Source organism: Paraburkholderia caffeinilytica (assembly GCF_051027425.1).
Lineage (GTDB): Bacteria > Pseudomonadota > Gammaproteobacteria > Burkholderiales > Burkholderiaceae > Paraburkholderia > Paraburkholderia caffeinilytica_A.
In genome coordinates, this window is record NZ_CP186552.1 from 1544379 (window position 1) to 1601243 (window position 56865).

At 62.5% G+C, this 56865-nt stretch carries 49 protein-coding genes and 1 pseudogene (2 of these 50 running past the window's edge); 23 read left to right on the forward strand and 27 right to left on the reverse strand.

What is annotated here, in order from left to right; translation table 11 throughout:
* The 4 genes in view from ACOSV0_RS06790 to ACOSV0_RS06805 are tightly spaced (at most 53 nt apart) and all read right to left on the reverse strand, a layout consistent with a single transcriptional unit that may run on beyond the window.
* A protein-coding gene (locus ACOSV0_RS06790) for an ABC transporter substrate-binding protein (protein WP_434109537.1) crosses the window boundary here: on the reverse strand, positions 1 to 784 show its 5' portion. It extends 647 nt beyond the left edge of the window; the window shows 784 of its 1431 coding nt (coding positions 1-784); the start codon lies at positions 782 to 784; its stop codon lies beyond the left edge, outside the window.
* Positions 785 to 837: 53 nt separating this feature from the next.
* A complete protein-coding gene (locus ACOSV0_RS06795; protein ID WP_030102639.1) occupies positions 838 to 1083 on the reverse strand; it encodes a 4Fe-4S dicluster domain-containing protein in 246 nt (81 codons plus the stop codon).
* Between the two features lie 17 nt (positions 1084 to 1100).
* Positions 1101 to 2834: a fumarate reductase/succinate dehydrogenase flavoprotein subunit gene (locus ACOSV0_RS06800; RefSeq protein WP_434109539.1), complete on the reverse strand. Its 1734-nt coding sequence runs from the start codon at positions 2832 to 2834 to the stop codon at positions 1101 to 1103.
* Positions 2831 to 3610 (reverse strand): GntR family transcriptional regulator, encoded by a 780-nt coding sequence (locus tag ACOSV0_RS06805; protein ID WP_434109540.1) that lies wholly within the window; start codon positions 3608 to 3610, stop codon positions 2831 to 2833. The genes ACOSV0_RS06800 and ACOSV0_RS06805 overlap by 4 nt, the downstream gene beginning before the upstream one ends.
* 238 nt (positions 3611 to 3848) lie before the next feature.
* On the opposite strand from ACOSV0_RS06805, the gene ACOSV0_RS06810 reads away from it, so the two are divergent.
* Positions 3849 to 5171, forward strand: coding sequence for an LLM class flavin-dependent oxidoreductase (locus tag ACOSV0_RS06810; protein ID WP_434109542.1), 1323 nt, complete (start codon positions 3849 to 3851; stop codon positions 5169 to 5171).
* Positions 5172 to 5311: 140 nt separating this feature from the next.
* Here ACOSV0_RS06810 and ACOSV0_RS06815 read toward each other — a convergent pair whose 3' ends face one another.
* A complete protein-coding gene (locus ACOSV0_RS06815) occupies positions 5312 to 6673 on the reverse strand; it encodes an LLM class flavin-dependent oxidoreductase (protein ID WP_434109543.1) in 1362 nt (453 codons plus the stop codon).
* A 339-nt stretch (positions 6674 to 7012) separates the two neighbouring features.
* Here ACOSV0_RS06815 and ACOSV0_RS06820 point away from each other — a divergent pair, with 339 nt between their 5' ends.
* The 5 genes from ACOSV0_RS06820 (at position 7013) to ACOSV0_RS06840 (ending at position 12945) form a co-directional block, all read left to right on the forward strand.
* Positions 7013 to 8356: an LLM class flavin-dependent oxidoreductase gene (locus tag ACOSV0_RS06820; protein ID WP_434109544.1), complete on the forward strand. Its 1344-nt coding sequence runs from the start codon at positions 7013 to 7015 to the stop codon at positions 8354 to 8356.
* Positions 8357 to 8405: 49 nt separating this feature from the next.
* Positions 8406 to 9161, forward strand: a complete 756-nt coding sequence (locus tag ACOSV0_RS06825) for an SDR family NAD(P)-dependent oxidoreductase (protein WP_434109545.1) — start codon at positions 8406 to 8408, stop codon at positions 9159 to 9161.
* A gap of 18 nt (positions 9162 to 9179) precedes the next feature.
* Entirely contained in the window at positions 9180 to 10019 is an 840-nt protein-coding gene (locus ACOSV0_RS06830; RefSeq protein ID WP_434109546.1) for a CmcJ/NvfI family oxidoreductase, read from the forward strand.
* A 227-nt stretch (positions 10020 to 10246) separates the two neighbouring features.
* The gene (locus ACOSV0_RS06835; protein ID WP_434109547.1) at positions 10247 to 11620 is read left to right on the forward strand and encodes an MmgE/PrpD family protein; all 1374 of its coding nucleotides are present in this window, start codon (positions 10247 to 10249) and stop codon (positions 11618 to 11620) included.
* Entirely contained in the window at positions 11617 to 12945 is a 1329-nt protein-coding gene (locus ACOSV0_RS06840; RefSeq protein ID WP_434109548.1) for an LLM class flavin-dependent oxidoreductase, read from the forward strand. Before ACOSV0_RS06835 ends, ACOSV0_RS06840 begins: the two co-directional genes overlap by 4 nt.
* Before the next feature lie 116 nt (positions 12946 to 13061).
* Here the strand turns inward: ACOSV0_RS06840 and ACOSV0_RS06845 are convergent, their stop codons facing one another.
* From ACOSV0_RS06845 to ACOSV0_RS06860, 4 genes are read right to left on the reverse strand one after another with little or no spacing between them, the layout of a single operon-like run.
* On the reverse strand, positions 13062 to 13955 hold the full coding sequence (locus ACOSV0_RS06845) for an amino acid ABC transporter ATP-binding protein (RefSeq protein ID WP_434109549.1): 894 nt from the start codon (positions 13953 to 13955) through the stop codon (positions 13062 to 13064).
* Positions 13942 to 14748, reverse strand: a complete 807-nt coding sequence (locus ACOSV0_RS06850; protein WP_434109550.1) for an amino acid ABC transporter permease — start codon at positions 14746 to 14748, stop codon at positions 13942 to 13944. The genes ACOSV0_RS06845 and ACOSV0_RS06850 overlap by 14 nt, the downstream gene beginning before the upstream one ends.
* Positions 14738 to 15499: an amino acid ABC transporter permease gene (locus ACOSV0_RS06855; RefSeq protein WP_434109551.1), complete on the reverse strand. Its 762-nt coding sequence runs from the start codon at positions 15497 to 15499 to the stop codon at positions 14738 to 14740. Before ACOSV0_RS06855 ends, ACOSV0_RS06850 begins: the two co-directional genes overlap by 11 nt.
* Entirely contained in the window at positions 15496 to 16371 is an 876-nt protein-coding gene (locus tag ACOSV0_RS06860) for a transporter substrate-binding domain-containing protein (protein ID WP_434109552.1), read from the reverse strand. Before ACOSV0_RS06860 ends, ACOSV0_RS06855 begins: the two co-directional genes overlap by 4 nt.
* A gap of 307 nt (positions 16372 to 16678) precedes the next feature.
* Here ACOSV0_RS06860 and ACOSV0_RS06865 point away from each other — a divergent pair, with 307 nt between their 5' ends.
* The 7 genes from ACOSV0_RS06865 to ACOSV0_RS06895 all read left to right on the forward strand — a co-directional run bounded on the left by ACOSV0_RS06865 (position 16679) and on the right by ACOSV0_RS06895 (position 25199).
* A complete protein-coding gene (locus ACOSV0_RS06865) occupies positions 16679 to 18163 on the forward strand; it encodes a sugar ABC transporter ATP-binding protein (protein WP_434109553.1) in 1485 nt (494 codons plus the stop codon).
* Positions 18163 to 19218 carry an ABC transporter permease gene (locus tag ACOSV0_RS06870; RefSeq protein ID WP_434109554.1) on the forward strand — a complete coding sequence of 352 codons (1056 nt, stop codon included), beginning with the start codon at positions 18163 to 18165 and terminating at the stop codon, positions 19216 to 19218. The genes ACOSV0_RS06865 and ACOSV0_RS06870 overlap by 1 nt, the downstream gene beginning before the upstream one ends.
* 203 nt (positions 19219 to 19421) lie before the next feature.
* The gene (locus ACOSV0_RS06875) at positions 19422 to 20663 is read left to right on the forward strand and encodes an SfnB family sulfur acquisition oxidoreductase (RefSeq protein WP_434109555.1); all 1242 of its coding nucleotides are present in this window, start codon (positions 19422 to 19424) and stop codon (positions 20661 to 20663) included.
* Between the two features lie 2 nt (positions 20664 to 20665).
* Positions 20666 to 22048 (forward strand): LLM class flavin-dependent oxidoreductase, encoded by a 1383-nt coding sequence (locus ACOSV0_RS06880; protein WP_434109556.1) that lies wholly within the window; start codon positions 20666 to 20668, stop codon positions 22046 to 22048.
* A 51-nt stretch (positions 22049 to 22099) separates the two neighbouring features.
* Positions 22100 to 23170, forward strand: a complete 1071-nt coding sequence (locus ACOSV0_RS06885; protein ID WP_434109557.1) for a substrate-binding domain-containing protein — start codon at positions 22100 to 22102, stop codon at positions 23168 to 23170.
* A 65-nt stretch (positions 23171 to 23235) separates the two neighbouring features.
* Complete coding sequence (locus tag ACOSV0_RS06890; RefSeq protein WP_434109558.1) at positions 23236 to 24885, forward strand: FAD-dependent oxidoreductase; 1650 nt, start codon at positions 23236 to 23238, stop codon at positions 24883 to 24885.
* On the forward strand, positions 24882 to 25199 hold the full coding sequence (locus ACOSV0_RS06895; RefSeq protein WP_434109559.1) for a 4Fe-4S binding protein: 318 nt from the start codon (positions 24882 to 24884) through the stop codon (positions 25197 to 25199). The genes ACOSV0_RS06890 and ACOSV0_RS06895 overlap by 4 nt, the downstream gene beginning before the upstream one ends.
* 159 nt (positions 25200 to 25358) lie before the next feature.
* Here ACOSV0_RS06895 and ACOSV0_RS06900 read toward each other — a convergent pair.
* Positions 25359 to 25469, reverse strand: a pseudogene (locus ACOSV0_RS06900) (co-chaperone GroES); the annotation flags it as partial.
* 262 nt (positions 25470 to 25731) lie between these two features.
* On the opposite strand from ACOSV0_RS06900, the gene ACOSV0_RS06905 reads away from it, so the two are divergent.
* Positions 25732 to 26949 carry an acyl-CoA dehydrogenase family protein gene (locus ACOSV0_RS06905; protein ID WP_434109560.1) on the forward strand — a complete coding sequence of 406 codons (1218 nt, stop codon included), beginning with the start codon at positions 25732 to 25734 and terminating at the stop codon, positions 26947 to 26949.
* 162 nt (positions 26950 to 27111) lie between these two features.
* Here ACOSV0_RS06905 and ACOSV0_RS06910 read toward each other — a convergent pair whose 3' ends face one another.
* The 5 genes from ACOSV0_RS06910 to ACOSV0_RS06930 all read right to left on the reverse strand — a co-directional run bounded on the left by ACOSV0_RS06910 (position 27112) and on the right by ACOSV0_RS06930 (position 32102).
* Positions 27112 to 28059 (reverse strand): TauD/TfdA dioxygenase family protein, encoded by a 948-nt coding sequence (locus tag ACOSV0_RS06910; protein ID WP_434109561.1) that lies wholly within the window; start codon positions 28057 to 28059, stop codon positions 27112 to 27114.
* A gap of 244 nt (positions 28060 to 28303) precedes the next feature.
* A complete protein-coding gene (locus ACOSV0_RS06915; protein ID WP_434109562.1) occupies positions 28304 to 29170 on the reverse strand; it encodes an ABC transporter ATP-binding protein in 867 nt (288 codons plus the stop codon).
* 71 nt (positions 29171 to 29241) lie between these two features.
* Positions 29242 to 30126 (reverse strand): ABC transporter permease, encoded by an 885-nt coding sequence (locus ACOSV0_RS06920; RefSeq protein WP_434109563.1) that lies wholly within the window; start codon positions 30124 to 30126, stop codon positions 29242 to 29244.
* A gap of 37 nt (positions 30127 to 30163) precedes the next feature.
* Positions 30164 to 31018, reverse strand: coding sequence for an ABC transporter permease (locus ACOSV0_RS06925; protein WP_434109564.1), 855 nt, complete (start codon positions 31016 to 31018; stop codon positions 30164 to 30166).
* A 16-nt stretch (positions 31019 to 31034) separates the two neighbouring features.
* The gene (locus ACOSV0_RS06930) at positions 31035 to 32102 is read right to left on the reverse strand and encodes an ABC transporter substrate-binding protein (RefSeq protein ID WP_434109565.1); all 1068 of its coding nucleotides are present in this window, start codon (positions 32100 to 32102) and stop codon (positions 31035 to 31037) included.
* Positions 32103 to 32379: 277 nt separating this feature from the next.
* Between ACOSV0_RS06930 and ACOSV0_RS06935 the strand changes: the two genes are divergently transcribed.
* Both ACOSV0_RS06935 and ACOSV0_RS06940 read left to right on the forward strand, forming a co-directional pair.
* Positions 32380 to 33879, forward strand: coding sequence for an MFS transporter (locus tag ACOSV0_RS06935; RefSeq protein ID WP_434109566.1), 1500 nt, complete (start codon positions 32380 to 32382; stop codon positions 33877 to 33879).
* A gap of 120 nt (positions 33880 to 33999) precedes the next feature.
* Positions 34000 to 34833 (forward strand): IclR family transcriptional regulator, encoded by an 834-nt coding sequence (locus ACOSV0_RS06940; protein ID WP_434109567.1) that lies wholly within the window; start codon positions 34000 to 34002, stop codon positions 34831 to 34833.
* 37 nt (positions 34834 to 34870) lie between these two features.
* Here the strand turns inward: ACOSV0_RS06940 and dapA are convergent, their stop codons facing one another.
* The 5 genes from dapA to ACOSV0_RS06965 all read right to left on the reverse strand — a co-directional run bounded on the left by dapA (position 34871) and on the right by ACOSV0_RS06965 (position 41413).
* Complete coding sequence (gene dapA / locus ACOSV0_RS06945; protein ID WP_434109568.1) at positions 34871 to 35776, reverse strand: 4-hydroxy-tetrahydrodipicolinate synthase; 906 nt, start codon at positions 35774 to 35776, stop codon at positions 34871 to 34873.
* 26 nt (positions 35777 to 35802) lie between these two features.
* On the reverse strand, positions 35803 to 37494 hold the full coding sequence (locus ACOSV0_RS06950) for an ABC transporter permease subunit (RefSeq protein ID WP_434110191.1): 1692 nt from the start codon (positions 37492 to 37494) through the stop codon (positions 35803 to 35805).
* A 147-nt stretch (positions 37495 to 37641) separates the two neighbouring features.
* Complete coding sequence (locus ACOSV0_RS06955; protein ID WP_434109569.1) at positions 37642 to 38739, reverse strand: ABC transporter ATP-binding protein; 1098 nt, start codon at positions 38737 to 38739, stop codon at positions 37642 to 37644.
* 43 nt (positions 38740 to 38782) lie between these two features.
* On the reverse strand, positions 38783 to 39880 hold the full coding sequence (locus tag ACOSV0_RS06960; protein ID WP_434109570.1) for an ABC transporter substrate-binding protein: 1098 nt from the start codon (positions 39878 to 39880) through the stop codon (positions 38783 to 38785).
* Between the two features lie 105 nt (positions 39881 to 39985).
* Entirely contained in the window at positions 39986 to 41413 is a 1428-nt protein-coding gene (locus ACOSV0_RS06965; protein ID WP_434109571.1) for an FAD-binding oxidoreductase, read from the reverse strand.
* Positions 41414 to 41703: 290 nt separating this feature from the next.
* On the opposite strand from ACOSV0_RS06965, the gene ACOSV0_RS06970 reads away from it, so the two are divergent.
* Positions 41704 to 42363, forward strand: coding sequence for a M24 family metallopeptidase (locus ACOSV0_RS06970; protein ID WP_434109572.1), 660 nt, complete (start codon positions 41704 to 41706; stop codon positions 42361 to 42363).
* 64 nt (positions 42364 to 42427) lie between these two features.
* On the opposite strand, the gene ACOSV0_RS06975 is transcribed toward ACOSV0_RS06970, so the two are convergent.
* Positions 42428 to 43921 (reverse strand): HAMP domain-containing sensor histidine kinase, encoded by a 1494-nt coding sequence (locus ACOSV0_RS06975; RefSeq protein WP_434109573.1) that lies wholly within the window; start codon positions 43919 to 43921, stop codon positions 42428 to 42430.
* Complete coding sequence (locus ACOSV0_RS06980) at positions 43918 to 44664, reverse strand: response regulator transcription factor (protein ID WP_434109574.1); 747 nt, start codon at positions 44662 to 44664, stop codon at positions 43918 to 43920. Before ACOSV0_RS06980 ends, ACOSV0_RS06975 begins: the two co-directional genes overlap by 4 nt.
* A 206-nt stretch (positions 44665 to 44870) precedes the next feature.
* Here ACOSV0_RS06980 and ACOSV0_RS06985 point away from each other — a divergent pair, with 206 nt between their 5' ends.
* Together ACOSV0_RS06985 and msrA are read left to right on the forward strand one after the other, a co-directional pair.
* Positions 44871 to 46781, forward strand: a complete 1911-nt coding sequence (locus ACOSV0_RS06985; protein WP_434109575.1) for a cytochrome c biogenesis protein DipZ — start codon at positions 44871 to 44873, stop codon at positions 46779 to 46781.
* Positions 46782 to 46828: 47 nt separating this feature from the next.
* The gene (gene msrA, locus ACOSV0_RS06990; protein ID WP_434109576.1) at positions 46829 to 47566 is read left to right on the forward strand and encodes a peptide-methionine (S)-S-oxide reductase MsrA; all 738 of its coding nucleotides are present in this window, start codon (positions 46829 to 46831) and stop codon (positions 47564 to 47566) included.
* Here the strand turns inward: msrA and ACOSV0_RS06995 are convergent, their stop codons facing one another.
* Positions 47567 to 48511 carry a 2-hydroxyacid dehydrogenase gene (locus ACOSV0_RS06995; protein WP_434109577.1) on the reverse strand — a complete coding sequence of 315 codons (945 nt, stop codon included), beginning with the start codon at positions 48509 to 48511 and terminating at the stop codon, positions 47567 to 47569.
* On the reverse strand, positions 48508 to 48921 hold the full coding sequence (locus ACOSV0_RS07000) for a VOC family protein (protein ID WP_434109578.1): 414 nt from the start codon (positions 48919 to 48921) through the stop codon (positions 48508 to 48510). Before ACOSV0_RS07000 ends, ACOSV0_RS06995 begins: the two co-directional genes overlap by 4 nt.
* 111 nt (positions 48922 to 49032) lie before the next feature.
* On the opposite strand from ACOSV0_RS07000, the gene ACOSV0_RS07005 reads away from it, so the two are divergent.
* From ACOSV0_RS07005 to ACOSV0_RS07020, 4 genes are all read left to right on the forward strand, one after another.
* Positions 49033 to 49902, forward strand: coding sequence for a LysR substrate-binding domain-containing protein (locus ACOSV0_RS07005; RefSeq protein ID WP_434109579.1), 870 nt, complete (start codon positions 49033 to 49035; stop codon positions 49900 to 49902).
* 250 nt (positions 49903 to 50152) lie between these two features.
* Entirely contained in the window at positions 50153 to 51001 is an 849-nt protein-coding gene (locus ACOSV0_RS07010; RefSeq protein ID WP_434109580.1) for an ABC transporter substrate-binding protein, read from the forward strand.
* Positions 51002 to 51100: 99 nt separating this feature from the next.
* Positions 51101 to 52255, forward strand: coding sequence for a porin (locus tag ACOSV0_RS07015; RefSeq protein ID WP_434109581.1), 1155 nt, complete (start codon positions 51101 to 51103; stop codon positions 52253 to 52255).
* 64 nt (positions 52256 to 52319) lie between these two features.
* Positions 52320 to 53312 carry a threonine ammonia-lyase gene (locus ACOSV0_RS07020; RefSeq protein WP_434109582.1) on the forward strand — a complete coding sequence of 331 codons (993 nt, stop codon included), beginning with the start codon at positions 52320 to 52322 and terminating at the stop codon, positions 53310 to 53312.
* A gap of 53 nt (positions 53313 to 53365) precedes the next feature.
* Here the strand turns inward: ACOSV0_RS07020 and ACOSV0_RS07025 are convergent, their stop codons facing one another.
* From ACOSV0_RS07025 to ACOSV0_RS07035, 3 genes are all read right to left on the reverse strand, one after another.
* Complete coding sequence (locus ACOSV0_RS07025) at positions 53366 to 54643, reverse strand: glutamine amidotransferase-related protein (RefSeq protein ID WP_434109583.1); 1278 nt, start codon at positions 54641 to 54643, stop codon at positions 53366 to 53368.
* 119 nt (positions 54644 to 54762) lie between these two features.
* Positions 54763 to 55995: a pyridoxal phosphate-dependent aminotransferase gene (locus tag ACOSV0_RS07030; protein ID WP_434109584.1), complete on the reverse strand. Its 1233-nt coding sequence runs from the start codon at positions 55993 to 55995 to the stop codon at positions 54763 to 54765.
* Between the two features lie 38 nt (positions 55996 to 56033).
* A protein-coding gene (locus tag ACOSV0_RS07035) for a M24 family metallopeptidase (RefSeq protein WP_434109585.1) crosses the window boundary here: on the reverse strand, positions 56034 to 56865 show its 3' portion. 344 nt of this gene lie beyond the right edge of the window; the window shows 832 of its 1176 coding nt (coding positions 345-1176); its start codon lies off the right edge, out of view — the gene reads right to left on this strand; it ends in the stop codon at positions 56034 to 56036.

Below are 56865 nucleotides of genomic sequence, written 5' to 3' on the forward strand. Positions count from 1 at the left end.
ACAACTGGTTTGCCTCGATCACCGCACGCAAATACGCCACCACAACTTCCGGATAGCGCTTCGCATAGTCCGCATCCACGAGCGTGCCGTGGAACGTCGGCGCGTGAGTTTGGGCGCCGTCGTAAATCTTGCGCGCAAAGCCGCGGAACGGGAACAGTTCAGCGAACGGCACAAAGTCGGCGTGCGCGTCGATCTTGTGCGCTTTCAACGCGCTACCTGCCACTTCGGGCGACTGCGTGATGATGTTCACGTCGGTGTCGGGATTCCAGCCCTGAGCCGTGATTGCCCGCAGCAACATACCGTGCGCCGCCGAAGCGAACGGCACCGAGATCGTTTTGCCCTTCAGGTCGGCGATCGAACGAATCGATGAATCGCCCGGCACCACGATGCCGTTGCCGCTGCCGTCGATACTGCCCGAGAGGACCGTGATAAATACGCTCTTCTTGCCGGCCTTCTGGAAAGCCACACCGTTCAACGAACCGGGAAAGTCCGCCATCGATCCGAAGTCCAGTTTGCCCGCCACCATTTCGTTGGTTATCGGCGCACCGGAGGTGAAATCTTTCCACTGCACGTCGTATTTGACGTCCTTGTATTTGCCGTCGTGCGGCAGATATTTATCGAGCAGATTCAACTCGCGGATCAGCAGGCCGCCGGCTGCGCAATTGATCGTCGTGTCCTGAGTGCCGATTGCGACGCGGATCGTCTCGGCGCGCGCCGAGATGGCGGTGAGGGAAAACAGGCTGCTCGCGAAGAGCATGGCGGCAAGCAAACGGCGGATAGTCATGAGTTAAACCCCGATTGATAGAGAAACGGCGCTTTGGTCTGGATGGTTCGCTGCTAGCGCAGCAGATAAGGGATGTCGACCCTGACCGCATCGGTCGGGCAATCTTTTTCGCACGGCATGCAGTACCAGCATTCGTCGAACTTCATATAAGCCTTGCCTTTGGTCAGATCGATTGCGAGCAGATCGAGCGGGCATACGTCCACGCAGACCGTGCAGCCTTTATCGGCGATGCATTTGTCTTCGTCGATCGTGACCGGCGCGGCGCTGCGCTGAAAAATGTTGTGCGGTGTCGTAGACATGGTGGCTCCGTGATTCCTTAAGCGTCGGCGAGTGCGGGTTCGCCGATCCGCAGGTGCTGATAGGCCTGACTTTCGCGGTTGTCGAGCGGCACCACGTACGGTTGAACGGCGCGCTTTTCGCTGACCATGCGGCCTGCTGCGTCTTTCTTCAGATGCGTGTGGCAAAACCATTCCGCGTCGTTGCGCTGCGGGAAATCGACGCGATGGTGGTACAGACCCCAGCGGCTTTCCGTGCGATACAGCGATGCGTGTGCCGCCATTTCGGCGCAGTCGCGAATCGCCCGCACTTCCGCGGCGCGCATCAGTTCGTGCGGGTTGTCGGCTTTGATCTGGTCGATATCCGTGGCGATTTCGGCGAAACGTTGCAGACCGATTTCCATCTTGCGCGTGACCTTCGGCGGTTGCAGATAGTCATTCACCATGCGGCGCAGCTTGTATTCGACTTGTGCCGGCGCAAGTCCTGTCTCCCGTTCCAGCGGTGCATAGATGCGCGTCCGCTCGGCGTCCACCTGCTCGTTATCGAGCGCTGCATGCTCACGGCCCTCGACGTATTGCGCCGCGTTCTGTCCCGCGAACCAGCCGTAGGTAAACGCGCCGAGCATGTAGTTGTGCGGCACCGCGGCCATGTCGCCGGCAGCGTAGAGACCGGCTATCGTGGTCTCCGCACGCTCGTTCACGTACACCCCGGACGCGCTGTGACCGCTGCAAAATCCGATCTCCGAGATGTGCATTTCGATCATCTGCTGCCGGTAGTCCGTGCCGCGTCCCGCGTGAAACCGTCCGCGACTCGGGCGTTCGTTCGTGTGCAGAATCTGCTCGATGGTTTGAATGGTTTCTTCGGCGAGGTGATCGAGCTTAAGAAACACCGGGCCGTTTCCGCTCTGGAGTTCCTGATAAAACTCCCACATCATCTGACCGCTCCAGTAATCGCATTCGATGAAGCGTTCGCCCTTGCCGTTCGCGGTGAAACCCCCGAGCGGGCCGGTCACGTACGCACAGGCAGGGCCGTTGTAGTCCTTGATCAGCGGATTGATCTGGAAGCACTCGAGGTTCGCCAGCGCGGCGCCCGCGTGATAGGCCATCGCGTAGCCGTCGCCGGCGTTGGTCGGGTTCTCGTAGGTGCCCATCAAGTAACCCGAGGACGGCAAACCGAGCCGGCCCGCAGCGCCGCAGCAGAGAATCACCGCTTTGGCGCGCACTACGTAAAAGTCCGCCGTACGGCAATCGAAACCCAGCACGCCGCAGGCACGCCCTTGCGTATCCGTCAGTACGCGTGTGACGACGATGCGGTTGGTGATCGCAATGCGCGCGCGTTTGAGCTGCCGGTAGAGCACTTTCTTGATGTCGTGGCCTTCCGGCATCGGCAGAACATACGAGCCCATGTGATGCACTTTCTTGACCGCATAGTCGCCCGTGCCGTCTTTTTCGAACTTCACGCCCCAGCGGTCGAGTTCTTCGATGGTCTTGAAGCTGTGCTTCGCATAGGCGTAGACGGCCGCCTGATCGACAATGCCGTCGTTGGCAATGGTGATTTCCTTGGTGTACTGTTCGGGCGTCGCATGGCCGGGAATGATGGCGTTATTCAAGCCATCCATGCCCATCGAAATCGCGCCGCTGCGTTTGACGTTGGCCTTTTCCAGCAGCAGAACCTTCAGGTTCGGATTCTGTTCTTTTGCCTTGACGGCAGCCATTGGACCGGCGGTGCCGCCACCCACGACGACCAGGTCGTACTCGATCACGTGCGTATTCATTTCGTCTTCCTTGTGGTCTTCTTTTCTTTCTGACGGTCGATCCGGAAGCGGTACTGGAAGGCATCGCCGCGGAAATAGAGGTATTCGTAGTCGATCGGCGTACCGTCCGCGCTATGCGTCAGACGTTCGATGCGAAGCACCGGGCTGCCTTCTTCAACGTTCAAGGCTTCGACGATTTCATCGTCGGCGAGAATCGCGTCGATGGAGACGTCGGCGTGGCCGAGCGGCACCGCGCAGTCGTTCTCGAGAATGAGAAAGATGTCGCGCGTGACGAGGTCCGCGTTGGCGAGGCGTTTGCCCAACGCCTCCGGAACCCACGTGATTTCGAGCGACACCGGTTCGCGATTCAGCAGGCGCACACGATGGATTTCGGCAACTTTCGCGCCCTCGGGCAGCTTGAGGCGAGCGGCGATATGCGCGGTGGCCGGAACAAAACGGATGTGTTTGAGCTGGTTGACGATTTCATATCCCATCGACGACATCGCTTCAGCGAAGCCTTGCAACGCGCTGACGTTCTGAAAGGCCTTCGGCTTGGAGACGAAGGTGCCCTTGCCGTGCAGTTTGAAAACGAGGCCTTCTTTCTGCAGATCGCCGAGCGCTTGCCGAACCGTGATGCGGCTGACGTCGAACATCGCGCAGAGGTCGTTTTCAGACGGCATCTGCGAATGGGCCGCATACGTGCCATTGAGAATGCGCGAGCGCAACTCCGTCTTTATCTGCTCATAGAGCGGAGGCGCGGAAAGCGGCAGCACGTTGGCAGGGTCGGGTTTCGGCATGATTGGGGGTTGTCTTTACTTGTTATGACAAGTTGAATCACAGTCTAGTGATGGAGCCCTGGCGCGCGAACGAAGATTTTGTGCTTTGCATTTCTGTGGGAAAGCTTTCGGCGTTCCGATTTGCTCCGGCGCCCCGGTGTATCGGGTTCCGCGGGTGAGTGAGCGAGTGGACGGTGGCAAGCAGCGTCGGCGAAGGGCGATTAAACTGCTCTGACCATTTGCGATGGAGCCTCGCCACATGTCACGTCAGCTTCGCCTCGGCGCTTTCATGCGCCCCACGACGATTCATACCGGCGCATGGCGCTATCCCGGCGCCTATCCGGACGCCAATTTCAATTTCGCGCATCTGAAGCGCTTCGCGCAGACGCTCGAGCGTGGCCGCTTTGACGCGTTCTTCATGGCCGACCACCTTGCGGTGCTCAACATGCCGCTCGATGCGCTCAAGCATAGCCACACGGTGACGTCGTTCGAACCGTTGACGCTGCTGCCCGCGCTGGCCGCGGTCACGGAAAAACTGGGACTGATCGCCACCGCGTCCACCACGTTCGACGCGCCTTATCACGTAGCCCGGCGTTTCGCCTCGCTCGACCATATCAGCGGCGGCCGCGCGGGATGGAATCTCGTGACGACGTCGAACCCCGATGCCGCGCTCAATTTCGGTCTCGACGAGCATGTCGAACACGACGAGCGATACCGGCGTGCGCGCGAGTTTTTCGATGTGGTCACCGGGCTCTGGGACAGTTGGGCCGACGATGCGTTTATCCGCGATACGGAAACCGGCACATTCTTCGATCCGCAAAAGCTGCATGTGCTGAACTACAAGAGCGAGAACTTCTCGGTGCGCGGCCCGTTGAATATTGCGCGCCCCGTGCAGGGGTGGCCCGTTATCGTGCAGGCCGGCTCATCGGAAGCGGGGCGTCAGATCGCGGCCGAAACCGCCGAGGTGGTGTTCACCGCGCAAACGCTGCTGGCCGACGGCAAGCGCTTCTATGCCGATGTGAAAGGCCGGATGGAAAAGCTCGGCCGTCAACGCGATCACATGAAGATACTTCCGGCGGCCTTCGTGGTTGTCGGCGATACATTGGAAGAGGCGCAGGAAATCCGCGCGCGGCTGGACACATTCGTTCACTACGAGAGCGGTATCGCTTCATTGTCGATTGCATTGGGGTACGACGTGTCCGGTTTCGATCCGGACGGTCCGCTGCCCGAAATCCCCGAAACCAATGCGAGTCGCACGGCGCGGCAACGGGTGGTCGAATGGGCGCAGCGCGACGGGCTGACGATTCGCCAGCTCGCTCAACGCATTGGCGGATACTCGGGGCTCGAGATGGTGGGCACGCCGAAGACGATCGCCGATCAGATGGAGCAATGGCTGGTGGAAGAGGGCTCGGACGGGTTCAACGTGATGTTCCCGTATCTGCCCGGCGGTCTCGACGACTTTGTCGACAAGGTCATTCCCGAGTTGCAAAGGCGCGGGCTGTTCCGGCGCGAATACGAAGGCGCGACGCTGCGCGAGAATCTAGGATTGCCGCGGCCTGAGAACCGGTTTTTTGCGGCGTGAGTTGAGTGATTGCGTGAGATAGCGGAGCCGCGAGTCGGCTTTTGAACGGGCTTCTAAATCGGCCTCTAAATCGGCTTATTGCGCGGTGCATTCGATAGATAGTGCAAGCCTGGGCATCGGGTCCAGGCAGCGCACCTACGCTACGCCGTTGCAGCCGTTTCCCGCTGATGCGGATGCAGACGACGGCTGACCGGACGCCGCAACCCGAAGTGCTCACGCAGCGTGCGTCCCTCATACTCGGTACGGAAAATGCCACGTTGTTGCAGAAGCGGCACCACGCCGTCGGCGAAGTCCCGCAAGCCACCCGGCAGAACATCCGGCATCAGATTGAAACCGTCGGCCGCACCGCCTTTGAACCAGTGTTCGATATCGTCGGCGATCTGTTCCGGTGTGCCGACGACCACGCGATGTCCACCGCCGCCCGCAAGCGCGCGGATCAACTCACGCGCCGTGTACCCATTCGTCCGCGCCTGCGCGAGCGTGGCGTGGAAAAACGTGTGATTGCCGTTGCCGCCGCCGGGCAATGAGAGATCGTCCGGCAGGCGCTCGTCGAGTTTCAACCGGTCGACGCTAATGCCCAAGATGCCGGCCAGTCGAGTGAGGCTGTAAGTCCATGGAATCAGGTCGACCAGTTCATCGCGACGGCGCCGGGCCTGCGCCTCGGTTGCGCCGATAATCGTAGTGAGGCCGGGTAACACGCGAATTGCATCGTTACCGCGTCCCCATGCTGCAGCCCGCGATTTCAGCTCGCGCGCGTAGGCCGCCGATTCGTCGAACGACTGCGATGCCGAGAACACGGCTTCCGCGTGCCGGGCCGCAAGTTCGCGTCCGTCAGCGGAGCCGCCGGCCTGGATCAGCACGGGATGACCCTGCGCGCTGCGCGGCAAGTTGAACGGCCCGTCGACACTGAAGTATTTGCCGCGATGGTCGATGCGATGCACCTTTGTGGTGTCGACGAAGCGACCGCTGACCTTGTCGCCGATAAAGGCGTCGTCCTCCCAGCTATCCCAAAGCGCTTTCACCACCTCCGTGAATTCGGCGGCGCGTTCGTAGCGTTGAGCATGATCCGGCACCGCCTCGCGGCCGAAATTGCGGGCTGAGCCGAGATCGGCGGTCGTGACGATGTTCCAGCCGGCCCGGCCCGCACTGAGATGATCGAGCGTGGCAAAACGCCGTGCGATGTTGTACGGCTCGTTATAACTCGTCGATGCCGTGCCGATCACACCGATATGCGTCGTGGCCGCCGCAATGCCGGCCAGCAACACAGTCGGCTCCAATGCGGTGATCGGGCGGAAGTCGATCTGATCGGCAATCGATGCGTTATCCGCGAGAAACACCGCATCGAATTTCGCCGCTTCGGCAATTTGCGCGACACGCACGTAGTGGGCGATGTCGACGAAGGCGCGAGGATCGGCCTCATGCGTACGCCATGCGGAAGGGACAAAGCCGGCGTGGAGGATATTGACGTTCAGATGAAGCTGGCGGGGCGGATCGGTTCTCATGGTCTTTTCGAATGCGGGAGCAGCCAGCAACGAGGGACCGAACGCTCTGACCGATTTACTCATTGTCGACGAGCTGGTCATTCGAGACCACGAATGAATTCTGACATCGATATGCCGGTGACGACTAAGAGACGATCGGGAAAATGTGGGGGCGCAACGCGTTCCATTGAGGCAAAGGTGCGTTCGTTCAGGCTCATAAGGTTATGAGCTTTGCTTGGTTGCCGCGCGCTACACAGCGCGCTAACGTCGATTTATTCAGCATCCGGCCTACTCAATCCTTTCATCTGGCTGATCGACGCAGTACGGGATTGACCCGGCAATTCTTCATCGCGAACTTCCATGAGCAAACGTAGCGGGCATTTGCGCCTCGGCGCTTTTCTCTATCCTTCCGGACACCACATTGCGGCGTGGCGGCATCCTGAGGCGCAGGCGGACGCCGGCGTTAACTTCTGTCACTATGTCCGGCTCGCGCAGGCGGCCGAGGCCGCGAAATTCGACCTGATCTTTCTCGCCGACGGCGCGGGTACCCGCGGCGACAACGTCGACTTTCTCAGCCGCACGGCGCACAGTTATGTGGCGCAGTTCGAGCCGATCACGCTGCTTTCAGCGCTCGCGGCGGTGACGGAGCGCATCGGTCTGGTCGGCACGGCCTCGACGAGTTTCAACGAGCCGTATCACATTGCCCGCAAATTCGCGTCGTTGGATCACATTAGCGGCGGTCGTGCCGGGTGGAATCTGGTTACCTCGTCGAGCGAACACGAAGCAAAGAACTTCAACCGCGACAAGCATTTCGATCACGCCGAGCGCTATGCGCGGGCCGCCGAGTTCGCGGAAGTAACAGAGGGTCTGTGGGATAGTTGGGAAGACGACGCATTCGTTCGCAACAAGGCCGAAGGGCGTTTCTTCGACCCGGCCAAACGGCATGTGCTGGATCACAAGGGGCGTTTCTTTCAGGTCAGAGGGCCGCTGAACGTTGCGCGTTCCCCGCAGGGGCATCCGGTTGTCGTGCAGGCTGGGTCGTCGGAGGCCGGCCGGGACCTGGCGGCGAAGACGGCCGAAGTGATTTTCACGGCGCAGCAAACGCTGCAGGACGCGATCGATTTTTACGCAGACGTGAAGGGACGCATGCAGGCCTATGGCCGCGACCCGGACGATCTGAAGATCATGCCGGGCGTATTTCCGATTGTCGGCCGCACCGAAAGCGAGGCCAAAGAGAAGTTCGGGCAGTTGCAGTCGCTCGTCGATCCGAAAGTTGGACTTGCACTGGTGTCCGGGTTGACCGGCGGGTTCGATCTTTCGGACTATCCACTCGACGGTCCGATCCCCGAATTGCCGGAGACGAATGCGAGCAAGAGCCGCCAGTTGTTGACGCTCGAACTGGCTCGCCGCGAGAATCTCACGATCCGTCAGCTCTATTTGCGGGTCGCGGGCGCGCGCGGCCACTGGCAACTCGTCGGCACCGCGGCCCAGATCGTCGATCAACTCGAGGAGCGCTTCGTGAATCACGGCGCTGACGGTTTCAACGTGATGCCACCGGTACTGCCTGACGGCTTGACCGATTTCGTCGAACTGGTGGTGCCTGAGCTGCGCCGACGCGGGTTGTTCCGCGAGGACTATGAAGGCCGTACGCTGCGTGAGAACCTGGGATTGCGGCGGCCTGAGAATCGCAATTTTTCTGCTTAATGAGGATTCAGGAAAATTCGGGAAGATTCAGGAAAATTCGGAGGTTCCAATGACCGAGGTTGTCGAACAAGGACAGAAGGGCTCGCGGCTCGCATGGATTGCCGGCGTCGGGGCGAGCGCCGGACTGGGCGCGGCACTGGCGCGCCGTTTTGCGCGCGAGGGCCTCAGCGTTGCCGTGACGGGGCGCTCGCGCGAGCGGCTCGATACGGTCGTCGATGAAATACGCAGCGCCGGCGGCCACGCTCTCGCCTTGCCGGGCGACGTTACCCGCGAAGAGGATCTGCTTGAGATTGCCCGGCAACTTCAGGGCGCCGGCACGCTCGAGGTGGCGATTTTCAACGCCGCGGGCGCGGCCCGTGCACCGACGCTCGAACTGAGCGCGGAGCAGTTTGAAGCGGCGTGGCGCGTCACGACGCTCGGCGGTTTCCTGTTCGCCCGGGCGGCGCTTCCGTCGCTGCTGGCGGCAGGCCGAGGGTCGCTGCTTTTCACCGGCGCAACCGCGTCGTTGCGTGGCCGGCCGCCGTTTACGGCATTCGCTTCCGCCAAAGCCGGTTTGCGCTCGCTCACACAAAGTCTCGCCCGCGAATTTGGCCCAAAGAATATCCATGTCGCGCACGTGGTGGTCGACGGGGGCATCGACGGCGAACGCTTGCGTACGTCTTCGCCGCAGCGCGTGGCCGAACGCGGCGAGGACGGCCTGCTGAATCCCGCGGATATCGCGGATGCTTACTGGTACCTCCATCGGCAGGGGCGCAGTGCGTGGTCGCAGGAAATCGATCTGCGGCCGTTCAACGAATCGTTTTAAGGTCATGGAGAGGTGAACATGAGCGATATCGTCATCGAAGCACCGGTCTCCGCCGCGACGGTCGAGGCTGAGCTGAACTACCTCGAGTTCACCGGGGAGAAACCGGTGTCGTATCAATATGAACCGCCGCCGGGTGTGCCGAAACGCAGCGGCGTGTATCGCGCGCATCGGGTGACCATTTCAAATGCACGCGTCGCCCCGCCGCCTGGTGCGTTATCGCTCGATCGTAACGGGTTCGAACTGCACCGGCACGCCAGCGCGCTGAGCGATTTCTCCGATCCGGAAAAGATCGAATCGGTCTACTATCGGGAAGCGGAGCAGTTGCTGAAACAGGCCACCGGCGCGCGCCGGGTGGTCGTGTTCGATCACACGCTGCGAGACGGCAATCCTGAGCGCGCTCATGGCGTGAGAGAACCGGTCAAGTACATTCATAACGACCAGACGTTTGTGTCGGGGCCACGCCGGGTGCGCGATCATCTGCCGGCAGATGAAGCGGAGCGTTTGCTGCAAGGCCGCGTGGCGATCGTCAACCTGTGGCGTCCGATCGGGGAACCGGTGCAATCGTCGCCGCTTGCGCTGTGCGATTCGCGCAGCATCACGCTCAACGACCTGGTCGCATCGGACCTGGTGTATCCCGACAAGGTCGGTGAGACGTATGCGTTGGTTTTCAATCCGCGGCACCGTTGGTACTACTTTCCACACCTGTCTCCCGAAGAATTCCTGCTGCTGAAGATCTACGATTCGGCGGGCGACGGAATCGCACGTCTCACGGCTCATACGGCATTCGACGATCCCACGTCGCCGGCCGATGCGCCACCGCGCCGAAGCATCGAACTGCGCACGCTGTTGTTCTTTTGAGCCACGGGTTGCGCCGGCCGGCGGGCAGTGTGGACGTCTGCTGCAGCATCGCAGAATATGCAATATCGAAAGCGTGATTTCTTGTTTGGTTATGACGCGGCGTTTCGCTAGCATGCGGCGTTTGAGTCGTTACCCTGCTATTTGAGTCGACGCATCTTTTGACTGTCGTCGAGTGAAGTGCGGGCAACGCTTGCCCAGTACGATTTCACAGCGCTCACGCCTTCGACATGTCAAGCCTTTCTGCTCACAGCGCCGGCCAGCAGGCCGACGGCATCACACGACGGCTGGCCGTCGCGATCACGCAGGCGTCGCCTTCGCGAGACGTCAGCGCGATTGCCGCAGCCAGACGCGGTATTCTCGACTTCCTCGCCGCCGCCTTTGCCGGTGCGAGCGACAGCGGCTATCGAAAACTCCTGACGGTCAGCGCCAATGACTCGCGAGGCGAAGCATCGGTGATCGGCAGCACCGCTCGCGTGTCGGCGCAGCAGGCTGCCTTGCTCAACGGTTACGCCGGGCACGCACTCGACTACGACGACGTGCACAGCAGCGTAAGAGGCCATCCCTCGACGGTATTGCTCCCGGCGTTGTTCGCGCTGGCGCAGACACGAGGCAGCAGTGCGCTCGAATTGCTCGGCGCCTATGTCGTAGGGGTGGAAACGATGGCGCGCCTCGGTCTCGCACTCGGCAGCCGGCATTACGAGCAGGGCTTTCATAACACCGCGACGTTGGGCGCGCTGGGCGCGGCCGCCGCTGCGTCTTATCTGCTGAAGCTCGATGCCGCCGCCGTTGAGAACGCGTTGGGTCTTGCCGCCACGCAGTCCGCCGGTTTGCGCCTGCAGTTCGGCAGCGAAGCGAAACCCCTGCATGCGGGGCTCGCCGCGCGCGCCGGGCTGTTCGCCGCCGAACTCGCGGCAGCGGGATTGCAGGGCTCACCTGAGGCATTGGACGGGCCGGTCGGGTTTTTCGCCGTGTTCAGCGGCGGCGCCGCACAACCCGAGCGCGTGCTCGAAGGGTGGGGCGTACCGTGGCAAATCGAGGTGCCGGGCCTGTACTTCAAACCATGGGCGTGCTGTACCGCGACGCACTACGCGGTGCATGCCGCATTGACCTTGCGTGACACGTACCGCCTCGCGCCCGACGATATCGGCGCGGTGACGGTAACGTTTCCGCCTGGCGGTGATACGCCACTGTCCAGCGATTTACCTTCCACCGGTCTCGAAGCGCGTTTCAGCGTCGCCTATGCGGTCGCTGCCGCGCTGACGGATGGCTCGCCCGGCATCGCCACTTTTGCCGATGTGCCCATGCGCGACGACCTGATTGCGCTCGCGCGGCGCGTGACGAGCCGTCACGATGAAACCGCGGCGCGCGCTTCGACCGATCCCGCCACGCGTTTCTCGACTGTGGAGATCGGCTTGCGCAACGGCACGGTGCTGAGCCATAAGACCGATCGGCTCTACAGCGCAGACGATCTGCACGCGAAGTTCGCGGATGCCACCGGTCACGACGAGCGCCTCGCTTTCATCCCTGCACATATCGACACGATGCAAAGCACAGCCGACCTCGTTTCACTTTTCAATGTTTTCGCACAGATCCACGTATGAGCACGAATAACAGCAGCACCCGCAGGCAGATGCGTCTCGGGCTCTTCATTCAGGGTGCGGGACATCACGTTGCCGGCTGGCGGCATCCCGACGCGCAGGCAGGCAGCGAGAATCTGACGCTGATGCAACGCATCACGCAGACCGCCGAGCGCGCGAAGTTCGACATGGTTTTTCTCGCGGATGGCCTCACCAGCGGCCCCGATGCGCATCCGTCGATGGCGATGCGGCTCGAACCGCTGTGCCTGCTGTCCGCGCTCGCCATGGGCACGCGCCACATCGGTCTCGCCGCGACCGCGTCGACCACGTATAGCGAGCCGTATCATGTCGCGCGCGCATTTGCCTCGCTGGATCATCTGAGCAGCGGGCGGGCCGCCTGGAACGTTGTGACGACCTCGTACGATCGTACGGCCGCAAACTTTACGCGCGGCAATCATCCCGATCACGCGCTACGCTATGAAATGGCGGGCGAATTCGTCGATGTCGTCAAGGGACTGTGGGACAGTTGGGACGACGACGCGGTGCTCAAGGATAAAGCGCGCGGCCTCTACTTCGATCCCGCCAAGGTTCATACGCTGGATCACGAGGGGCAGTTTTTCTCCGTCAAAGGGCCATTGAATGCGTCACGTCCGCCGCAAGGGCATCCTGTGGTGATTCAGGCCGGCTCGTCCGGGCCGGGGCAGGACCTGGCCGCGCGCACGGCGGAAGTGGTGTTCACCGCGCAGCAGACGATAGAAGAAGCCCAGGTTTTCTATCGCGATCTGAAAGGCCGCCTGCCGAAATTCGGCCGTGAAGGCGAACAGTTGCATGTGATGCCGGGTGTGTTTCCTGTTATCGGCAGAACGGAGCAGGAAGCGAAAGACAAGTATGCGCAATTGCAGGAATGGACCGATACGTCGGGCGCATTGTCACTGTTATCCGACCGGCTCGGGCATGACGTGTCGAAGTATCCGCTCGATGGTCCGTTGCCGGATCTGCCTGAATCCGACCAGTTGAAAAGCCGTGCCAAACTGCTGACCGATCTTGCACGCCGCGAGAATCTGAGCTTGCGTGAACTATATTACCTGGTGGCCGGCGCGCGTGGGCACCGCATCGTATGGGGCACGCCTACGCAGGTGGCGGACGCGCTCGAGGAGTGGTTCACGGGCGAAGCCGCCGATGGCTTCAATATCATGCCGCCGTATTTCCCCGGCGGCCTCGACGACTTTGTCGAACTCGTGGTGCCGAAGTTGCAGCGGCGCGGGTTGTTCCGCACCGAATATAGCGGTACTACGCTGCGCGATCACCTCGGTTTGCAGCGGCCCGTGAGCCGCTATGCGGGGCGGTGAAGCAGGGGACGTAAAGCACGGAAAGTAAAGCGCGGCGTCTGCTGGGCAGACGCCGCGTCGTTCAAAGTTGCATCGCGAGCCGCGCCGCACTCGCCGTACTTGCAATACTCGCCGCTCTAGATCGCGAAGTGGCGCAGATCCAGTTTGAGCGGCGTGAGGGGCGGATCAGCGCGTACGGCCTCCGGCGTAGACTGCGTATGCGCCAGAAACTCACGTGTACGCGGACTGACCGGCGCGCGGAACAACGCATTGGCGGAGCCGTGTTCGACAATCACACCGGCCTCGGTGAAATACACCGTGTCGCTCACTTCTTCGGCAAAACGCATCTCGTGCGTGACGAGCACGCAGGTCATGCCGTCTTTCACCAGATCGCGGATCACGGTCAACACTTCGCCTACGGTCTCCGGATCGAGCGCCGAGGTCACCTCGTCGAAGAGGATCAGATCCGGTTGCATTGCCAACGCGCGTGCAATCGCCACGCGCTGTTGCTGGCCGCCGGACAGTTCTCCCGGATACGCATGGGCCTTGTCCGCGAGGCGCACTTTCTTCAGCAGATCGTAAGCGATGCGGGTGGCGCTGGCCCTGTCGCGTCCCAGAATACGCACTGGCGCCACAACCAGATTGTCCAATACGCTCAGATGCGGAAACAGGTTGTATTGCTGGAACACGAAACCGACGCGCTTGCGCAATTCGATCTCATCGCGTTCCGAAGCCAGCCGGTCGACACGGGTGCCGTCGACTTCGATCTCGCCTTGCTGCGGACGCAGCAATCCGGTGATGCAGCGCAGAATCGTCGACTTGCCGGACCCGGACGGTCCGATAATCGACACAGCCTGGCCACGGAACACGTCGAGATCGATGCCCTTGAGCACCGGCGTCGAACCGAATGAAAGATGCACGTCGCGCAACCGGACCAGGGGGCGCACGTCTGCCGAAGTGACAGAAGCGGTGGCAGAAGCGGTGACAGAAGCAGCGGCCGCAGGAGCGAGCGAGACATCAGCTGAAAGCATAGCGTTTCTCGAGAAGGCGGGTGAAGCGCGCGATCGGGTAGCAGTAAGCGAAGAACAGCCCGAGCACGGTGAAATAGACGACGACCGTGAAATCCGCCCGCGCCACGGTGTTGCTCGCCACCTGCGCGGTGTCCAGCAGATCGTGCACGCCTACCAGCGACGCGAGCGCGGTTGCCATCGTGATGCTGGCGTAAAGGTTCATCCACGGCGGCAGCATTCGCTTCACGCATTGCGGGAGGATGATCCAGCGGAACACCTGGGTTCGGCTGAATGCAAGCGAACGCGCGGCGTCCCATTGCGCATGAGGGATCGACTGGATCGCGCCGCGGAAGATCTCGGCGAAATTGGCGCTGGCCGGCAGCGCGAGGCCGAGCGTGACCTTGAACCAGTCGGGAAACGGCACGACATGGTGGCCGAGCGCGATTTCGAAGGGGAATACGTAGGTCGAAAAATAGATCAGCACGAGCAACGGGGCATTCCGAAACACCTGCACATAACCGCGGACAATCAGACGGACGCCGCGGATCGGTGAAAGCAGCAACGGGCCGAGCACGAGACCGGCGAGTGTGCCGAGCGCGATGGCAAGCAGACTGATTTCGACGTTGACCCACAGAGATTTGCCGAGCGCCGGTGCCCACGTGACGAGTGCAGCGAGCGCCGGATAACTTGGGCCATGCGCGATCTCGTGTTCGGCGAGCGCCAGCAACGCGGCAACGGCGATCACGCTGGCAAGCGCAAAGAGCGAGCGGTAGCGTCCGTCCCGTGCGGGCACGGTGATGGATTCAGTGGCCATAGCCGGGCATCCTCAGGCGGATTTCGAGCCAGCGTCCCGCGCGATTGATCGCAAAGGTCAACGCGCCGAAGAACAGCAGAATCAGGATCATCAACTCGAGCACGTTGTCGCGTTGCGTCCAGATCATGATCGACGCGTACGTGATGTCGCCGACGGCGATCGCCGAGGCGACCGTCGTCATCTTCACCAGGTCGACCATGTTATTGACGAGCGCGGGCAGCGCAAAGCGCAGCGCGAGCGGCAACTGCACGCCCCAAAGGCGCTGGCGGCGGCTGAAACCGAGCGACTGCGCCGCTTCGAGCGTGGCGCGCGGCACTGCTTCAATCCCGGCGCGCAATGCTTCCGCATGAAACGCGCCCTTGTGCAGCGAAATCACGATCGCGCTCCAGATAAACGGCGTCAACGGATTGCCGCCCAGATTACGCAGTGCCTCGCTGATCAGCATATTGATCACCAGAAAGGCGCAGAAAAGCTGCACGAGCGTCGGCGTATTGCGGGTGATTTCGACGAACACGCGGGCCGGGCGCGCGAGCGCCGGACGCGGTGACGTGAGCAGCGCCGCCAGTGCAACGCCGGCAACAAGGCTGCCGAGTATCGTGACAAACGACAGTTCGAGCGTGACCAGCATGCCGTGCAGAAACGACGCGAGTTCGTCGGGCGCGAGCACGAAACTGTAATTCAGCCCGATCTTGCCGATCGCATCCACCGCTGCCGCAGCGGCATGCGAGAACGCTTCACCCGGCGCGCTCATGCACCTTGCGCCTTGTACTTCGCATGCAGATCGAGCACTGCCTGCGAAGGCTGCATGCCGTTCTTTTTCTCGACGTCGATCAGCCAGCCGCTGCGATGCCAGTCCTGGACGATTTTTTCGAGTGCGCTTTGCGTATCCGTTTCGCCCTTGCGAACCCAGATCACGGACGGCGACGGAATCAGCTCGTTCGATACGGGGATGGTGTAGTCCTTCCAGTCCGGATTGCGCGCGACGAGCAGGCGCAGAGTCGGCGCGACGTGAACGGCGGCGACGCAGTTATTGCCGCGCAGCGCGAGCAGCGATTCAGGCTGGCCGCGAAATGCCTTCACCTGTGCGCCATATTCTTCGGCGAGCGGCTTTGTATAGTTGCTACCCTGCGAGACGCAGACGGGCTTGCCGCGCACGTCATTCCACGTTTTGATGCCGCTGTCCTTACGGGTGATAAGGGCGCCGCCGATTTCCTCGAATGGGGTGGGCGGGTAGGAGAAGAGCTCGGCGCGTTCCTTCGTGACTTCCATGTTGGCGATCAGCGCATCGACCTTGCCCTGTTGCAGGAACTGCACGCGATTCGACGGCTGGACCGGTGTCAACTCCACGTCGACGCCGAGGCGCTTCGCGACGTCGTTCGCGAGATCGATATTGAAGCCGAGCGGTTTCTGGGTGGCCGGGTCCAGCGAGCCGAACGGCGGCCCTGACAGGATCACGCCAATGACGATCTTGTGCCGTTGATGAATCCGGTCGAGCGTTGTATCGGCGTGGGCGGCACTGGCGCCCATTGCTGCAAGAAGCGTTACGGCGCGCAATGTGCGGAATGCGGCGCGTTGAAAAGTGGTGCGGGTAGTGCGGGTGGTGCGGGTCGGTCGGCTGAACATGAAAGGATAGGCTGGATACGGGATCGCCTATTCTCGGCATGTGTGGCGCCGGAAAGAACCAAGGATTTTTCATACCGTTATCTGATTCGCGCATTTATGCAGACGCGGGCGTCGTTGATGCATTGAAACAGATGCAATAGCGGATTTATTTCCCATGGCATTGATTGCACTATGACGGCGCCGGGGAATAACACGCGGCTATTCATCCGACACCTAACGATATGAACAACGCTTCGTTGGCCGGTCCGAAGCGCGACGCTAACATGGCCAGCTACACGCCTGAAACAAGGCTTCCGGTACTTCTCCGATGCCATTGCCGATTCTGACTGCCACCTCCGTATCGAAGTCGTTCGGGCCAACCAGGGCGCTCGCGCAACTCGATCTGTCGATTCATCCAGGCGAGGTTGTTGCGCTGATGGGCGCGAACGGTGCAGGCAAATCGACGTTCGTGAAGATTCTCAGTGGCGTATATCAACCGGATGGCGGCGCGTTGACGCTCTGTGGGAAGCCGTACCAGCCGGCTTCCACGCAGGGCGCCAAACGGCTGGGCGTCGCGACCGTGCATCAGGCGATCGCCGACGCGGTTGTGCCGACCTTATCGATTGCCGACAATCTGCTGCTGGACCGGCTGTGTGACACCGCATCGCCCTGGCGCGTGCCGCCGCAAGCGAGGCATGATGCGGCGAGGCCGCTCGCGGAAAGAGTCGGGCTGGACGTCGACCTGGCCGCGCCGCTTTCGTCGCTGTCGCTGGCCGCACAGCAACTTGTGACGCTCGCGCGCGCACTGGCCAGTCATCCCACGCTGCTGATTCTCGACGAACCGACCGCCAGTCTGTCCGCTCCGGAAGCCGAGCGCCTTTTCGCATTACTCGATCAATTGCGCGGTGAGGGCGTGGCGATTCTTCTGGTGTCGCATCGCATGGGCGATTTACGTCGCATTGCGGATCGGGTGACGATTGTGCGCGACGGGCGCATCGTGGCCGACCTGCAACCGCCGATCGACTTCGACGCCGCCGTCGAAACGATGATCGGCAGACCATTGCCGAAGCGCCACGCGTCGCCACAATCGGACACAGCGGCGCTTGCGCCATGTTTCAGCGTACGTGAATTTCAATTGACGGCCGATAGCCTCCCGTTCGATCTCGACGTGCAACGTGGCGAAATTGTCGCGATTGCGGGGCCGGTGGGCGGTGGTAAATCGCGCTTTGCCCGTGCGATTTTCGGCGAGACGCGCGCCATCGCCGGCGAGATGACGCTCGATGGCCGGCCATGGCGGCCCCGCTCGCCTGCCGACGCGATTCGTGCAGGCGTGTTCCTCGCCGGTGAAGATCGTTGGCGCACCTCGCTCTTTCCCGACAGCGTGCCCTTCGCCTCGATTGCGGGTACGCTCAGCTTTCCGTTTCTGTCGCGCTGGTTCAGGAGCGGTGCAGTCCGGCGCACTCGGGAACGCGACGCGGCGGCCGAGGCCATTGCGAATTTCGGCATCCGCTGCACCGGTCCTGATGATCGGCTGACGCGCCTGTCCGGCGGCAATCAGCAGAAGGTCGTGCTGGCCCGCTGGCATGCGGAGCGCGCCCGGCTGTTGTTACTCGACGAACCCTTTCAAGGCGTGGACGCCGGAGCGCGCGCCGATATCGTCGCCACGCTGCGGCGGCATGCGCCCGAACGCGCAACGATCGTGTTCGTCGGCGATCTCGAGGAAGCCTTCGAGATTGCCGATCGCGTGGTCCACTTCGATCGCGCGACGCTCGATCGCCTCTCCACCCCCGATCTGATTCCTCTCGACCATTGATGAAATCCGGCACATCTTCCATCGCCCAGGACGTTTCATCCGGCCATCGTCCACGGCCGGTATCGCGCCGTTTGCGTGAACACCTCGAACGCGTCGGCATCGTGGTCATTCTGGCGCTGCTCGTCGCCGTGTTTGCGATAAGAGAGCCGGCGTTTCTGAACGTCGACAATCTGTTCAGCATTCTCCAGTCCGTATCGATCGTCGCATTGCTCGGCATCGGCGTGACGGTGACACTGGCGGCCGGCGGCTTCGACCTCTCGGTGGGAAGCGTGGCCGCGTCGGCCCAGATGGCCGCGAGCTATGTGCTGATCGTCTGGCACGGCAGCGCGCTGGCGGCTGTCGCGGCGTGCGTCGTGCTCGGCATCGCAGCGGGTCTGTTCAACGGCCTGCTGATTACTCGTCTGCGCGTGCCCGATCAGCTCGCGACGCTCGGCACGCTCTTCCTGCTGGCCGGCTTGCAGTTGATTCCTACCGGCGGACGGTCACTCGCAACCGGTACGGTCATGCCGGACGGCAGCGAGGCGAGCGGGATTTTTCCCGATGCGTTCCTCGCGCTCGGCCGCTTGCGGCTTTTCGACATCGTGCCGTTGCCCGTCCTGATTCTTGCTGTGCTGACCGTGCTCGCCTGGATCGTGATGGAAACAACGCGTTGGGGGCGGGTGATCTATGCGATCGGCGGCAACGAGACGGCGGCCCGGCTGGCCGGGGCGCCGACGTCGCGTTACCGGATTGCGGCGTACGTCGCATCGGCAACCATCGCGTCGTTAGGCGGCGTGCTGATCGCCGCGCGTGTGGGACGTGGCGATGTCAGTGCGGGGCATTCGCTGTTGCTCGACGCGGTGGCCGCGTCGTTAGTGGGCTATGCGGTGTGGGGCGCAAAACGCCCCAACGTATTCGGCACCGTGGTGGGCGCGGTTTTTGTCGGCGTGCTGCTAAACGGCCTGACCATGCTGAATGCGCCGTACTACATGCAGGATTTCATCAAAGGCGTGTTGCTGGTGCTGGCGCTCGCCTTCACGTTCAGCGTGGGAGGACGATCGGATTCGCGCGGCTGAGCCGAATCGATCACGACTACGCGGCGCGGCCCGGTTGCTCTCCGGTTCGCGCCGCCGTGCTTACCGTCGTATCGCCGAATGGAAAATTGATCCGTTGGGAAGTCGTTTGCCATCCGAAGGAATATCGATTGCCGAATCGTTCAGTTTGCGTACGCGATACCCACTGATAGATTGTGCGAGTAGACATTCGAACGGAGACTTCCATGCCAGAGTTTGACGAAGCGACTTCATTGCAGACAATCGCAACGGATCGCGATACGGCGGTTCACGTGATCGCCAACGATGCAGAGGCGCTGGCCGTCGCGCACGAACTTGCGAGTCGTCTCGCACCCGGGGCGGCGCAGCGCGACCGCGAGCGCCGTCTGCCGCATGAGGAGATCGAGTGGTTTTCGCAATCCGGTTTGTGGGCGATCACGGTGCCGAAAGCTTATGGCGGCGCGGGTGTTTCGTTCGTGACGCTGACGGAAGTCATCAAGATCATTGCCGCCGCCGATCCTTCGCTAGGACAGCTCCCGCAGAATCACTTCGGTCTCGTCGACGTGATCTCGCTGACAGGAACCGAGGCGCAGAAGCAATACTTCTTTGCCCAGGTATTGAACGGCAAGCGCTTCGGCAACGGTTTTTCGGAGAAGGGCACGAAACACGTTCTCGATCTGAAGACACGTGTGCGGCCGGACGGCGACCAGTATGTGATCGACGGCACCAAGTTCTATTCGACCGGCGCCCTGTTTGCGCACTTCGTGCCGGTGCTCGGTCTCGATGAAGACCGCAAGGGCTGGCTCGCCTACATTCCGAAGGGCACGCCTGGACTTACCGTGATCGACGACTGGTCAGGTTTCGGTCAACGCACCACGGCAAGCGGCACGGTCGTGCTAGAGAACGTGCGCGTGCCGGCTTCGCACGTGTTCCCGGCGCATCGCGTATCTGACTTTCCGACGCTCAACGGGCCGATCTCGCAGATCATCCAGGCCGCGATCGATGCCGGAATCGGCAAAGCGGCGCTCGCCGATACGCTTGGCTTTGTGCGCGCACGCTCGCGGCCATGGATCGATAGCGGCGTCGAGCGTGCGAGCGACGATCCGCTGACCCTGCGGGAGATCGGTCATCTGCACATTCAGCTGCATGCCGCCGAAGCCTTGCTCGAACGTGCCGCGCGCGTGCTCGACGAGATCGCGGCGCAGGGCGAAGCCACGGAAGACGACATCGCGCGCGCATCGGTTGCGGTCGGCGAAGCAAAAGTGCTGACCACTGAAATTGCCTTGCTCGCCGGCGAAAAACTGTTCGAACTCGCCGGCACGCAGGCGACGCTCGCCGAGCACGGGCTCGATCGCCACTGGCGCAACGCGCGCACGCATACGCTGCATGATCCTGTACGGTGGAAGTACCACCTCGTCGGCAACTATTATCTGAACGGCGTCAAACCGGCCCGTCATCCCTGGAACTGACTATGGCCAGACAGATTCGCCTCAACGCCTTCGACATGAACTGCGTCGGGCACCAGTCGCCAGGCCTGTGGGCGCATCCACGCGACACATCGTGGCGCTACAAGCATCTCGATTACTGGACCGATCTCGCGAAACTGCTGGAGCGCGGCAAGTTCGACGGTCTCTTCATTGCCGACGTGCTTGGCCTTTATGACGTTTTCAACGGCAATGGCGAAGCAGCGATCCGGCAGGCGGCCCAGGTGCCCGTCAATGACCCGATTCTGCTCGTGTCGGCCATGGCGAATGTCACCGAGCATCTTGGCTTCGGCGTGACTTGCTCGCTGTCGTACGAACACCCGTATCCGTTCGCGCGGCGCATGTCGACGCTCGATCATCTGACGAACGGCCGCGTCGGCTGGAACATTGTCACCTCGTATCTCGACAGCGCGGCGCGTAACGTCGGTCTGTCGGCGCAGGCGAATCACGATGAACGGTATGCGCTTGCCGAGGAATATCTGGACGTCTGCTACAAGCTGTGGGAATCGTCATGGGAAGACGATGCCGTGGTGCGCGACGCCGGGCGGCAGGTATTCACCGAGCCTTCGAAGGTGCATCCGATCGATCACCACGGCCACTATTTCGACGTGCCGGGCATTCATCTCTGCGAGCCGTCGCCGCAGCGCACGCCGGTGCTGTATCAGGCCGGGGCGTCGAAACGCGGCAAGGATTTCGCTGCCCAGCACGCCGAGTGCATTTTCATCGCAGCGCCCTCGCGCACGATCCTCAAGAATTTTGTCGCCGACATCCGTGCGCGCGTGAAGTCGTTCGGCCGCGATCCGTACGACGTGCTCATCTTCAACCTGCACACGGTGATAACGGGCAAGACGTCGGCCGAGGCGCACGCGAAGCACGCGGACTATCGCCGCTATGCCAGCGACGAAGGCGCGCTCGCGCTGATGTCGGGCTGGACCGGTATCGACCTCTCTAAATATGACCTCGACGAACCGCTGCGCCACGTCGAAAGCAATGCGGTGCAGTCGGCGGTGGAAGCGCTCTCGAGTGCGGACCCGACGCGCGTATGGACCGTGCGCGAGATCGCGAAGTGGGGCGGCATTGGCGGCCTCGGGCCGCTCTCGGTCGGCAGCCCGCAGGAGATTGCCGACGAGTTGCAGTCGTGGGTGGAAGAGACGGATGTCGACGGCTTCAATCTCGCATACGCGTTGACGCACGAGACCTTTGCCGATTTTGTCGACCTCGTCGTGCCGGAGCTTCAACGGCGTGGCGTGTACAAGACCGATTACACGGACGGCACACTACGCGAAAAACTGCATGGGCATGGCGCGCGGTTAGCCGGGGCTCACCCTGGGGCAAGTTATCGGGCGCGCCATGCGGCGCATGCCGAATAGCGCATTCCTGCTGCATTCATCACCACATTATTCATCGGCTGGGGCTCACTCATGAGATCGCTTTTTCGTCACACGTATTCCGCGGCCCGCATTGTCGGCACACTGGCATTGCTGTCCGCTACGGTACTGGCGGGGTTAGCCGCGCACGCGGCACCGCTCAAAGGGGCGCCTGCACCGTTCGATAAAGGGGGCGTCAAGATCGCGCTCGTGAACTATCTGTCGACGGGCGATTTCTTTCAGGCCTATGAGGCCGGTGCCCAGAAACAGGCGAAAGCGCTCGGCATCGATCTGCGGATTTACGAAGGGCGTCAGGACGCGGCCGAGCAGCGCGAGCAGATCCAGCAGGCCATCAGCCTGGGTGTGTCCGCGATTATCGTCAATCATGGCTTGCCGGAATCGTTGAAGGACGTCGTGCAGCGCGCGCTGGACAAAGGCATCAAGGTCGTCGCATTCGATGTGGATCTGGGCAATCCGAAGATTCCGCAGATCGAACAGAGCGACCACGATCTGGCCGCCTTGCTGCTCGATCAGGCGGTGAAGGATAACGGCGATGCGTTTTCGGCCGGCTATGTGTACGTGGCGGGCTTCGCGCCGCTCGACCGGCGCGATGCGGTATGGCGCGACTTCAAGAGCGCTCATCCGAAGGTTCAGGAGAAGGCGCGCTGGGGCACCGTGGACAATCCGATTGCGCAATCGGTAGCGAATCAGGCAGCGGCCGCGTATCGCGCGCACCCTGACATTCGCGTGGTATTCGCGCCGTACGACGAGTTCGCGCGCGGCGCAAAACTTGCCGCGGACGAAGCGAAGCTGTCCTCGAAGATCCGCATTTATAGCGCCGACATTTCCACCGCCGACATCGAAGCGATCCGCGCCCCGAACAGCGCGTGGGTGGCGACGGCAGCGACCAACCCCGCGGTGGTCGGCGCGGTGTCCGTGCGCTCTGCTGCCTTGCTGGTGGCGGGACAGGATCCGGGACACCGGATTGTCGTCAAGCCCACCCTGATCACGCGCGACGATCTCGTGAACAACAACATCCGGACGATTGCCGAACTCGGCGCGAAATTCCCCGCTTTCCGGACAAGCGACGCAGCGACGGCGAGCTGGATTCCGACGCTCGATTGATCCGACGATGGCGGCACATGCCGCATCGTCACGAAATAGCTTGCTCACATCAGGGAGAACCGGTCATGGCGGACAACTCAGGAAAAAACGGGCGGCCGCTCGTGACGGCAGCGGATGGCGGTGTGCAGCACGACGCCGACGTGCTCGTGATCGGTGGCGGCCCGGCCGGAGCGTGGGCGGCGATTAGCGCCGCCGCGAGAGGCGCCCGGGTGATCCTGGCCGACAAAGGTTTCTGCGGAACGTCAGGCGCGACCGCGCCGGCCGGCACGGCGGTGTGGCACGTGCCGCCCGACGCGCAAGCACGAGACCGCGCGAAAGCGAGCCGTTTCACGTTGGGCGGCGAGCTCGCCGATCAGACGTGGATGGACCGCGTACTCGAACAGACCTGGATCAACGCGCAGCAACTGGCCGAGTGGGGCTACCCGTTTCCAGTCGATGAATCCGGCGAGGAGCGACGCACCTCGTTGCAAGGTCCCGACTATATGCGGCTGATGCGCAAGCGCGTCAAGGAAGCCCGTGTGCGGATACTCGACCACAGTCCGGCACTCGAATTGCTCGTCGATGAGCAGGGCGCGGTTGCGGGGGCAGCAGGCGTCGATCGTCAGGCGGGCGACACGTGGACCGTACGCGCGGGCGCGGTGGTCATCGCGACCGGCGGTTGTGCGTTTCTCAGCAACGCGCTCGGTTGCAACGTCCTGACCGGTGACGGCCAACTGATGGCGGCCGAGGCGGGGGCTGCGCTTTCAGGCATGGAGTTTTCGAACGCCTATGGCCTGGGTCCCGCGTTTTCATCGGTGACGAAATCGCTGTTCTATAAATGGGCGACGTTCTACTACCAGGACGGATCGGTGATTCCCGGCGCAGGCTCGGCGCATGGCCGCGGTGTGATCGCGCAAACCTTGCAGACGCAGCCCGTGTTTGGTTGCCTCGATCGCGCCGACGAACAGATTCGCGCATGGATGCGCACTGCGCAGCCGAACTTCTTTTTACCATTCGACCGGCTCGGGATCGATCCTTTCACGCAGCATTTCCCGGTCACCCTGCGTCTCGAAGGCACGGTGCGAGGAACGGGCGGTCTGCATGTGGTCGATCAGACCTGCGCCACCTCGGTCGAGGGACTGTATGCGGCAGGCGATGCGGCGACGCGTGAACTGATTTGCGGCGGCTTTACCGGAGGGGGCAGTCATAACGCGGCGTGGGCGATGTCGTCGGGATTCTGGGCCGGTGCGGGCGCTTCGGATTACGCACGTTCACGAGGCCGCGCCGCGCGCCAGGGCAGGGCGTTGCGGACAGGCGGCGCAGGGCTTCGCGACGGCGGCGGCACGGCGCCATACGACAGCGCCGAAGTGATTCGTGGCGTGCAGCAGGAGGTGTTTCCCACGCAGCGCAACTGGACGCGCCAGGGGGCGTTGCTCGACGACTCGCTTTCCCGGCTCGACGCGCTGTGGCAGCGTGTTCGCCGTGCAGCGCCGGCGCGAAGCGCGCTGGACGCCGTGCGCGCGCGTGAAGCGGCGGCGATGCTTGCTACCTCGCGTTGGATGTATCGCAGCGCGCAGCAACGCACGGAAACGCGCGGTATGCATCGGAGGCTCGAACATGCCGCATTGGATCCATCGCAGGGACATCGTCTGTTGAGTGGAGGTTTGGATGAGGTGTGGATCGAGAAGTTGGCGGTACCTCGGATCGCCGCGCAGTCGGAAGGAGTGACGGCATGATCGAAATCGTCGACGCCGCGCGCTGCACGGGCTGCAACATCTGCGTGCGCGCCTGCCCGACCAATGTGTTCGATATCGTGCGCGACGGTCCGCCGCGCATCGCGCGTCAAGGCGACTGTCAGACCTGCTTCATGTGCGAACTGTATTGCCCCGAAGACGCGCTCTTCGTTGCACCGCAAGTCGAACCGGTGTCCCAGGGCGGCTCCGGTGGAGCGGTCCTGGGCAACTACCGGCTCGCGCTCGGCTGGGGGCGCGAAAGACAGTCGACCGCGAACCTGGATGCGAGCTACGAGTTGCTGACTCGCTCGCATTGAGAAACGTGGGTGTTATGGGCATGCGCAGTTCTGCGTGAACCGCGTGTGCTCCTTTAGTGCCTTGTTACTGCCCGCCGACATGCGATGAAAAGCATATCGGCGGGCGCAAGACCTGCTAAGGCGCTAACGATCTAGAAATCCAGTCCCGGCCCACCCGCGCATGACGATGCCCGAGGCAGTTTTGGTTTCCTGGTCGAGACGCTTGACGATAAAGCGGTCATGCAAGGGACGTAGGCTCATGGTTCGACTTCCGCGATTGAAATTTGGCACTCGTCGTTGGTGAGTGCTGACCGGAATCGAGTATAGAAAGATGCCGTGCGAGGCTCCAATAACGGATTCATCGATCCTTATCGGCGAATGGCATTTCAGAAACACGCATATCCATAGCTTGAATCGCTGGTTTTGCGCTGCACGCCACGTCCCTATACTGGTCTGTCGCATCGGCGCGTCTTATCCGGACGCTGTTCATGTTCCCAGGCACATAGCCGGATCGAGCCTGATCCGTGCGCTTTTACACACAAGGAATGAAGGCATGCAGGTCTCTCAGGAAAGCGCTGCGCGTGCGCGGCTTCAGGCGGCACTTGCCGCGTTGCCGGCGCTCGCTCAGGCGATCGGCGAAGATGCCGCGCAACGTGAAGTGCGGCGCGAGTTGCCGTTCGACCGTTTTGCGTTGTTTCGCGAATCGGGGCTGGGTGTGCTCCGTTTTCCGGTCGAGTGGGGCGGGCTCGGCGGTTCACTGGAAGATCTCTTTCATGTGATCGCCACGCTGGCCGCGCATGAATCGAATGTCGCGCACGCATTGCGGATTCATTTCGATCTGACCGAGCAATTGCTGCTGTCACCGCGTTCCGCTTTCAACGACACGCAGATCGAACGCGTACGGGAAGGGGCGATCTTCGGCGGTGCGTCGACGGAACTCGGCACCTCCCGGCCCGGTGAAATCGTCACCAAGCTGGTGCGCGATGGTGAGCACTTTCGCGTAACGGGCAAGAAATACTATTCGACCGGCACGGCGTTCTCCGACTATGCACGTATCAATGTGCAGGATGAAAACGACGAGAAGGTGTCGATCGTTGTCCCGGTGTCCCGCGAAGGTCTGCAGGTACTCGATGATTGGGACGGAATGGGGCAACGCATGACGGCAAGCGGCAGCCTGGTACTCGACAACGTACAGGTTTTCTCGCACGAAATTGCCACGCGTGGCTACACGAGTCTCGCGGGCCGGCACGGCAGCGCGGTGCGGCAATTGCATCTGGTCACGGTCGCGGCAGGTATCGTGCGCAACATTCTGGCGGACGCGCGACGCTACGTGACGCAATATGGGCGCCCGGTTCTGCATAGCCCGGCACCCTCGGCACGCGAGGACGGTTTCGTGCAGCAGGTGGTTGGCGATCTCGCGGCGCACAGCCTGTCGATCGACGCGCTGGTGAACCAGAACGCACGCACTCTGGACCGTTCGGCCAATGCAATCCGCAGCGGTGCAGCCAATGCGGAAGATCTGGTGCTGGAAGGGTCGCTGGCGACTGCCAAGACTCAACTGGTGGTCAGCAAGCTGGCGCTCTATGCGGGCGAGCGATTGTTTGAAATCGGCGGAGCGTCGGCGACAGGGCGCGCTCACAATTTCGACCGTCACTGGCGCAATCTGCGCACGATTTTCAGTCACAACCCATTGCTGCATAAAGCACGCGTGATCGGCGATTACGAGTTGAACGGCGTGACCACGCATCTGACCGAAGGGCGCGTGTTCTGACGATGCGGAAAAGCGCCACGGTTTCCGCTCAGATGCATTGACGAAGTAACCGCACGGCGGGTGTCCGCTGCTTCCGGCGCGCATCGTTTCACGCGCTTCAGAAGCAACGGGCACCCGATTCCACTCGCGCCGCAACCAGAGTGGCGTGAGTCACAGTGAGTCTCAGTTCAATGCAACCGCGGCCGCGGCGCTTACCGGCGAGCCCTCGATCGCCACCGATCGCGTTCCGTCCGGGCCGACGGGCACGTCGCCGACAAGCGTCGTGCGATACAGTTGGCGGTCGAAGTCGAGATCGAAAATATCCGTGGGTGCCAGATGGGCCGTCGCGCGGTTGTCCCAGAAGGCAATGCTGCCGGCTTCCCATTTGAAGCGCACGGTGAACTCGGGTCGCGTGACATGTTCCCAGAGCAGTTCGAGCAGCGCCTGGCTTTCGCGAGGTGTCACGCCGACAATCGACTTCAGGAAGCTCGGGCTCACATAGAGCGCTCGCTCGCCCGTTTCCGGATGAACTCTCACCAGCGGATGTTCGGTGACGAGAATGCGTTGTTCGACGGCCTTGGCAAACGCTTCCGTTCCGCTCGCACCGGCCGGCGGTGTAAAGCGATGAAGTCCTCGTAGACCGTCAACGAATGTGCGCAACGGTGCGGAAAGCTTCTGATAAGCCGCGACCAGGCTGGTCCATTGCGTATCGCCGCCGTAAGGCGGAATCGTCACGCCGCGCAGGATCGACGCCCACGGCGGATTGACCGCGGCCGTTACATCCGTGTGCCAGCCCGTCCAGGGTCGCAGCAGCGGCTGTCCCTCGAAACGTGTTGCCTTGCGGTACTTCGAGATCGAATAGACCTCCGGGTAACCGTCGACATGGCCGAACACCGGGTGTCCCAAAGTCAGCTCACCGAACTGGGCCGAGAACGCGACGTGCTGCTCGTGCGTTAAAAACTGCTCGCGAAAGAACATGACACGCCATTTCAACAGCGCTGCACGAATGTCCGCGATCTGGCGGGCATCCAGTTTCTGCGTGAGATCGACGCCATGAATTTCAGCGCCGATGTGCGCCGAAAGCGGATTGACCTGAATCGACTGTACTTCCTGCAATGCGGCTGCACTCATGGGAGACTCCTGGCGAAGAGAACATGTCCGGTCGGCGCGAAGGTCGCCGATAGTCACGTTAAATTCACCAGCGCCTGATTCCAACCAATCATTGCCTATAAGAAAAGCAGCAGAAATTCGAAACTGAACGGGTGCTTCGTGCGTGCTGCCGTTTTTTCATTTCGGCGCGGCAGTTCCGCTCGTTTTCACTGCTCATTGTCCGCTCCGTGAATGGTGTTTGTATGCATGAAGGAAACCACGCGCATTACCACGCGAGCCGCCATTCGGTGATCGGTGGACTCGCTGCCGGAACGCGCGTGCCACCGTCTGGCGTATCGTCTGCGTGAGATTCGCGGCGTTCGCCGTCGTGCTCGGCGAAGTCGGCCAGCACTTCGTCGCGCAAACGAATGAAGCGCGGATCGCTGCGCTCGCGTGGCCGTGGCAAGGCGACGTCGACAATCCGTTTGATGCGGCCCGGGCGTGGCGCCATCGTGACGACCCGATCGCCGAGGTAGAGCGCTTCGTCGACATCGTGCGTGACGAGAATCATCGTGATGCGCTCGTGTTCCCAGATGCGTTGCAATTCGTTTTGCAAGCGGCCGCGCGTAAGTGCGTCGAGCGCGCCGAACGGTTCGTCGAGCAGCAGCACACGCGGGCGATTCACGAGGCCGCGTGCGATCGCCACACGCTGCGCCATGCCGCCCGATAACTGATGCGGATACGCATTCTCGAAACCGTTCAGGCCGACCAGCGCGATGTGCTGAGCAACCGCATCGCGTTTTTCCCGCATCGACAGCGGCGCGTTACGCAACGCGGCAAGAATGTTCTGCGACGCCGTGAGCCACGGAAACAGGCGATGGTCCTGAAACACGATGCCGCGTTCGAGCGAGGTATCGCGCACCTTCTCTCCGGCAACGACAATATCGCCGCTGTAATCGGTATCCAATCCCGCGATCAACCGCAGCAAGGTCGATTTACCGCAACCGCTCGAACCAAGCACACTGATGAATTCGCCGGGACGCACCCGCAGGCTGATGTCGTCGAGCACGGCGAGCGGCGCACTGTCTTGCTGCGCATAGCGCTTGCTGACGTGGAGAATGTCGATGCTGTCGGACAGCGTGGAAGAAGTCATGGGCGGACCTTGATCTGTAATCTGTATTCGGTGCAAATTCAGTGCATAGCCGGTGATTCTCGGCTGCGTGCTTATCGCGCGGCCACCTGCGAACGGCGCGCAAAAATCGCCCGTTCCACTGCACGCGCCAGTGAGTTCAACGCCCAGCCGGTTACACCGACCACGATCACGCCGAACAGCACCAGATCCATGCGGAACTGCTCGCTGCCGTCGATCAGCGTATTGCCGATCCCGCTGCCTGCCACCAGAAGATATTCCGCGCCGAGCGTGGCGAGCCACGAATAGATCAGCGCGAGATAGATGCCGGTGAAAATCGACGGCAAGGCGGCCGGCAGAATGACGGCGCTGATGAGTTGCCATCGCGTGTAACGGAATGCCCGAGCGACCTCGATATAGGCACGCGGCACGGCGTGAATGCCGTCGCACGTGTGCGCGGCGACCGGCAACAACGCCGCGAGCGAGAGGAACACGACTTTCGCTGCATCGCCGAGACCGAACCACACCGAGATCAAAGGGATCCACGCGAACAGGGAGATCTGCTTGAACGTGTCGAAGCTCGGGCCAATCATGCGCGTGGCGATCCGCGAGAAACCAAGCGCGCTGCCGATCAGCAGGCCGCCTACTGTGCCGATCACGAAGCCGCTTGCCTCACGCGCGAGCGAGGCGGAAAGGGCCTTGAAAAGCGCGCCACTGACGATTTGCTGCCAGGCCGTGGCCAGCACTTGCGCGGGGCTGACCAGCAAGCCGCTTTTGACGACATGTGCCTCCGAGATCGCCCACCAGATCGCAATAGCGACGAGCGGCAAGACGGCGCCGCGCCAGTCGACCCTTGCAAGAAGTGGCCGGCGCGGCCGCGCCGCGCGCTTGAAGGCGGCGGGCACGTTACTACCGCAGTCGCAGGACGTATCGGCCGACTGTTTCGATCCGGCGGGGCGCTTGAAGAGAGCAAGACTCATCGTGGATACCTCATAGGCTTGACGGCAATGAGCGCCATTACTCGCGAAACGCCGACGGCTGACCGCGCCGCAAACGCGCTTCGAGTGCGTCGAGCGAACGATTCATCGCGTAACCGATGGCGCCGACCACGACCACCGAGGCCATCACCAGGTCGAGCTGGAACAGTTGCCGCCCGTAGACGATCAGATAGCCGAGCCCCTCGGACGACGCCACGAGTTCGACGACCACCAGTGCGAGCCAGGCTTTGGTGAACGCGAGGCGCACGCCGGTGGCAAGCGTCGGCACCGCTGCGGGCAGGACGAGATAGACGATCCGCTGCCAGCCGTTGTATTCGAAAACACGCGCGACTTCATCGAGCGACGCGGGTGTCTGGCGGAATCCCTGCAGCGTGCTCAAGGTCACGGGAACCAGCGCGGCATGCGCGATCAGGATGTATTTGAGCGGCTCGCCGACACCGACGAGCAGCAGCAGAAATGGCAGCCAGCCGAGCACCGGAATCTGCACGAGTGCATTGAAGCTCGGCAATACGTAGGCTTCAAAGGTGCGCGACAGGCCGAACGCCGCGCCGAGTACGAAGCCGAGCAGCGTGCCCGCACCGAAGCCGAACAGCACGCGTTGCAGACTGATGAGCGTATTGCTTGCGAGATCGCCGTTTCTCGCCAACTCGACAAACGTGTCGAAGACGCGTTCGGGTGGCGGCAAAATCTGCGGCGCGATCCAGCCGCGCTCGCAACCGGTCACCCATAAGGCGAGCAGGACGGCCGGCAAGACCCACGGCGCGAGGTGCCAGGCGAGCGCGCGCAATCGCGCATTGCGATAGAGCGGTGCGTGCGGCGCTGCAGCAGCATGGCCGAGGCGTTTGCTATCGACAGGAAGTGCGGTTTCGCTCATCGTGATCGCTCCCGTTTTAGCTGAGCGGCTTGCCGGCAGCGTCGTAGCGCGTCCAGTAGTGGTCGAGTTTCTGCGCGCGCAGCGCGTTGTCGAGATACTTCGTCTCGAACCAGCCGTCGACCTGGACGGGCTGACGGATCAGTTTGAGTTTCAGCGCATCCGCCGCGACCGCTTTATAACGTGCGACGACGAACGGGTCGATCAACGGCGAATTGCGGTCCTTCAGACTCTGATTCGCGAACTCGGCCTGCCATGAGGAATAGGGCACGCCGCTTTTTGCCCACAGCTTGAAGAGCGCATCGCGGTTCGCTTCATCCGACGACCATTGCGCGCCCTGAACGAACACATTGACGACGCGTTGCACGACATCCGGATGCGCGCGGTCGAAATCGTCGAGCACTAACAGATGCGCCTGACGCGTAAATTGCGGTCCATCGTTCTGCGATTCGTAGACGATTTTCGCGAGGCCCTGGTCGCGCAGCTTGTACAGGTGGTAGTCGTTGACCGATGCGTCGATCCCCTTGGACGCCAGCGCGGCGAGCGAGCTGGCGTTGTCGAGATTGATCACGCGCAGGTCGCGCTCGTCGAGCTGATTGGCGGCAAGCGCGTTGTCGGCGACCAGTTGCAGATTGGTGCCGCGAAAGATGGAGACGCGGCGGCCCTTGAGGTCTTTGATCGAGCGCACGTCCGAATCCGGGGGCACGGCGACCTTGACACCGCTGCGCACGCCCGAGGCGAGCAGGAGACGGGTTTTCAGGCCGTTGGCGCGGGCCAGTACGGCGGGCAGATCGCCCTGAAAGGCGAAATCGAGTGACTTGTCGGCGATTGCTTCATTCACGGCCGGCCCGGCGCCTTTGAAGAACAGCCATTCGACCTTGATACCGTCGGCGGCGAATTCCTTTTCGAGCGACTGCTGCAATTGCACGGTCGCCGCGGGTGTGCCGCCGAAAGTGGGCGGATCGCCCGTGCCCTGCTGCGCGACGCCGATGCGGATCACGGCCGGTTTATCGGCATACGCATGAACCGCGGCGAGCGAAAAAACCGCCGCAGCGACGAAAGATTTCAGCAGACGGAAATAGCGCATGCATCAGTACCGATCGGTGGAAGGGAATAGGGGGCAAATGTTCAGGTAAGCAAAGAGCTGGCAATACACGTTAGATTCGCGTGCCCTCGAATCCAACCAATCATTGCTGATAAGAAAATCTGCAGTAGTTCGAACCACGTTGCTCGCACGGTGTCGTGTGGCACTGGCATGGTGCAAGTGCGTGATTCCCGATTTGCATAGTTAAATTCGTCGTTTTGCCGGTGTGGATTGCATGGCTACCATGCGACGCTTCAGCCATTCATGCGAACGCGAGATCATGTCCACTGTTGCTTTTCCATCTACTGTTTCCGACCCGCAAGAGCCAGCCGGTAACACAGCGTCTCCCACCGTCATCCGCAGCGCGCAGGACGTTTCGCGCATCGTCAATGCAGGCGCTGCGAAGGGCAGCAATGCACGTATCGTGATTGCGATTGCCTTGGGTGGTGTCTTTCTCGATGCTTACGACCTGACGTCGCTCGCTTACGGGATCAAGGACATCGCGCGCCAGTTTTCGCTGTCGCCGGTTCAGGTGGGATTCGTCTCGTCGGCGATTACGTTCGGCGCGATCCTCGGCGCATTGTTCGGCGGATATCTGACCGATCGCATTGGCCGGTATCGCGTGTTCATGGCCGATATGCTGTTCTTCGTGGTCGCGGCGATCGCAGCCGGTCTTGCGCCGAATGCGTGGGTGCTCGGCGGGGCGCGGTTTCTGATGGGCTTCGGTGTAGGGCTCGATCTGCCGGTGGCGATGGCGTTTCTTGCGGAGTTCTCGCGGGTGGCGGGCAAGGGCAACAAGGCGGCCAGTGTCGCCGCGTGGTGCCCCGCCTGGTACGCGGCCACTAGCACCTGCTATCTGCTGATTCTCGGGCTGTACGCGATTCTGCCGGAGCATCAGCTTGGCTGGTTATGGCGTCTGACGCTCGCGTTCGGTGCGGTGCCGGCTATCGCGATCATTCTCGTGCGCAGCCGCTATATCAGCGAATCGCCTGTTTGGGCAGCGAATCAGGGTGATCTCGAAGAGGCCGCGCGGATTCTGAAGCGCTCGTACGGCGTCGATGCGGTGGTCGAACGCAGCGCGACGCCGGTCAAGGCGCCGCGCGCGGCATCGTGGCGTAACTATGGGGTGCTGTTCAACGCGACTTACCGGCGCCGCACGATTCTTGCCGCGGTGATCGGCAGTGCCTCCTCGTTTGGCTACAACGCGATCATTTTCGGTTTGCCGGTGATCATCACGAGCTTCTTTCATCAGGGACCGCTCACGACGATCATCGCGGCGCTTGCGCTGAATCTGGCATTTGCATTCGTGGGCGGGCTGATCGGCGTGCGCACCGCGCCGACCGTCGGCGCATGGAAGATGACCGTGCTCGGGCACACGCTGCAGTTCGCCTCGCTCATCGGGCTCGCATTGATCGGCAAACCGGCCAGCGGTGCACTTGTGGTGGTCGCGATTCTGTTGCTCGGCGGCTATCTGTTCGGGCAAGGTTTCGGCCCAGGCTCCCATTCGATGACGTATGCCTCGCTGAGCTACCCGACCTCGCTGCGTGGAATCGGCGTGGGTTTCAATCAGACACTGGTGCGTTCCGCGTCGACGGTCTCGCTGTTTCTGTTCCCGGTTCTGGCTGCGGCATTCGGTACGAAGGTCTTCTGGCTGATCGCGATCGCGCCGCTGACTTCGCTGCTTGTGCTGCTGGCGATCCGTTGGGAGCCGTCGGGTTATGACATCGATGCTGAAGACTACGTAGAGCCGCCGGCCCAGGCTAACGCGGCGATCCGGTAATCGGTTGCGCACGGAAGCATGAACGCGCGGCAGATTTCAAATTTGCCGCTGTCATCCGCTTCAATCGCATTACAATCGAGGTAACCGCTATTCGATCTATCCTGAAGCCGCGATACCATCATGTCAGAACACGCCAGAGGCACAGCCCGCAAGATCAAGGCGGCTGAACCGGAGACACCGCGCTCGTCGCTGTTCGTCGGTTCGACTGAGAAAGCGTTTCAGGTATTGCATGCGTTCGACGGTCCGAGCCGCCACATGACCCTCGTCGATATCGCGCGGGCTTCCGGCCTCGACCGCAGCGCGACGCAACGTCTGGTGCATACGCTGGAAGCGCTCGGTTATCTGTATCGCGTGCCCGACACGCGCAACTACGGCCTCACGACCAAGGTGCTGCAGTTCTCCTACAACTACGTGCGCGCCAATGAGCTCATCGACAAGGCTTCGCCGTATCTGCTCGACATCAGCCGGCGCCTCGGCGAGACCACCAATCTGCTGGAGCTCGACGGTCACGAGATCGTGTTCGTCGCGCGGTTTCCGGGCCAGCATCTGGTGAATATCGACATCGTGGTCGGCGCGCGTTTGCCGGCCATGTTCACCGCTGCCGGTATCGCGATCCTCTCGCGTCTGTCCGACGAGCGCGTGCGCGACATCCTCGCGCAAACGCGCCTCGAACCGCTCACGCACTACACCGAAACCAATCCCGACAAACTGCTCGAACGGGTGCGTAAAGTCGCCCGGCGCGGCTATGCGGTGATTGAAAATGAAACCGTGCTCGGCGATATTTCCGTTGCCGCGCCGGTGACGGATCATGGCGGCATGGGCGTTGCCGCGATCAATATCTCGGTGCCCACCTCGCGCTGGTCGCGCGAGAAAGTGGAGGCCGAACTCGCGCAGCACGTGCAGGTGGCCGCGACTTCGATTTCGAAGTCGCGGCTCACGGGCTATCAGCGCTGAGCGCTCATTCGGCGCTCACTAAGCGCCAACTAAGCGGTCACAGCGGCTGCTCGAACACGCCAAGTTGCTTTTCCAGTTCGACCCGCAGATCCGCCGACAACGCCGGCGCCGCCTGGACCAGCGGCGCAAGCATCGTGGGCGCATGCACGCCGATCAGATCCATCACCGATTTCATCGGACCCGGATTGGTTTCGGCAAACGCCAGGTTCATCAACGGAATCAGCGAGCGGTGCAGCGCGAGCGCTTCCTGCGTTTTTCCGTCGGCCGCGAGCTGATAGATCTTGCGCCATGCGCTCGGCAGCAGGCTTGCCGTCACCAGGATGCCGCCCCGTGCGCCCGCCGCGACCTGCAACGGAAACAGCGTGTCCTCGCCGCTCAACACGGAGAACGATTCGTCGACGCCGGCCACTGTGCGCAAGAAATGCCACATGTCGGTATTGCAGGCCTTCATGCCGATGATCCGCTCGTGCTTCGACAATTCGTGCAGCACTTCGGGCGCAATGGAAATGCGCGTGCGATAGGGGATCTCATAGATCAGGATCGGCAGCGGCGATTCGTCGGCGTAACGCAGGAAGTAGTCGCGAATACCGCCCTGGGTCGGATTCGTGTAGTAGGGCGTGAGCACCAGCAAACCATCCGCACCCGCGGCGGCGAATTCCTTGCCCGCCTGCATGGCATCGTGATAGCCCGGATCGAGCACACCCGCAATCACCGGGATGCTGCCCGCCGCTTCCTCGGCGGCGATGCCAGCCATGCGGATGCGTTCGGCACGCGCCAGCGCGCCGTATTCGCCGGTGCCGCCGAGCGGCACGACACCGTCCACGCCCTGCTTGAGCAGATAGCGCATCAAGGCGCGGGCCGCGCCGCTGTCGATCGTGTCGTCGGCGTTGACCGGTGTAGGAATGGCCGGCAGGACGCCGCGTAATTGTTGTGCTGAAAGCATAAAAAGTCTCGGTGAATGAATGGGGTTCAGGCGGTGAGGCTGCGCCGGCGCAAACGGTCCGCGACCCAGATGAGCGCGGCGATAAAGATAAAGAGGCAGGTCGAAACGGCCGCGATGACCGGCGAGATCTGCATCGTGATTTCGTCCCAGAACTGCTTGGGCAAGGTCGTGCTCAGACCGCCCGAGGTGAAGAGGGCGATGGTCAGTTCATCGAACGAGGTCGCGAATGCGAACAGGAACGACGACATCAACCCCGCGCTGAGAATCGGAAACGTGACGCGGCGCAGAGTGGCCCACGGTCGCGCGCCCATGCTCTGCGCGGCGAGATCGAGACGGGTGTCGTAGTTGCGCAGCACGGCCATCATCGTGATCACGACGTAGGGCACAGCAACTGTCGTATGGGCAAGCACGAGGCCGAGTGACGAACCGACGAGGCCAATCTTCGCGAAGAAATAGAAGATGCCGACCGCGATGATCATGCGCGGCACGACGATCGGCGACAGCACGAACGCCAGCATGGCCGCCTTGCCGCGCATGCCGCCGCGCACCAGTAGAAATGCAGCGGGCGTGCCGATCAGCATGGACAGCAAACCGGTGCCGATACCCACCAGCATCGAGCGCGTGATTGCCTGCATCCACAGCGGCGAATCGGCGATCTGCCGATACCATTGCAGCGAAAATCCGTGCGGCGGCCACGCCAGCCCGGAAGCCGAATCGAACGACAGCGGAATCATCAGGAAGGCCGGCGCGCTGAGAAACACCAGCAGCACGAACACGATCACGCGCAGCGTCAGGCTTTCGCCGCTGCCGGACACGCTGCGTTTGCGGCCGTTGCGTGAGCGGGGCAGGACGGCGAGCAAGGCATCCGTTGCATTGCCTAGCGCGGTCAGAATCAGGTCGCCGAGCTTGCGGCTCCAGCCGCCTGAACGTGAGCCTTTCGCGCCCGCGCTTTCGCCCGCCATGGTCGAGAGACCGACCATGCGGTCGTACACCAGGAAGACGATCAGCACCACAGCGAGCAGCAGCACCGAGATCGCGCCGGCAAAGCCCCAGTTCAGCGCCTGCATGACCTGATCGATGATCAGTTGCGTGATCATCGTTTGATGACGGCCGCCCAGCAGCGTCGGCGTGATGAAGAAGCCGATTGCGGTGACGAATACCATCAATGCGCCGGCCGCGACACCCGGCAACGACAGCGGAAAATACACCTTCCAGAACACGGTGCCGGGACGCGCGCCGAGTGTGGCCGCGGCGCTCGGCAGGCGGCGGTCGATATTCTCCATGACCGACAGCATGGTCAGCACCGCGAGCGGCATCAGCGCATGCACCATGCCGACGATCACGCTGGAGAAGTGATAGAGCAGGCTCAACGGTTCGTCGATGATGCCGAGCTTGAGCAGCAGTTGATTGATGACGCCGTTGCGCCCGAGCAGCACGACCCACGCAAACGTGCGCACGAGGAAACTGGTCCAGAACGACAGCAGTACCCAGAACAGCAAACGGTTCTTGCGCTCACGCGTCGCCGACGAAATCAGATACGCGATCGGATAGCCGGTCAGCACCGAGAAAAAGGTGGTGCATAGTGACACTTTCAACGTGATCAGCAGCACGTCCACATACACGGACGATGCGAACAGCCGCTTGTATTCGATCAGCGTGAAGCCGGTGTCGTTGTGAATGCTGAGCAGCAGGAGCTGGCCAACCGGATAGACCAGCATCACGAGCAGCAGCACGACGAGCGGCGCGCCTTTCGCGCCGGGCCGCAACCACGCGCGCCAGGCCGGCCGGCGCGGCGCGGGTTGAATGGGCTGTGCCGGTCCCGCAGGTTGGGAAGGGCGCGCGCTCAGAGCGGAATGATTCATCGCTTACTCCGCGATCGCGACGGCGTCGGCGGCGAGCCACGACAGGCCGAGCGTTTGCCCGACTTCGTACTGGTTGCCGAAACGATTGGTAGGGAAGGCGGCGACGAGCGGCACGGCATTGGCGGTATGCGGCTCGAGATAGAGCTTCGTCATGCTGCCGGTCACCATGATGTCGGTGAGTTTCGCCGACAGGCTGCCGCCGTTGCCCGAGTCCGCGCTCGCACCGTCATGCACGCGCAGGTTTTGCGGACGCAGCATCAGCTTGACCGGCTTGCCGTTGCCGATCACCGGGTCGTAGGCCATCGCCTCGCCTTTGGCGACGCCTTGCACGCTGATCTGCACCTGATCGCCCGCACGGCCCGTGACGACCGCGTCGAGCAGATTCGATTCGCCGAGAAAGTCCGCGACGAACACGCTGTTGGGCCGGAAATACAGATCGGCCGGCGTGCCGAGTTGGGCAATCGAACCCGCGTTCATCAGGCAGATGCGGTCCGACATCGTCATGGCTTCTTCCTGATCGTGCGTCACGTAGACGATCGTCGTGCCGAGTTCGCGATGAATGCGCTTGATTTCGAGCTGCATGTGATCGCGCAGTTTCTTGTCGAGCGCGCCGAGCGGTTCGTCCATCAGGATGATCGACGGCCGGTAGACCATGCAGCGCGCGAGCGCGATCCGCTGTTGCTGGCCGCCGGATAGCTCGCGTGGAAAACGGTGCGCCACGTGCGGCAGATGCACCATCTCCAGCGCCTGCATCACCTTGTCTTGCGTGGCCTTCGCATCGGTCTTGCGCATCTGCAGCGGAAACGCAATGTTCTGCGCGACCGTCATGTGCGGAAACAACGCGTAGTTCTGAAACACCATGCCGATGTCGCGTTCATACGGCGCGCCGTACGTCACGTCCACGCCGTTGATGCGAATCTGTCCTTCATCCGGCTGGGCGAGACCGGCGATCAGGCTGAGCAGGGTGGTCTTGCCGGAGCCGCTCGGCCCGAGCAAGGTCAGGAATTCGCCCTCGGCGACGTCGAGACTGGTCGGCGCGAGCGCGACGAAATCGCCGTAGCGTTTGCTGAGTCCCGCGATCTGAAGATTCGAAGCAGACATGGAATCGGCCTCCGTGGAAAAGTGACAGGGAACGGCGGCGCGCTTACGTCAGGATCCAGCGGTTGAACCGCTCGAGCGCGACACTCTGGTTTTCCTGCCAGTACTTCGCATCGATATGCAGGCCGTTGGTCATGTTCTGAGGATACGTCGGGCAGTTTTTCGCGATCTCAGGCTTGATGAAGTTGAAGGCTTCGGGTTGCGTCAGACCCGCCGGGAAATAGTCGACCAGGGCGGCCTGGCGTTTCGGATCGGCGGCGAACTTGATGAACTCGCGGCATGCGTCGGCGTTCGGCGAGCCCTTCAGGATCGACCAGTTGTCGACGCCCCAGATGTTCTGGTTCCAGACGATGCCGACCGGCGCCCCGCTCGCGATCGCCGCTTGCGCGCGCGAGATCCACGTGCTGATCATGTCCACCTCGCCGGAACCCAGCATCTGTTCGACCTGGGCGCCGGTGGTCCACCAGACGTCGACGTGCTTCGCAATCTTCGAGAGGCTCGCGAAGCCGCGATCCATGTTGCAGGGATAGACCTGGCCGGTCGGTACGCCGTCGGCCATCAAGGCCTGCTCCATCGTGTCGAACGGATACTTGCGCAGGCCGCGGCGGCCCGGGAAGTCCTTCACGTTCCACATGTCGGCCCATGAGGCCGGCGCCTTGCGGCCCTTGAACGCGTCGGTGCGGTAAGCGAGTACCGTGGTGTAGATGTTGGTGGCCACGCCGTACGGCGACATGTATTGCTTCGGAATCTTCGCGATCACCGGATCGGATTCCAGACCGTGTTTTTCGAGGTATTCCTTGCCGCCGCCGGTCAGCAGAAGAATCGCCGGCTGGCTGATCTTCGCCATGTCCCAGGTGTAGCTGCCGGTGTCGACCATGCTCTTGATCAGCGCGGTCGGTTCGGCGTTCGCCTGCACGCCGACCACTTCGATGCCGGTCTTCTCCGTGAACGGCCGGTAGAACACCGCGCCGTAGGCCTTCGTGTAGATGCCGCCGTCGTCACGAATCACGATCCGTTTGCTGGCCGCGCGCGACGGCGTCCAGATGAACGGGAACGCGACCGCTGCCGTGCCTGCCAGCGCCGTCTTGATGGCCGTGCGGCGGCCGGGTTGTTGAATCTGATCGCGTGTAGGCTGCTTTTTCATGACGACTCCAGGGAAGTGGCAAGCGTGGAAAGCGAAAGACCGGTAGGGCGAAAATTCAGGCTGTGCGAACGGCGCGAACGACGCAATTGAACACGGAGCAGCGCGTCAGGGCAGCAGGCGGCCAGGGTTGAATAACTGCTGCGGATCGAGCGCCTGCTTCACCGCGCGCATCAACGTGAGTTCGATCGCGGATTTGTAGTGAGCCATTTCGCTCAGTCCGGTCTGGCCGACGCCATGTTCGGCGCTGAACGTGCCGCGCAATTCGTGCGCGACTTCGTTGACACAGTGGCGCATCGCGCTGGCCATCGCCACGGGGTCCGCGAATTCACGCCATGCATCGAAGGTGAAGAACGGGATGAGGTGCACGTTGCCGTCGCCGAGATGGGCCACGATCACAATGTCGAGGCCGGGGACGATCGCATGCACCGCACGCGTGGCCTGCTCGATGAATGCAGGCACCGCCGACACCGGCACTGCGCAATCGGTCGTCAAGCCCACGCCGCCTTTCTTGTTCGCTTCGGACACGCTGTGGCGAATTTCCCAGAGGGCGGCGCGCTGCGTGTCGTTGCTGGCGAACGCCGCATCGACGATGAGGCCGGCATCGGCGGCCTGTTCGAGCGTGTGTTGCAGCAGCTCCGCCATTTCCTCGCCGCCGCGCGTGTCCGCGAGTTCGACGAGCACGTGCCAGTCGTGCAGTTCGCCAAGCGGATTGCGGCGCTCGGGTATGTGTTCGATCACGAGTTCGAGCTGGCGGCGGTTGATCATCTCGAAGGCACTGAGCCGCGAACCGCAGGCAGCCTGAAACATGCCGAGAATACGCAGCGCGGCCGCCGGGTCGACGGGGGCGAACCACGCGAGCGCGTGATGCGTCGGCAGCGGATGCAGCTTCAACGTGGCCGCCGTGATGATGCCGAGCGTGCCTTCCGTGCCGATGAACAGATGCTTCAGATCGAGGCCCGTGTTGTCTTTGCGCAGCGCACGCAGGCCGTTCCAGATCGTGCCGTCGGCGAGCACCACTTCGAGACCGAGCACGTTGTCGCGCGTATTGCCGTAGCGCAGCACGCCGGTGCCGCCCGCATTCGTCGACAGATTGCCGCCGATCTGGCATGAGCCTTCGGCGCCGAGGCTCACCGGATAGAGCCGTTGTTCGGCCGCCGCGGCGTCCTGCACGGTCTTCAGCACGCAGCCGGCTTCGACTTCCATTGAACCGTTGGCCGCGTCGATGGAGCGGATACGCCGCATCCGCGACAGGTTGACGATGACAGGCCGAACGCCTTCGTTCGCGGGCACGGCGCCGCCGCACAGGCTGGTGTTGCCGCCTTGCGGCAGGACCGGCACGCCGTGCGCCGCGCACAGGCGGATCACCGCGGAGACCTGTGCTGCCGTCGACGGCAGCGCAACGCAGAGCGCCGGCGCCTTGAAGCGGCCGCGCCAATCCTCGATGAAACCATCGAGGTTGGCTTCGGCGCTCAGGATCGCATCCGCGCCGAGTTCGGTTTGCAGGCTGGCTAACAAAGGCGCGGCAGGGTTCATTTCCGGTTCCTTGATCGGGCGGCGGTTTTGGTGCGGTCGGCTAGACGCGGTCGGCTTAGACGCGGTCGGCTGCGACCCGAATGGGGCGGGACCGCTGTTGCCTGAGAAAAAGCATAGGAGTAAAAAAATCGCATTGAAATGCAATTAATCGCAATGCGATTGAAGTGCTCGTTTTTCCTGGCGTGGACTGGGCGGGTGCTGAAGTTGGCGGCACGCCGTAAGCCGAGGCGTGTCGTGGACACCGGGCCGTCCTCTCGTTATATTCAATGGGATATAACCGGAGAGGATGGATGGATAGCGCGGCAAAGCAGGCGGTGGGAAGCAAATACGTGCTCGAGTCGATGAAATACGCTCAGGGCAAAACATGGGAAGTGGTGGAGCGCCTGGCAGAGCGGATCCAGCCCGGCATGTTCGAGTCGGAGGCGACGGCCTTGTGCAAGACCGTGTTGAACGAGTTGGGCATGGACCGTATCTGGCATCCGATGCTGGTGCGTTTCGGCGAGAACACGCTGAAGACTTTCAAGCAGCGCTCGGACGGCGACCCGACACTCAAGGATGACGATATTTTCTTCGTCGACCTGGGCGTGGTCTGGGATCGGCACGAGGGCGATGCGGGCGCGACCTTTGTGGTCGGCAACGATGCGGAGATGAAGGCCTGCGCGGATGCCGCGAAGACCGTGTTCGACGAAGTGGAGCAGCACTGGCGCTCGACGCGCGCGGGCGGCAAAGCGCTCTATGACTTTGCGGAACAGCGTGCGACGGCGCTCGGCTGGCGTCTGAATCTGGACATCAAGGGCCACCGCGTCAGCGACTTTCCGCACGCCATCTACAAGGCAGGCGATCTGGGCGATTTCGCGGCGTGTCCGGACGCCGGCCTCTGGATTCTTGAAATCCAGCTTGCCCATCCGACCCGGCCGTTCGGCGCGTTCTATGAGGACTTGCTGATCTGATCGCGCTTCTTGCCGGGCTGCCTACGCGGCGGCCCGGCACCCCGGTGCCGTACCTGACGATCGGTCAGAGCGGAATGCTGGCGACAGCCGGCTTCTCGCTTGTCGGCAGATCGAAGCAGAATGTCGTGCCGGGGCCCGCACGTTCTAGCAGACGTATCTGGCTGTGATGCAATTGCAGCATGCGCTGCACGATCAGCAAACCGAGTCCGCCGCCGCGATGTGCGCCGCCTGAGCTGAACGGGCGCTCGAACAATCCCGCGCGCTGCTCCGCCGGAATGCCGGAACCGGTGTCGCTCACCGTGACCGATACGCGGTCGTCCTTGTGCGCGAGGTCGACGTCGATTATCCCGTTGGCGGGCGTGTGGCGAATCGCGTTGTCGAGCAGGTTCGTCAGTACGCGCTCGATCATGCCGAGATCGGCGCAGACGTTCGGCAGTCGAGGTGGAATACCGGCGCGCAACTGGATGTGTCGCGCTTCAGCCGGCAACTCGAATTTCTGGAATACGTCCTGGACCAGATCGACCAGGGAGAATTGTTCGAGCGCGGGTTGCACGTTGCCGTGTTCGAGCCGGGCCAGTTCGAATAGCGCTTGCGCGAGCTGTCCAACCTTGACGCTCTGCGCCAGCGCAATCGCCAGATAGCGTTTGCGTTCCGTTTCGCCGAGCGTGTCGGCTTTGAGCGATAGCGTCTCGAGGTACCCGTGCAACGAGGTGAGCGGTGTGCGCAGGTCGTGCGAAATATTGGCGATCAGTTCGCGCCGTTGCTGATCCTGTCTGGTCAGTGCACGCCACTGGTCGCCGATGCGGTTCGCCATCTGCGCGAACGTTGCTTCGAGCACGGCGATTTCGTCGCGTTGTCCGGCTTGCGCCGAGCGTGGCACGACCGGCTGGGTGTCGGGCTCGCCATCGGCATCGAAGCGGCGCATGGCGTCGGTCAGGCGGCGCAGCGGCCGCGTGATCAGACCGAAAGCCGTCAGGCCCGCGAGCAGACCGAGCAGCGCGACCAGCGCCATCGACCACAGCGTGGTGCGCAGAACCGAGCTGGCGGCGACGCGTGCGGCCAGCGCGTCGTGCTCCTCGCCGAGCAGAACGACGTAGATATAACCGGAGGGTTGCTGTCCGCTCAATTGCAGCGGTGCGGCGCTGAACACCTTTTTGCCATCGAGGCTGCGCGGGTCGTCGCCGAGAATCGGCAATGCGTCTCCGGCGATGAATTGCCGGATCGGCGCGAGATCCACCTGTTCGCGTTTGACGTGGCCTGCGGGGGCATCGTCGCCCTGGATGTGCCCGCGATTGTCGAGCAGGTACACCTCGACGCTTGGATTCACCATCATCAACTGGCCGAACAGTTGGCGCACGGCGTCGGGCCTTAAGCCGTTCGCATCCATCAGGGTGGTGCGATGCGCGATATGGTCGGCGAGGTTGCGCGACAGACTTTGCACCACTTCCTTTTCGTGCAGGTCGCTCGAACGGATCTGCAGCCACGCCGACGCGCCGCAGCATGCCAGCAGGAGCGCGGAGAAAACGAGCGAGAGCCGCTGGGTGAGTGTCAGGGTCACGGCGCGTCCCGATGTGCGCTGTCGGGCGCCGGCGCGTCGCCCGGCACGGCCAGCTTGTAGCCGCGCCCCCAGACGGTCAGGATGCGCTCGGGCTGGGCCGGATCGGCTTCGATCTTGGCGCGCAGCCGGTTGATATGGGTGTTGACGGTGTGCTCATAACCTTCGTGCTGATAACCCCACACGGCATTGAGCAGGTCCATTCGCGAGAAGACCTTGCCGGGATGCTGCGCGAAGTAATAGAGCAGATCGAATTCACGCGGCGTCAGTTCGATAGCCTTGCCCTCGACAGCGGCCTCGCGGGTCAGCGGATCGATCGTCAGGCCGGCAATCTGCAGACTGCCCGCGTCGATTCGCGAGTCTTTCGCCATCGCTTCGACGCGCCGCAGCAAGGCCTTGACGCGCGCCACCAGTTCGAGCACCGAGAACGGCTTGGCGAGGTAGTCGTCAGCGCCGAGTTCGAGGCCGAGAATCCGGTGCACTTCGCTCGAACGCGCACTGGTGATGATGATCGGCGTATAGCGCGTCATCGCGCGGGCGCGCCGGCAGATTTCCAGACCGTCGACGCCCGGCAGCATCAGATCGAGGATCAGGGCATCCCAGCCGCCTTGCTCCAGCAATCGCAGCCCTTCGTTGCCGTCGGCGCTGTGCACGACTTCATAACGCTCGTCGCGAAGATGCAGGCTCAGCACGTTGGCGATGTCGACGTCGTCTTCGACGATCAGGATGCGCTTCGAGTGGTCCATGGAGGGCTTTAGACGCGGGCTAGGGCGTGGTTCAGAACGTAGGAAACGATGGGGCCCCGCAAAATCGGGCCGTTGCGCCATTGTGCAGAATTTTCGGGCAGCGAGTTATCACATTTAATTTAACTTTCCGTGAGGACTTCGACATCCTCCGCGCTCTAGGATGTGGCCACTTTCCGCAGATTCCTGCACTCACGTCCGGAACCGACATGCTACTTATCGTTCTTGCCTATCTTGGCGGCGCCCTCACGATTCTCAGTCCGTGCATCCTGCCGGTGCTGCCGTTTGTCTTCGCGCGCGCCGATCAGCCGTTCGTGCGCAGCGGGCTGCCTTTGCTCGCGGGCATGGCGCTCACGTTCGCCCTCGTCGCGACGCTTGCCGCCGTGGGCGGCGGCTGGGTGACCCAGGCCAACCAGTATGGCCGTTGGCTTGCGATTGCGCTGCTTGCGGTGTTCGGGCTGACGCTGCTCTTTCCGCGTTTCGCCGATCATCTGATGCGGCCGCTGGTGAGCGCCGGCAATCGCCTGTCGAACTTCGCCCAGAGCGACGGTCAGCAGGTTCGTCCGGGTTCGTCGTTTCTGCTGGGTATCGCGACGGGGCTGCTGTGGGCGCCGTGCGCCGGTCCGATTCTCGGCCTCGTGTTGACCGGCGCGGCACTAAGAGGTGCGAGCGTCGGCACCACGCTGTTGCTGGTGGCCTATGCGGCCGGCGCCGCGACTTCGCTTGCGGTGGCGCTGCTGATCGGCGGACGCGTATTCACGGCGATGAAGCGCTCGCTGGGGGCCGGCGAATGGATTCGCCGCGGGATCGGTGCGGCGATGCTTGGCGGTGTGGTGGCGATTGCACTCGGTCTCGACACAGGGGTGCTGACGCGCATTTCGACTATCGCCACTGGCGGCATCGAACAGAAACTGGTGGACACGCTTTCGCCTGGTGCGACGCCGGGCAATGGGGTGACAGCGGCGAATGCAGCGAATGCCGTGGGCAATGCCGCAGCCAGCGCAACGTCGTCTAATGCGCCGGGCAATGCAGCGAACGACAATGCCGTGATCACGGCCACGCCTGCCGCCGATGCAAACGCCTCCGCCAACTCCGGCGCGATGATGCGCGCCTCTCAAGGCACGCCGGGCGGCGCGACCCCGTTGCCCGTGGAAGGCGAATTGCCGACGCTGGATGGCGCCGTCCAATGGCTGAATTCACCGCCGCTGACGGTTCAGAGCCTGCGCGGCAAAGTTGTGCTGGTCGACTTCTGGACGTACTCGTGCATCAACTGTCTGCGTTCGCTGCCGTACGTCAAGGCGTGGGCGCAGAAATACAAGGATCAAGGATTGGTGGTGATCGGCGTGCACGCCCCGGAATTCGCGTTCGAGCGCAATATCGACAACGTGAAGAAGGCCACGCACGACCTAGGCGTCGACTATCCCGTCGCCATCGACAACAACTACGCGATCTGGCGCGCGCTGAACAATCAGTACTGGCCGGCGCACTATTTCGTCGATGCGAAAGGGCAGATCCGCTATCACCATTTTGGCGAAGGCGACTATGCGGAATCGGAAAAGGTGATTCAGCAATTGCTGGCGGAAGCGGGTCATGCAGGGGTTTCGAAGGTTGCGCTCGGTATTACGAGCGCCAGCGCGCAAGGTGTCCAGGCCGCCGCCGACAACGCCGATATGCAGTCGCCGGAAACCTATATCGGCTATCAGCGTGCGGAGAATTTCGCGTCGCCGGGCGGTGAAGCGCAGGACAAGGTGCATACCTATGCAGCGCCGTCGCAACCCGCAGTGAATGATTGGGGATTGGCCGGCGCATGGAAGGTCGGCGCCGAACATGCGACGCTCGCCGCCGCGTCCGGGCGCATCGTCTATCGCTTTCATGCTCGCGACCTGCACCTCGTGCTTGGTCCGGGCAAGGACGGCAAGCCGGTGCGCTTCCGCGTGAGCGTCGATGGCGCCGCACCGGGTGCGGCACACGGCACCGACGTTGCGGCCGACGGTAGCGGCACCGTGACCGAACAGCGTCTTTATCAACTCGTTCGGCAAACCGGCGATGTCGCGGATCACACGTTCTCGATCGAGTTTCTGGATCCCGGCGTGCAAGCGTATGCCTTTACGTTCGGCTAATTCCAGCCGCGCGGCGTGAATCAACCACTCTTTGAAGGACCGATGTCATGTACACGACTTCTACCCGTCAGACTCCCCGAAGCAGGCGTTCGACCTTCACCAGGCTTGCTGCTTGTGTCGCCATTGCGGCGAGTGTTTTCGCCGCGCAACGCATCGCGAATTCGGCTGAAGCAGCGACCAGGATTCCACCGCCTGCCCAGGATGAAAAAGTGGGCGCGACGCATAGCGAAACAGCCGTATTCGCGGGGGGCTGCTTCTGGGGTGTTCAGGGTGTATTCGAACACGTGCGCGGCGTGAAGCAGGTTGCTTCGGGCTACACAGGAGGCGCGGCCGGCACCGCGCAATACGAAACCGTCAGCGAAGGCGATACGGGACACGCGGAGTCGGTGCAGATTACCTACGACCCGACGCAGATTACCTATGGACGGTTGTTGCAGATTTTCTTCTCGGTGGCGCACGATCCCACCGAGTTGAACTATCAGGGACCCGACCACGGCACGCAATACCGTTCGGCGATTTTTCCTGCCAATCCTGAGCAGCGTGCCGTCGCGCAATCGTATATCGCGCAACTCGGTAAGGCGCACGTATTTTCAGGGCCGATCGTGACTCGTGTGGAGGACTTCAAGGGTTTCTATCCGGCGGAAAACTACCACCAGAATTTCCTCGCACTTCATCCCGACTACCCGTACATCGCGATTAACGATCTGCCGAAGGTGAACGAATTGAAGCGGATGTTCCCGGATCTGTATCGCAACGATCCGGTGTTGCTGAAGGTGAGCGGTTAGTCAATATCCCCGTGCCCGATCGACACTTTCGGGTATCGCACCGCTCTCGTGATAGTTGCGGATGTTTCGAGCGACGATCGCCGATGCCGTCCTGCGATCCGTCGGCGCCGAGATATGCGGCAAGACGGTGACGTGCGGATTGCCCCATTGCCAGCTATCGGGCGGCAATGGCTCGACGCTGAACACGTCGAGCACCGCGTGTTTTATCCGGCGGGATTCCAGCGCCGCACGTAGTGCGTCGTCGCAGACGATCGGCCCGCGCGCAAAGTTGATGAGCGACGCGTGCCCGGGGAGATGGCCTAGCATCGTCGCGTTCAACAATCCCTTCGTGTGGGCCGTCAGCGGCAGCAGGCAAACCAGAATGTCCGTCTTCGCCAGCATGGCCGGCAATTCGGCGTCGCCAGCAAAGCACTCGACATTGGACACGCCTCTGCGCGTTCGGCTCCATCCGCGGACCTTGAAGCCGGCGTCCACGAGGCGCCGTGCAGACGCTTCGCCGAGTGCGCCCAACCCCAGCAGCCCCACAGTTTTGTCCTCCGGGCGCGTGTAATCCTGCGCCAGCCATTGGCGATTGGCCTGTTGCGCGGCGTAGGCCGGCATATCGCGATGCAGATACAAGGTCCAGGCCAATACGGCTTCGGCCATGGTGTCGGCCAGTTGCGGATCGACCAGTCTGACGATCTTCAGATCGGTATCGGCCAGATCGGTCACGAGCCGTTCGACACCCGCCCAGACACTGTGAACCCACTTCAATTGCGGCAGTTGCCGGAGGTCTTCCGGCAACGGGTTGGCGACAATAGCCACCGTGCAGACGGCCTTCGCCTGGGCATCCAGCGCGTGCAGCGGCACGATCTTTTCGTCGGGCATGGCCTGTTGCAGCGCGTCGATCCAGTCAGCCACGAACGGATAGTGAGGGTTGCAGATGAAGGGAATAGCGGTCTTCACTTTGCGTACACCTTGCCGAGGTTGGCGAACCCTTTGACTTCGATCGGATTGCCGCAGGGGTCGCGAAAGAACATGGTGGCCTGCTCACCTGGTTCGCCGGCGAAGCGCAGGCTCGGCGGAATGACGAAGTCGATCTCCGCGGCGACCAGGCGGTCTGCGAGTTGGCGCCAGTCCTGCATCTCCATCACGAGGCCGAGGTGGGGCATCGGCACCCAATGTTCATCCACCTTGCCGGTATTCGTGACGGGAAAGGGTTCGCCCAGATGCAGCGAGATCTGATGGCCGAAGAAGTCGAAGTCCACCCAGGTATCGGTGCTGCGGCCTTCCTCACATCCGAGGATCTTGCCGTAGAACGCGCGTGATTCGTCGAGATCCCGCACGTGATAGGCGAGATGGAAACAGGTTTGCATAGGAGGCTCCAGGCTTGGCGGGAGAGAAGTCGATGATGCGATCCCGGGAGCCTAGCATCGGCTTTACGAAAGAGATAGCATGTATTTTTTTATAAAACAAAAGGAATTCTTTTGGAAACCCGTTATCTGAAAAGCCTGATCGCGGTGGTCGATTGCGGGTCGATCGCGGATGCCGCGCGCGTGGAGCAGATTACGGCCGCAGCGATCGGTCAGCGGGTTCAGGCGCTCGAACGCGAGCTGGGTTTTGCGCTGCTTTCGCGCAGCGGGTACACGGCGAGGCCGACCGAGGCGTGTCTGAGCCTCCTGCCGCGCGCCCGCCGTATCGTGCGCGAGTCGGCGTTACTGGAGGGCGACGCGGACCTGGGCGGATTGAGTGGCACGCTGCGGGTCGGGGCGATCTCCACCGCGCTGACAGGCATGCTGCCAGGCGCGCTGCGGGCGCTGACGCAGGAGGCTCCGCAGGGCAGGCCGGTGATTGTCCCGGGAACCTCCCGCGGCCTGTATCAGGCGCTGCAGGCAGGTGAGCTGGACGCGGCCATTGTTGTCGCTCCGCCGTTTCCGTTGCCGAAAACGACGCGCGCTATCGTGCTGCGCAGGGAGCCGCTCGTTTTGCTGGCGGGCAAAAAAGCACGCGGCAGCGCCGTTTCGCTATTGCGCTCGCAGCCCTACATTCGCTACGACCCGGACGCATGGGGAGGCCGCTATTCGGCTAAATTTCTCGCCGACCAGGGGATCGAGCCGTCTGTCATCGGCGATCTGGACGCGCTGGAGGCTATTGCCATGCTGGTCGCGGATGGCGTCGGCGTCAGCCTCGTGCCGCGCTGGTCCGGCATCGAGCGTTTCGCAAGCGATTGCCGGATGACGCAGATCGTGGACGAAGCTTATGAGCGCGAAATCGTGCTCCTGACGAGCGCCCAGGCGGACCGCCCGAACATGCTGGCCATTCTCTCGCAGGCGCTTCTTCAATCGCCGGCGAAATGAATCCGTGCCGCGGCGCTACGGCAGGCCGCCCGGCGCGACGTATCCGGATCGGATTGTCTCTCTAGCGTGCTCCAACATGTACAACATGAAATAAAAATACAAATGCATGGAAGGCACGCCGCAAATGAAAAATGCACATTTCATGGTGGTTTTGATTGCGAACTTAAATTCGCGCTTGACGATTAATTTTCGCGTTTGTATAAATTTGTACAACTTGAGCAAAACATCTCCCTTCGCCACCAGGATCGTCATGAAACCATCTATCGCGCTGCGCGCTCTGCTCACCTCGGCAGCCATTTCGTTCGCTTGTGCCATGCCCGCCCAGGCTGCCGAGCCTTTGAAGACGCTCGAAGCCGGGCAACTGACCTATGGCGTCGCGGCGACGTTCGCACCTTTTGAATTCACCCAGAACGGCGCGCTGACCGGTTTCGACATCGATCTGATCAATGCGGTCGCCAAGGCGATGAATCTGACGCCCGCCCCGCAGAACATGCAGTTCAGCGGCCTGATTCCGGCGCTGCAAGGCGGCCGTATCGACCTGATCAATTCGGCGATGTACATGACGCCGGCGCGCAGCGCCCAGGTCGACTTCGTGCCGTATCTGCGGATCGGCGACCGGATCATCGTGCAGGCGGCGAATCCCGCGAAGATCACCGGCCGGGACGACTCGATCTGCGGCAAGAATATCGCGGTCACGCTGAGCGGTATCGAGGAAACCTACGCACGCGCCGACGCGCAGCGCTGCGTCGCCGCCGGCCATAGCGCGCCCAACATCATGACCTTGCCGACCGCGCAGAACTCGGCGCTGAGCCTGCGCCAGGGGCGCGCCGACGCCATCTACAACTCGACGCCCGGAACCGTGCAATTGCTGGCCGAAGTGCCCAACGTCTACAAGGCGGTCGGTCCGGAATTCGAACAGACCACCACCATCGGGTTCGCCGTTCCGAAAGGCAATACGGCCGTAGCGGCGGCGCTGAAAGATGCCCTTGCGAAAGTCGTGGCGCAGGGCACGTACAAGCAGTTGATCGAAAAATGGAAGCTGCCGCCTTCCGTCTCGATCTTCAATGGCCAGGACTCGACCGCCGCCCATACCGACTAAGCACCGGATATTTTCCTCACAGGATGAATGGTCGAGGCGGGGACCCCGCCTTGACGGGCGTCGCTCATCCGTCGTTTGCATACAGACCATAGGCAAAAAATGAAACGAGTGGCTTCGATAAGCATGGCGGTCGCATTGACCGGCGTCTCCGCAACAGCACATGCGCAAAACAGCGTCACGTTGTATGGCATCGTCGATGCCGGCATCAGCTATCTGAAGACCGCGAGCGGCAATCGCTACAGCTTGCTCAGCGGCGGGCTGTCGGGGAACCGTTGGGGATTGAAGGGGAGTGAGGACCTCGGCGGCGGCCTGAAGGCGATTTTCCAGCTCGAATCCGGATTTGCGATCGGTACCGGCAAGTCGCTTCAGGGCGGCCGCGAGTTCGGCCGGCAATCTTTTGTCGGGCTGTCGGGCGAGCGCTGGGGAACGGTGGTTATGGGCCGCATGTACGACCCGGTTGTCGATCTCGTGCAACCGTTGACCGCCGACGGTGCGGGCGGCAGTGTCCCGTTCGCGACGCCGGGCGATGTCGACAACAACGATTTCAGCGCACGTGTTTCAAATGCGGTGAAATATTCAAGTCCAAATTATTCAGGACTGCAATTCGAGGCGCTGTATGCGTTGGGCGGCGTTGCAGGTTCGACCGGCCAGGGTTATACAGCGAGCGGTGCTGTTTCGTATAGCCAAGGGCCGGTGAAAGTGGCCGCCGGTTACTTTCAGGCGGCCAACGCCAACGCCGCTTCGGGCAAGCGAACCGGCTGGACCAGCGCCACCACGGACGCCCTTTTCGAAGGCGGATCGATCAATACGGCTTACCAGAGCGCGCATATGCTCGCGATCGCGCAAATCGCGGGGCAGTATCAGATCGGTGCTTTCACACTGGGCGCGGGTTACAGCAACGCCCGCTACACCAGCGACGGTGAGTCGACTTTCGCGGCGACGCAGAAATTCAATACCGGGCGCGTCTATGGTTTCTATCGCGTCTCTCCTGCCTTGCGCTTTGGCGTGGGCTACATCCTGACCTCGGCAAATGGCGACGAGTCGGCACACTACAACCAGGTGAGTGCCGGCAGCTTCTACACGCTGTCGAAAGCGACCGACGTCTATGCAACCGCCGCGTTCCAGCGCGCGAGCGGTACGCAACGCACGGCGTCCGGCGGTACGCAGGCCGCCGTGGCAACCATCTCGTCCTATGGCGTCGACGGCACGAGTACGCAGGCCATTGTCACGGTGGGTTTTCGGCATCGTTTCTGATCACAATGGTTCGCGGCAGGGGAGACCTGCCGTTCCTATTCCTTTGAGAATCGAGACCTATAGCATGTTGTCTTATCAAACACCCGTCGCGAACGATGTGCGGGACGCGGCCATGCAACTGCGCGACGTTGCGATCGACACACCGATCGTGCGGTCGGATCTGCTCGACGAGATCACGGGGGCGAAAGTCTTCGTCAAGCTCGAGAGTCTTCAGCACACTGGGGCGTTCAAGTTTCGTGGCGCGTATAACTGTCTGTCGCGTCTCGATCGGAACGATTGTCCGGACGGCGTCGTGGCGTACTCGACCGGCAATCACGGGCAGGCGATCGCGACAGTCGGCAGGATGCTCGGCATCGCGACCACGGTCGTCATGCCGTCTAATGCCCCGGCGAACAAGGTCGAAAAAGCGAGGATCGCCGGTGCGCAGATTGTTCGCTATGACCGTGAGCGCCAGAGCCGTGAGGCCGTGGCCGCGGAGTTGGCGACGCGTGGCCGGTTCGCCGTGGTTCCGCCGGGCGATCACCATCACGTGATCGCGGGGCAGGGCACGGTGGCGCTCGAAGCGCTGACGCGGCTGGGTCCGGATGCCATCGACGCGATCGTCGTGCCGTGCGGTGGCGGCGGGCTCTCGGCGGGCACCTGCCTCGCGGTCGAGGCGGCGGGGTCGCGCGCTCAGGTCTGGGCGGCGGAGCCGGCCGAATTCGACGATACCCGGCGCTCCCTTGCATCGGGGAATCGGGAGACCAACCCGGCCGGCAATGTGTCGATTTGCGATGCGCTGCTCGCGCCGGTCCCGGCGGAGCTGCCGTTCTCGATCAACAGCCAGCGGCTTTCCGGTGTACTCGCAGCGGACGACCATGCCGTCATGCAGGCCATGGCGTTCTGCTTCGAAGCATTCCGCGTCGTCGTGGAGCCGGGCGGCGCGGTGGCGCTCGCCGCGCTGATGACCGATCCCGCCGCGGCGTCGCTGCGCGGCAAGCGGGTGTTGGTGATCGCGTCCGGCGGGAACGTCGACGCTGCGCTGTTCGCTTCGGCCATCGGCAAAGCGGACGTCTGAGCAGCAACAACGCCTGCGGCCGATGCGGGCTGTCAGCCGCATCGGATCGTGCCTCAGGCGCGATCCGCCGCGGCGCGTAGAAACGCGCTCAATAGAGGATGCGGGGCGCCGCTTGCGGACGACAGTTCCGGATGACCCTGCATACCGATGAAAAACGGATGATTGCGTGCTTCAATCGCATCCGCGATCCGTCCGCTTGCATCGCGCGCGACTATCTCCACACCAACGGACGACAGCGGCACGTCGAGTTCAGGATTGAGCCGGTAGCGGTGATTGCAATGAATCCACTGCCGTTCGCCGAGAATCGCGTTCAGCCTGGAAGAGGGCGCGACATCGAGCGGATGGCGCCCGAGGCGATGAACGGGCGCTGCCGAACGATCGGCGCCGATCGGCACGAAGCTCAAGATTCGTGCGTCAGGCTGGGCCTCCATCAGGCCGACGTCGTTCGTGTGCATGGCGAGCCGCGCGATCGCGGTGGCCATCGACTGCATGCCGAGACATAGACCGACGACAGGTCTTGACGCGCGCCACGCGTATGCCGCAGCGGCAATCTGTCCCGGTACGCGCGTCATGTCGGCACCGCCCGGCAAGACGATGCCGTCGAAAGCGCGGAGCGCTTCTTCGGCGCTTGTATCGTTCAGGTCGTGCGGCGAGACAAAACCGATGCTGATGTCGATCGCTTGTGCGTCGGCTGCGTCCGCCAGCGCGGCGAGCGTGGCGGGGTAAGTGTCGCGTTGGTCGGCTTCGCGCCCGATTAGCGCGATGTGCACGCTTGCGCTTGCCGTGCGCTTGCGCGCGTCGGTTGCCGGCAGGGCTGCAGCCGGTCCGCGTTGTGCGTGCGGCGCACTCCATGTCCAGCGGCCAAAGCGGTCCTGCTGCGCACGCGTCACGATCCTCGGTAAGCCACCTGTGCTGCCCGCTTGTTCGAGCTCGACTGTTTCGACGAGGCCATGTGCACGCATCACGCGATAGCGAGCGGTCGCAACATGGCTGCGCGCGGCGAGCGCAGACAGCGCGTCGAGTTTCGCGAGTCCGCCCTCGGTGCCCGGATGCACCGGCACGATCACGGCCGCATTCGCCGCGTTCGCGATCAGATCTTCGGCGCTGCGTGCCGAGGTAACCGGCTGCCCGCTCAGGCGGTCGCTCCAGATCAGGCCGCTCGGCACGAGCGCACCGTCCCAGGTCACGTGCTGTACCGCGTCGGGGAAACGATCTTCGTCGAAGCGAGCTGCGAGGTGCTGCAGCGTCGCGCCGAGCGTATCGGTCAGAATCGCGGCCTGGGCGCTGTAGTGTGCCGGCGTGTCGGCATCGTCTTCAACGAGGTGCAGCATCGAGGCCTCGGGAGATCGGGTGTGCGCATTTCATGCGCCGTTGCTTCGGCGTGTGGCCGTACCGTACCGGCCACACGTCGTCTGCTTAAGATTGGCGATGAGAGACGAGTGGTTAGCGATTAAAGACCGCTGATTTCCACCGGCAAGTGCGCCAGCGCGGCGCAGGCGGCTTCGATCCGGCCGCACGCGTCCTGCAAGGTCTGCGCGGGCACCGCGTAAGCGATCCTGACGTGATTCTCCACGCCGAATGCGCTCCCGTGCACGACCCCGACATGCGCGGCATCGAGCAGGTAATTGGCGAAATCGAGATCCGTGCTCAGAACGGTTCCGTCCGGTGTCGTCGCGCCGATCAGACCCGCGCAATTCACGAACGCATAGAACGCGCCTTCGGAGGCTGCGCAATGCAGTCCGGGGCATCGCTCGATTGCGGCAAGCACCATCTGGCGATTGGCCTGCAGCGCGGTGAGCCAGTCGGACATGAAAGCCGTGCCGCCGCGCAGCGCGGCCATTGCCGCTGCCTGCGAGATCGTGCTCGGATTCGACGTGCTTTGCGATTGCAGCGTCTGCATCGCACGGATCAGCCAGGCGGGGCCGCCTGCGTAGCCGATGCGCCAGCCGGTCATCGAATATCCTTTCGATACGCCGTTGACGGTCAGCGTGCGTTCGCGCAGCCGCGGCTCGACCTGTACCGGCGTATAAAAGCGTTCGTCGTAGCGCACGTGCTCGTAGATGTCGTCGGCCATCAGCAACACGTGTTCGTGTTCGATCAGCACGTCGGTCAGCGCTCTCAGTTCATCGTGCGTATAGATCGCGCCGGACGGATTGTTCGGCGAATTGAGGATCAGCCAGCGGGTCCTCGGGCCGATGGCGGCGCGTAGCACGTCCGGCTGCAATTTCCAGCCTGTTTCAGGCGTGCTCGGCAGCACGCGCACTCGCCCTTCGGCGAGCGCGACCATGTCCGGGTAAGACACCCAGTAGGGCGCGCAGATCAGGACTTCGTCGTCGGGCGCGATGGTTGCGAGCAGCGCGTTGAAGATGAGCTGCTTTGCACCGGTCCCGGCGATGACTTCCTGCGCCGAGTACTGGATGCCGTTCTCGCGAGCGAATTTGTCGGCGATCGCCTTGAGCAATTCCGCCGTCCCGGCGACCGCCGTGTACTTGGTGTCGCCACGTTCGATCGCGGCGATGCCGGCCTGCTTGATATGGGCGGGCGTATCGAAGTGCAGTTCGCCTTCGCCGAGATTGATGACTGGTTTGCCGCGTGCGAGCAGGAGTCTGACTTTGTCGGAGATAACCGCGGTGGGCGAAGGCTGCACCCGTTGCATGCGCGGCGCGAGCTGATTGGAAAACATATTGACCTCGTGTTGTCTGGTGGTGCCGGTTCGCAGCGTCAGGCCGCGACGCGCAGCAAAGGCCGCTCGACCGTTCCGAGGACCCGGTAGCCGGTCTCCGTGACCACCACGGTTTCGCTGACGCCGACAGTGAACTCGCCGTAGATCCGGAGCGCGGGCGGAATGTGGAAGGTCATGCCCGGTTGCAGCGGCGTCATGACGCCCGTGTAGAGGCTGAGGATCGATCCTTCGCCCCAATCCGGCGCGAACGAAATGCCGACCGAATAGCCGGTGCGCTTCTTGAAGTTGTCGGTGTAGCCGGCGCGGTCGATGACCCGCTGGCAGGCAAGGTGAGGGGCCTCACAGGGCGCGCCGGGCTGGATGGCGTCGAGTGAAGCTTGCAGCGCTTCCTGGCAGACTTTCTCCATCTCCAGCGCTTCGGGGCGGACTTCGCCAATCCACGCCGAACGCATCAGCGCGGCGTGATAGCGGTCGTGGCAGGCGGCCATTTCGAGGAACGCCGGCGCATTGACTTCGAGCGCGCGGCGGCGCCACGTACCGTGCGGCACGCCGGTGCGCGGGCCGGCCGACACCAGCGGTTCCATGCCGACGTATTCGGAGCCTGCCGCGATTGCCGCGGACATCATGGCCGCCACCAGCGTGTTTTCGGTCGCGCCCGGCTTGACCGCGGCCAGACCCGCTCGCAAGCCGGCGTCGACATAACCGGCGGCAATGGCGATCTTTTCGATTTCCGCGGCTGACTTCACCGCGCGAAGCTGTTCGACTATCCCGGCGGAATCGGCGATCGTACCGAGCTTGTCGCACAACGTTTCGTAGACGGCGATCGGCAGGAACCAGCCGCGCTTGTCGAGCGCAATGCGTTTGCCGGCC

What these genes read in the sequence shown, in the direction of transcription:
- ACOSV0_RS06820 (WP_434109544.1), top strand. Translation starts at nt 7,013, where the DNA reads ATGAGCAAACGTAGCGGGCATTTGCGCCTCGGCGCTTTTCTCTATCCT.
- ACOSV0_RS06890 (WP_434109558.1), top strand. Translation starts at nt 23,236, where the DNA reads ATGGCGGACAACTCAGGAAAAAACGGGCGGCCGCTCGTGACGGCAGCG.
- msrA (WP_434109576.1), top strand. Translation starts at nt 46,829, where the DNA reads ATGTACACGACTTCTACCCGTCAGACTCCCCGAAGCAGGCGTTCGACC.
- ACOSV0_RS06795 (WP_030102639.1), bottom strand. Translation starts at nt 1,083, where the DNA reads ATGTCTACGACACCGCACAACATTTTTCAGCGCAGCGCCGCGCCGGTC.
- ACOSV0_RS07020 (WP_434109582.1), top strand. Translation starts at nt 52,320, where the DNA reads ATGTTGTCTTATCAAACACCCGTCGCGAACGATGTGCGGGACGCGGCC.
- ACOSV0_RS06885 (WP_434109557.1), top strand. Translation starts at nt 22,100, where the DNA reads ATGAGATCGCTTTTTCGTCACACGTATTCCGCGGCCCGCATTGTCGGC.
- ACOSV0_RS06970 (WP_434109572.1), top strand. Translation starts at nt 41,704, where the DNA reads ATGGATAGCGCGGCAAAGCAGGCGGTGGGAAGCAAATACGTGCTCGAG.
- ACOSV0_RS06810 (WP_434109542.1), top strand. Translation starts at nt 3,849, where the DNA reads ATGTCACGTCAGCTTCGCCTCGGCGCTTTCATGCGCCCCACGACGATT.
- ACOSV0_RS06815 (WP_434109543.1), bottom strand. Translation starts at nt 6,673, where the DNA reads ATGAGAACCGATCCGCCCCGCCAGCTTCATCTGAACGTCAATATCCTC.
- ACOSV0_RS06905 (WP_434109560.1), top strand. Translation starts at nt 25,732, where the DNA reads ATGCAGGTCTCTCAGGAAAGCGCTGCGCGTGCGCGGCTTCAGGCGGCA.
- ACOSV0_RS06860 (WP_434109552.1), bottom strand. Translation starts at nt 16,371, where the DNA reads ATGTTCAGCCGACCGACCCGCACCACCCGCACTACCCGCACCACTTTT.
- ACOSV0_RS06805 (WP_434109540.1), bottom strand. Translation starts at nt 3,610, where the DNA reads ATGCCGAAACCCGACCCTGCCAACGTGCTGCCGCTTTCCGCGCCTCCG.
- ACOSV0_RS06940 (WP_434109567.1), top strand. Translation starts at nt 34,000, where the DNA reads ATGTCAGAACACGCCAGAGGCACAGCCCGCAAGATCAAGGCGGCTGAA.
- ACOSV0_RS06955 (WP_434109569.1), bottom strand. Translation starts at nt 38,739, where the DNA reads ATGTCTGCTTCGAATCTTCAGATCGCGGGACTCAGCAAACGCTACGGC.
- ACOSV0_RS06880 (WP_434109556.1), top strand. Translation starts at nt 20,666, where the DNA reads ATGGCCAGACAGATTCGCCTCAACGCCTTCGACATGAACTGCGTCGGG.
- ACOSV0_RS06850 (WP_434109550.1), bottom strand. Translation starts at nt 14,748, where the DNA reads ATGGCCACTGAATCCATCACCGTGCCCGCACGGGACGGACGCTACCGC.
- ACOSV0_RS06830 (WP_434109546.1), top strand. Translation starts at nt 9,180, where the DNA reads ATGAGCGATATCGTCATCGAAGCACCGGTCTCCGCCGCGACGGTCGAG.
- ACOSV0_RS06875 (WP_434109555.1), top strand. Translation starts at nt 19,422, where the DNA reads ATGCCAGAGTTTGACGAAGCGACTTCATTGCAGACAATCGCAACGGAT.
- ACOSV0_RS06980 (WP_434109574.1), bottom strand. Translation starts at nt 44,664, where the DNA reads ATGGACCACTCGAAGCGCATCCTGATCGTCGAAGACGACGTCGACATC.
- ACOSV0_RS06920 (WP_434109563.1), bottom strand. Translation starts at nt 30,126, where the DNA reads ATGAGTCTTGCTCTCTTCAAGCGCCCCGCCGGATCGAAACAGTCGGCC.
- ACOSV0_RS06870 (WP_434109554.1), top strand. Translation starts at nt 18,163, where the DNA reads ATGAAATCCGGCACATCTTCCATCGCCCAGGACGTTTCATCCGGCCAT.
- ACOSV0_RS06845 (WP_434109549.1), bottom strand. Translation starts at nt 13,955, where the DNA reads ATGCTTTCAGCTGATGTCTCGCTCGCTCCTGCGGCCGCTGCTTCTGTC.
- ACOSV0_RS06935 (WP_434109566.1), top strand. Translation starts at nt 32,380, where the DNA reads ATGTCCACTGTTGCTTTTCCATCTACTGTTTCCGACCCGCAAGAGCCA.
- dapA (WP_434109568.1), bottom strand. Translation starts at nt 35,776, where the DNA reads ATGCTTTCAGCACAACAATTACGCGGCGTCCTGCCGGCCATTCCTACA.
- ACOSV0_RS07010 (WP_434109580.1), top strand. Translation starts at nt 50,153, where the DNA reads ATGAAACCATCTATCGCGCTGCGCGCTCTGCTCACCTCGGCAGCCATT.
- ACOSV0_RS06835 (WP_434109547.1), top strand. Translation starts at nt 10,247, where the DNA reads ATGTCAAGCCTTTCTGCTCACAGCGCCGGCCAGCAGGCCGACGGCATC.
- ACOSV0_RS06865 (WP_434109553.1), top strand. Translation starts at nt 16,679, where the DNA reads ATGCCATTGCCGATTCTGACTGCCACCTCCGTATCGAAGTCGTTCGGG.
- ACOSV0_RS06800 (WP_434109539.1), bottom strand. Translation starts at nt 2,834, where the DNA reads ATGAATACGCACGTGATCGAGTACGACCTGGTCGTCGTGGGTGGCGGC.
- ACOSV0_RS06930 (WP_434109565.1), bottom strand. Translation starts at nt 32,102, where the DNA reads ATGCGCTATTTCCGTCTGCTGAAATCTTTCGTCGCTGCGGCGGTTTTT.
- ACOSV0_RS06840 (WP_434109548.1), top strand. Translation starts at nt 11,617, where the DNA reads ATGAGCACGAATAACAGCAGCACCCGCAGGCAGATGCGTCTCGGGCTC.
- ACOSV0_RS07025 (WP_434109583.1), bottom strand. Translation starts at nt 54,643, where the DNA reads ATGCTGCACCTCGTTGAAGACGATGCCGACACGCCGGCACACTACAGC.
- ACOSV0_RS06960 (WP_434109570.1), bottom strand. Translation starts at nt 39,880, where the DNA reads ATGAAAAAGCAGCCTACACGCGATCAGATTCAACAACCCGGCCGCCGC.
- ACOSV0_RS06985 (WP_434109575.1), top strand. Translation starts at nt 44,871, where the DNA reads ATGCTACTTATCGTTCTTGCCTATCTTGGCGGCGCCCTCACGATTCTC.
- ACOSV0_RS06965 (WP_434109571.1), bottom strand. Translation starts at nt 41,413, where the DNA reads ATGAACCCTGCCGCGCCTTTGTTAGCCAGCCTGCAAACCGAACTCGGC.
- ACOSV0_RS07000 (WP_434109578.1), bottom strand. Translation starts at nt 48,921, where the DNA reads ATGCAAACCTGTTTCCATCTCGCCTATCACGTGCGGGATCTCGACGAA.
- ACOSV0_RS06925 (WP_434109564.1), bottom strand. Translation starts at nt 31,018, where the DNA reads ATGAGCGAAACCGCACTTCCTGTCGATAGCAAACGCCTCGGCCATGCT.
- ACOSV0_RS06910 (WP_434109561.1), bottom strand. Translation starts at nt 28,059, where the DNA reads ATGAGTGCAGCCGCATTGCAGGAAGTACAGTCGATTCAGGTCAATCCG.
- ACOSV0_RS06825 (WP_434109545.1), top strand. Translation starts at nt 8,406, where the DNA reads ATGACCGAGGTTGTCGAACAAGGACAGAAGGGCTCGCGGCTCGCATGG.
- ACOSV0_RS06950 (WP_434110191.1), bottom strand. Translation starts at nt 37,494, where the DNA reads ATGCTGGTCTATCCGGTTGGCCAGCTCCTGCTGCTCAGCATTCACAAC.
- ACOSV0_RS06895 (WP_434109559.1), top strand. Translation starts at nt 24,882, where the DNA reads ATGATCGAAATCGTCGACGCCGCGCGCTGCACGGGCTGCAACATCTGC.
- ACOSV0_RS06915 (WP_434109562.1), bottom strand. Translation starts at nt 29,170, where the DNA reads ATGACTTCTTCCACGCTGTCCGACAGCATCGACATTCTCCACGTCAGC.
- ACOSV0_RS07030 (WP_434109584.1), bottom strand. Translation starts at nt 55,995, where the DNA reads ATGTTTTCCAATCAGCTCGCGCCGCGCATGCAACGGGTGCAGCCTTCG.
- ACOSV0_RS07015 (WP_434109581.1), top strand. Translation starts at nt 51,101, where the DNA reads ATGAAACGAGTGGCTTCGATAAGCATGGCGGTCGCATTGACCGGCGTC.
- ACOSV0_RS06855 (WP_434109551.1), bottom strand. Translation starts at nt 15,499, where the DNA reads ATGAGCGCGCCGGGTGAAGCGTTCTCGCATGCCGCTGCGGCAGCGGTG.